Source organism: Klebsiella sp. V115_8, from assembly GCF_029967715.1.
Taxonomy (GTDB): domain Bacteria; phylum Pseudomonadota; class Gammaproteobacteria; order Enterobacterales; family Enterobacteriaceae; genus Klebsiella; species Klebsiella quasipneumoniae.
On the sequence record NZ_JASCAR010000002.1, the window covers coordinates 111803 to 167499 of the forward strand.

Genomic DNA, 55697 nt, shown 5'->3' on the forward strand with positions numbered 1-55697 from the left:
TGGTCGGGGCGGTGTTTATCATCCTCGTCCCTGGCCCTAATACGTTTTTTGTGCTGAAGACGGGCATTGCCCACGGCGTGAAGAAAGGCTATCTGGCGGCGGCGGGCGTCTTTATTGGCGACGCGGTGCTGATGTTTCTGGCCTTTGCCGGCGTGGCGACGCTGATTAAGACCACGCCGGTGCTGTTTAACGTCGTCCGTTACCTCGGAGCGATTTACCTGCTGTGGCTGGGGGGCAAAATGCTCTATGCGGTGCTGACCCAGCGTGACGGCCAGGCCGACGCCAGCGCAGAGCCGGCGAGCGCAATCCTCAAGCGCTCCCTGACACTGAGCCTGACCAACCCGAAAGCGATTCTGTTTTATGTGTCGTTTTTCGTGCAGTTTATCGACGTCAACGCCAAAGCACCCGGGGTGGCGTTCTTTATTCTGGCGCTGACCCTCGAGGTGATAAGCTTCTGCTATATGAGCTTTTTGATCCTCTCCGGCTCGTTTGTCACCCGCTACGTCAAAACCCGCAAGAAGCTGGCCAAACTTGGCAACAGCCTGATTGGCCTGGTTTTCGTTGGGTTCGCCGCGCGCCTGGCTACCCTGCAGTCCTGATCCCCACGGGCCGGTTACCCACAGACCGGCCCGCCGCCTCTTATTCTGCCCTGTAACAAAAACCCTTCATTTTTTATTGCATTGGTGTTACATATACAGCCGTTTATCGCTCAGCAAAAAGGAAGCCCGGATGATTCTGCAAAAACTCCTCAGCAATAAAAACTGCAAAAAATACTGTCTGTCGCTCGCGGCGGTGTTTGCTATCGCGCTGGCGGTGGTGGGACGGGCGACCTTTGGCGGCGTGGTGAGCGAGTACAATATGCCGTACTCGGAGTGGACGACGTCCATGTTCTTCCTGCAGGGGGCGATGGTGACGGTTTACAGCATCGTCTTTACCGCGCTCTTCGCTATTCCGCTCGGCTTTATTTTCCTCGGCGACGAGCGTCAGGATTAAGCGTCAATGGGCGAACCAAAGTTCGCCCTGTTTTATCGGCTCATCAACAGCGTGAAGCATTAATCATCGTCATGATAGTGATGATGGTGGTGATGGCGATGGTGGTGATAGCCATCGTCAACAATGCATCCCGATAACAGCGTGCACAGCGCAATAATCAACGGTAACACGATCGGTTTTTTCATCCTTACTTCTCCCGCTATTTTTCTTTCCCCGGGGCCGAGAATGCCGCGGCGGATAACGTGAGTGTAAAGCGTTAACTTATTGATGGGATAGGACAACTCCGCAATATCGCCGCGGCGATCACCACCAGCCGAACTGGGCGCCGGCCACCGCCACGATGGCGACAACCAGCATAATAATGGTGCTTTTTTTCATTATGCTCCGCCCGGCGCCGCATAGCCGCCGACAAAAAACCAGCCGAGAAAGACGACGGCGATGATAAAGATCGCCACCGGGAAAAGAATACCCAATTTCATGATAGTGTCCCTGTACCCACGAATGATGCCCAGCATGATACTGGATATCGCGTGACTTTAGTCAATATGAATAAAATTCTCCTGCCGGCGAGACTTCTTATCCTGATACATCGCCTCATCGGCAGCGCGTAAGGCCGCTTCAACATCGATACTCTGCGGATCGCAGATGACCACCCCGAAGCTGGCGCCCTCATAGTTGATACGCTGTTCGCCGAGGAAGTAGACGCCGCACAGGGCCTGGCGCAGGGTGGTGACATACGCCTGCTGCGCCGCGGGCGGCTGGGCGCTACCGACGATCAAAAACTCATCGCCGCCAAGGCGGCCAACGATATCTTCACGGCGCGCGACGGCGGTGAGTCGTTCGCCGACCTGCACCAGAAAGCTGTCGCCGCACGGATGGCCGAACCGATCGTTAATGGCTTTGAAACCGTCGAGATCGATAAAAATGAGCGCGACCTGTTGCTGCTGAGCGCAGGCGGAGGCAAAGCGTAGCGCCAGCTGCTTAAACAGCGCGCGGCGATTAGGGAGCTGGGTGAGCTCATCGGTCGACGAGTGCAGCTCCAGCGCGACGTTTGCCGCCTGCAGCTGTTGCACCAGGGTGTCTTTTTCCACGTAGTGGGAAATGAGCTTCGCGAACAGGCCCATGACCTGTTCACCTTCAAGGTTATAAGGCTGTTGTTGCCGGCTGGTGGCGCAGAGGGTGCCGAACAGAGAGCCGTCGGCCAGGCGCACAGGAATGCTTAAAAAGGTGGCGATCCCCAGCTCCTGGGCGGCGATGCAGGAGTGCCAGCGACGGGCGACGTCATTGCTAAACGTACACTGATCCTCAAGGGCGCGTTTGCACAGAGATTCATCCCAGGGGACGGAAAATCCTTCCGGGATCTGCATTTCGCTGCTGTTGTGGGCGAACATGATCTGCTGCCGCTGGGCGTTAATATCGATGCGGGTAAGGTAGGTGGACTCCATTCGCGTCACCGCCTCCAGCATCTCCAGCAGCTGGCGCACCAGGGTTTCCAGGGACTGTTCCGTAGCGAGGGTTTGCGACACCCGGGCAAGAATAAAATCTGACATGAATAATACAGCTCCAGCACGCCAAACGTCACCCCAGCATATTGGGCTGCAAACGGACATCAGCGTCGAGTAAACAGTGATATTTTTAAATTTATCACATCTGTCTGGGGAATACTTGTCGACACGGCGGGAAAAAAGCCCCGTCGGGGGGAGATCACTCAGGAAACCGTGGATTTCAACGTGATGATAATGATGCTTCCGCCATTAATTATAAAATGCGCCGCGAACTGTGGCGTCGTAGCAACCCAGCACAACGCCGTAACGAGATGATGGCCTGTATTAAGCACTTGAAATTGATAGTAGAAATGCGCGGTGACTGTGCCATGTCCTCAACATTACCTGTCCGTCTAAGTCCCACGCCACGTTGTAGAACGGGAAGCCAAATCCTGCATGGAATCACTCGACGGTCAGGGAGAGTAGCGATTATCGGAGTGATATGTTGGCCACTTTCCGCATAGCGATGCATAAAAGGAGCTGCGCTGTATGGCGTTCGTGTCGCTGAGCCGTACCATGACAGTACCGTGCACTGGCGTTTGTTGTATTTTTTGCGCAAAAAACATCGACGTGCAATCACAGAGATGCTGCGTCGTTTCGCTATCCTAGAAGATCGCGCCGAACTAGGTAATAACACTGGCGCTCGTTTCAAATCAAAGCTGATAGACCCGCGAAAGGGGGCTCCGGCCAGCTATATTGCAAAGCACGTCAGTAAAAACATCGATGGGCGTGGGCTGGGTGACACTGTAAGTAAGGAGACAAGGAAATCACTACGCTATAGCGTCGAGTTTGTCGCTGCGTGGGCATCGCTGCACCGTGTTCAACAATTCCGTTTTTTTGGGGTTCCAGGCCGCCAGGCCTATCGCGAGTTACGATTGTTCACATCGCAGGCATCTCGTGCAACGAAAACCAGCAAACTGGATGCTCCGGTACTTATGGATCCAAAACTGGACGCTGTGCTTGCTGCTGCTGATGTTGGCTGTTTTGCCACTTACATCATGAAGCAGGGCGGTGTACTTGTTCTTCGCAAAAATTACTTCATTCATACCGCCTACGAGCCGACAGCCGAACCAGGAACCTATGGCGATCACGGGATTCGTATTTATGGCATTTGGTCGCCAATCACCGGTAAGGAAAACAAAATATGCACGCATGTCCATACCTGGAAGATGGTGAAGAAGGCTCCCGCTAACCCAGGCGCTGAAAGCGCCGCCCAGGGCGACCCCGTCGCCCCTTGGACTCGTGGCAATAACTGTCCCCCAAACCAAAAAATCAGCAAAAAAGAGATGGGAACTGACGTTGCTACACCCGAGATAACGACCCCTAGTGAAGGAACGGGATCGCTTGATGTGTCTAAACTATCCGCAAATAGCGCCGGGCTGTACTGAGAAGGATTACAGGGGGGATCTATAACAAGAAGAAAGCACAGGGCTACGTTAAATCACGCAATTACTCCCCGCTTGAAGTCTTGTTGAGCGATTTTGCTTCATCTATTGGCATTGAACTTAGTGAATCCCAGTCTAATCATTTACTTAATGGTAAACGCATACGTTATGGTGATCGCATTTACTACGCGACTCACGATGGGGCGCTGCGCAGTATGGAACCAGAGAATTCAGATGTTCAGATTAGGAATCTGTGGAAACTCTTGAAAAAACACAATAAAGTAGATGTAGGTCACATCACAGATAATCCAGTAGGGCATTATTCCGACATGCTCAGGAATCTGGACCCTAGAGGATGGACTGTACTCTTTGGGGGAGATAAGAACAGGGGGTGAACATGCGTGACGATTATGATCAGCGAGAGGCGAATATTGCCAACTTCCTGTCGAACAAAATAAAACAATGCATTAAATGTGGGCATGAGCTGGACTACAAAGAGAAGTTTTATTACACAGATCGAATCTGCAATCTGTGCCGAGGGTTTCAACCGTTCGACAGTGAGGACGTTCCGGAGATAGAATCTGAGGGTAAGTCACCTTTTCCAATTATTAATCTCGATTTATCAAAGTATGAAGACAAAGGGCAGCAAAACAGGTCTGATTTTGAGAAGCAGGTCTTTAGCCGTTATCCCGAATGGCAATTGTTACGAGAAAAAGCGGAAAAAGATTGGGATGCAGCTCATCCACGGCCTGAGGAAATAAACTTTGTTACTCAAATCCCTAGTTATAGTTTGATCATTACTGATGAGCGCATAGCAGAACTGATTAATCAGTATGATGCGAATGGGTCAGTGAATATTAAAGTTGAAGAGTTAATTTCATTGCTTTGGGAAGTAAGAGAGTACCGGAAAATTTAAATCAAAGAGCAGCTTTCCAAGATAATAATTGAATCTCCAGCTCAGTCAAGAAATAACGTAAAGACAGTGGGCTGGAGAAAATAGAAAAGTTAAGATTTGTGGCTGAGTGACTACTAGGGAAGATTCCCCATGTCCCATAGCGATGAATTACCCGGCACCTTCTGAAAAATAAAACCAAATTTCTGCTGAGCCCAAACAATAAACAATCCCTCAGATTGTCCACATTCTGGACAATGGAGAGTGTTAGCTCGATGCAGTTCTGGATACCAAGAAAAGATAGTAAAGTGTAGACTGCATTTCATGCATCTGACTTTTTTCTCTGTATATTTGGCTGTTGTTTTTACAATCTTTTGCACATGAGCAATACCGGCGTTCGTTATGCTTGATGTCGCCCCATCAAGGCTCATGAAACCAGCATGCGCAAGTTCAAATAGCTCATCAGGATACTGTTTTACTTCCTTGGAATAAAAATGAAAGGTCTGTCCGTTGGACTCGATAATAATTCCATCATCTGTCCTATTAATTAATGCTGGGCTTTCCTCGCATGCAGCAGCTAATAGAATCTCTGTCGCACGCTCAGAAAGGCCTTGACTTTTCCCCTCTGCTTTCAATGTTTCGATAATAACTGTTGATAATGCATGCATTTCATCGCCGGTTACTTGAGGTTGTGCAGGAAGCTTTCCTTTTTCAACCATATCGTACACAGCATCGCGATGTCCTTTTAATTCTGCCCTGCTAAATCCTTTCGTCATGTGCATCTTTGAATGAACAGATGAATGGCATGAAATACAAATTGGTATTAGATTGTCTTCATCATCTAAACCTCCTTCACTCTGCGCGACGATATGATGTATTTGAATTTGCAATGGTGAAAATCTTCTGCAAATACAGCAATGCCTAGCTGATTTAACAAGTATTTTGGCAGCAATGTTATCTGGAATTGGCATAAATACTCCGACTCTAAATGTTCTGACTTAAATTGCTTAGTCTACAGGCCTGTACTGGCCTTGACTCAGTTCATTACGTCTCTAAGTTATGCGAAAATGATCCTCTGTGCTACTTAATTGACACTACTACCTCTTTGTGGAACCCCCTTAGGGGTAGCAGATTCTGATTTTTTTGTCGTTGTGAGTCTTATTGTAAATGGCCTCAATACATAAAAAGAGGCCAATAGGAATTTAAATTTGCCTTAGGAATTCTCCAAACTCTTTAACCTTTTTACATGAGGGAGCTAATCTAGATATGGAAAGATCGGTGTGGTTATATTGAGCTTTTGGTACTTGGCAAAGTGGCAGTGCTCTGGTATTGTCTAAAGCTATGGCGGAGTCAATTCGATTATGTATGTATTTTTTTATGACCATAAGCCACTCACATATAAAGTAATAAACATACTTGCCTCTAATCAATAGTTCTTCGTCTAAATTAGAGATAATATCGTGATAGGTTTTTTCATCGTTAGACATATTGTTGAGTCTGGATGTGATTTCAGGAATGTCATTTAATTTGAATGTCACGCTGTCTTTTTTAATTGCCTTGAATATTTGTGCGTTGCTTGGAAATTCCACGCTAAGGTTAAGAATTCTAGACATGTATAGTTGTATTGATATTTTTTTTATGCCTTCATGGAAATCTTTTTTAGCAGACTCATAAAATGTCATCAATCGGTCTATTAATTCCTTGTTTGCCTCGTCAAGTTTAAATGAAGATATCAAAAAATGTTTTATTACTCTGTTGTCAGATAATGGACTTTCAATAGCATAAAATGGAAGTGTGAATATATTTTTATTAGAATAACAAAATAATGAATAGTCTTGATCAACAAAAAAATAAGTGCCATCAAGAAATTCACTATTTTCAGAAGATAGTTCATCATACAGAGCTATGGACTGATCTTTACCAGAGCCCTTGATATGTGAAAAATCTTTATCGAATGCGCATAAATTCATTGCGTGATAATAAAAATCATAATCATCACTGCCTTCAAATATAAAAAGTGGTTTGTTTGGTGATTTATCCTTAATTAATTTTAAACGTAAGACGCATGGTTTTTTTATTGAATGCATCATCATTTCAAAGCGTGAACTGTTCATTTGTCAAAGTTCCTTAAATTCTTTTTAACATTTAAAGATTTAACGTTTTTCTTCAGTTCATTATTGAAAACAAAAGGAGAATGAGTAATGGCAAACATTTGTAAAACAGAAGGGCTATTCACTATATCTACAAGTACGTGTTCTTGCCATTCGATTGATAATGAAAGTTCAGGCTCATCTATAAGTACTATCTTTGCTTTTGTATCATCTAAGTACATATGTGCCATCAGAGATATAATTTGCTTTTCTCCGGATGATAAATCTTCCAAGCCTATGGGGTTATTGGTGTGTAAATCTTTTACAATCACCTGCAATGATTCAACGTCATAATCTAAAAACTTAGAATCATCAGAGAGTTGCAGGTATTTATTGCACATTGACACGAAAGATTCTATTTTCTCTTCAAGTTCTTTTGTAGAGTCTATAACCGGTTTTAATTTAGACAAAAAGTAGATTAAGTTGCCATTAGATGCTAATGCAGCTTTATCTTTCATTATGCGCGTTACTTCCCCGATTATTTTTTCATTTCCTTCTTTATCTTTGTTAACAACCCTACCTAAAAATCTTGAAAGCTCATCAATAGCAGGTATTCTATATCGAGTGCGTTTATCGTCTATTTTTCCAGTCATCATGTCTTCGATAATGTTTGCACTTAATGTTCTGTACCCTAGACTTGAACGACGTTCGATTGATTCACTAATGTCTTTAAGTTCTAATTCGACATCATAAAGACCAAACTCAATATGTGTACCGTTAGCAGAAGATGTGCGGATTTTTACAAGCTCTCCATCACGGAATTGCATTTTTTCATCTGACTCGATTGTATATTTATCTCTTAATGTCGCCTTTTCAATTCGCCTGTAGGTTGGAAGATATATTATGTCAAAATTACGCATTCTATTTTTTATTTCTTCAAGCGCTAAAGTTGACTTGTTTTTTTGATTTCCATTTCCTAGTTCATGATTTTGAAAGATATCAAGCTGCTGAGAGTAGTGATTGTTAAGAAGCCTTTTTATATTGGTTAATATATTATCAATCTCGGAGTATCCATATGGGGTTGAGTTATATATAAGGCGGTACCACTCCTTATTTCTTGATTCCCTTATTTCCCTTACGGATCTGCTCTTTATATCATGTAACAAATCATCAATTTGAGATGGTTTTAGGAATGACATCATTTTTAAAAATTGTGTAGGTAAGGGTGCAGTGGCTAGAAAATCAGAGAAATTCAGTTCAGATATATTTATTTCATAGCTTTTATCTTTGAAATCAATTTCTATTGAATCACACTTCAGCTTTCTTAACTCATCAGCATTACCTCTTAATACTGCATTTAATGAGTTTATAAGTGTTGTTTTTCCTGCCCCATTTTCTGCAATAATTATTGTTGCTTCATTATTAAAAACTAGCTCAATGTTTTTATAACCGTAAAGATTTTTCAGTGAGAAACGCTTTAATTCCATATAAATAGCCCTCGTTTTATTAATTGGCAAGCAGGTGTAGCTTCGCATAAAAATGCAAAAAAATGCACATTTTTTTTAAGCATTATATTCTGTTTAAACCCACTCTTGGGCGAGACCTGAGGCGACTCTATGCATGCACGAAAAATGAGAGGATTGCTGCGCGCAGGTGACGGGGGGCAAGCCCCCGCAAACGGGTCAGGGTAGGTAAGGCGGCAGAATACGCAATTTCACGGTTTCTGCGTCACGGTGAGCGGTCGTTTTGGTTGGCGGCATGCCCTTGTGCGGGGAAAAAGCAGCGACGCGCAGAGGGGCGCTGATGTGGGATTCTTTAAGCAGAAAAGATGAGGCCAGCAAAACGCTGGCCCGTTATAAATGGCTGATGTTGTTGAAAGAAACTGAATTTTCTGGCGGTTACTTGTCAGGGGTAAGCAACGCGTAAGGGTTAAAACGGATCACTTCTTCTCCGACCCACTCATTGACTACCTTCAGCGCCTCCATTACGGGCGTCAGCTCGTTGATAGCGTAGACCCGGGCGGCTTTCTCGATATCCCCAAATGATCCGTTTCCCTCTGGCATGGCGCCCATCAGCTGCGGCGGGATACGGTGCGCTGCGAGTATGTCGTCCCGGGTGGCGTTCTTAATGTTGATAAACTCATCTTTCGCCGTGATCTGCTGGAAGGGGAGGATTTGCACGCCGTCTTTGCCGCCGCCTGGCGCATGCAGCAGCAGGTTTTTAAATGCGCCTTTCCCACGCGCACCGGTCAACGTCTCTTTGACTGCCTTCATGCTTTTATCATCAACCTGTCCAGCGCCAATATAGACAATACATCCAGCATGCGATCCGTTGTCGTAGTATAACTTACGGAACATGTCAGCGGAGTGGGCCAGGCTGGTGGCCAGCAGTGCTGCCATATATTCCGGCATACCGTAGACCTCCTGATTAATATCAGGGTTCAGAACGTGACAAACCGTTCCTGATTTGAACGTGTGCTCTTCTTTCCAGCGCCGGATAAACCAGTATTGATCGAGATCTGTGCTCCCACGCCGGGTGTACTTCGCCAGAGAGTGTTTGAAGGGTAGCGGGCCGCCCAGGCGATTACGCGGCAATTCGAGATAGGCATTGCCAAACGTGAACCAGTCCAGCGCAAACGCGGAAAAGGTCTGGCGATTGAGCAGCTTGTGCGGGATAAAGCAGCCGGTGAGCACATTTCGTTTGAAATACAACGCCGACTCATGCCAGGCGCTCTGACGTGGAGCTTTAGCCAGCCCGTAAAAATCCACTGGCGTCTCATAGTATCGCCCGTTGTCCAGGCAATAGAGATTGTCCAGCAAATCGGCCATATCACGCACGGGATAAGGGCCATCAAAGCTGAACGCTGTCAACGCGGGATCGGCCTTCAGTGACTCCGCAATGTCAGAACCGGCGGTGCTGGCTATCGGCTTTTTACCGTATTTCTTTTTCACAGTTACCATCCCATTGCGAAACCACCGCCGCCACTTTCCTGGCCCAACGGTTCATTAATAATCGAAAGCATGGTTGCCCACGCCATATCACCATGGCTTACGCCGCGCGATCGGTCAGTTTCGTAAGTGATGAAACCGCCGGGCGTAACAACTTTGCGAACAGCGTTAAAGGCTCTGACCAGGCCCTGCTCGCTACGGTCATATTCCCAGCGGCCGGCGCGGATGACCTGCAACATTTAGAGGACAAGGGCGCGCTTGGAAGAGAGGCTCATCTGGTAGCAAATAGCCGCCGGGAACCAATTTTTAACAATCTGCCAGACCGCCTCCCCGACGCCTTGTCCGTCGATGGCGATGTGAGTGACGTTGTAGCGCTCGGCAGCCTCTTTGATGACCGCCGCCTGCTGCTCAAACTCCAGCCCTCGCAGTTGCTTCAATTCAACCGTGCGAAACCGGCCGCCAGCCACAAGGGGAGGGACAGCTACGGACAGAGCACCGGCATCACCATTGCCGCTGCCGCCGTTGGCGTCGTAGCCCAGCCACACCTCACGTTGGCCCATAGGGCGACTGGCGAACGGTTTCCAGTCGGGCCAGTCGTCATACCCGTCATGGCTTTCGCTGGATGGCGTGGAGAAGTACGTGCGTGTTAAGCCTTTGAGCGTTGCCATGGCGCCGGCAACTTTGCACAGGTTGATAAAGTTTCCTGTCCAGAAAAACTCATCAAATCGCAGGTGGCCGGTGTACGACTGCGCCGTCGCCGCCGACGTCCCGAGAAAATGCAGCTCCGCGCCGTTTGACAACGTGATTTGCTCACCGCCTTTAAGTTCGACGTCCACCTCTTCAGCCGCTTTACGGATGAAGTTGCGGGACTGGAGCGCCTGCTTGCGGGACGCCGACAGAAAAATTTGGTTGCGCTGATAGTCGTGCTTAACGTCCGTTCTCAGTGCGCCCAGTAATGCCTCGCGGGCAAAGTACCAGGTTGCCCCGATCTGCCGCGATTTGAGGATCATCCGGTTACGCTGATCGCGCTGTTCGTACCAGCCGCGCTGGTGCCATGCGAGAGAGTCGAGAATTTTTGAGCGCAATGCATCGATCTGCTCCTCGGAGAAGTGATTTTTCTTCTTGCGACGACTGGTTTTTTTAACGCCGGTGGAAGGCGTCCACAAACAAAGAGATAGATGTGACTAATGAATATGCCACATTGTGTATGTGGAAGCGTATGGCATAGAGGTGAACCTTACTTGTATTCATGCTTGCTACGGTAGCTTTTTAGATGTGGCTCCTGCAAGTTAGGTAACGGTATAAGCAAGGAGTTTATGGAATGATATTTCCGTATATGAATCATTCAATTTTCTCTGTTTGTAGTTTTTGTTTTTTTGCGTATTAGAAATTCACTGAGTGAAATAAATAGCGTTATTTTAGGTGGCGGGCTATATGCTGTAGCATCTCTGTCTTAGGAGGGAAGTATTAATTGACATGTTGCCACTTTTCAAAAGTGGCTTTGTTTTTCTGGTATGGCGGATACTAATTCACCCTCTTTTAAATTTCCATCTCAGTGCTAAGGCGGAAAGTGCTAAAAGTGAAATTGAAAACAGACTATTGATAACGCCAGTGAATATGGTTAGGATTGCTGGGGTTGAAGGTTTGGCTGATAAAAAATCATTATTTCTAAGAATTTCGAAAGGTAGGAATGTTTGTTTTAAAGTGATTATAAACGATTTGATGATTAAGTCCCAATCTATGGGGAGTGAAAAAGAAATTGTATTGGAGTTGATTGCCGAATAGATTAATGTAAAGATGGGGATTGATACTAAAAGTGTTAAGAGCGGTGTGCGATAATTGGTTCCATAGTCAGATAATAAAAAATAAAAATAACTTATGCTGAGATACTTTTTAATTTTACTTTGGTTGTTTAATAGGCTCTCTTTCTCGAGTGAAAAAAACATCCCTTCCAACTCTCTATTTCGTTGGGATTCCATGATAAACCTTAATGCCCTATAACACGATGCGTCATGATCTCCTTTTCTACTAAGGAAATGTTTTTGGTTTGGAAATTCACTTCCTTCAGGAATGTTGGCATCAAAAAACTGTGGTGGGACTTTGAATGTACTGTTTGTAAGTACTATTTCATGAATGATCTTCCTGTGCCGCACGCTAAACTTATTTAATGATGAATTAGTTATTGATATGTTGTATATTGAGTCATGGTGTGCACTATCGTCTTTTTCTTTTTTTATCGTTCCACAATCTAAGTCTTTTAAGGATGAGTCTGATATTTCAATATTTTCAATTGTGGCTCCAAATAAGTGAAAGTTAATTTTTCCAATCTGTGAGTTTGATATTCCCAGATGTTTTATTTTTAGGTGGTTATAAAAATTTACTGGCATCATTATAAAGCTATCATCTGTGTCGAAATTTTTACAGTTGCGTATATTAATAAATAAAGGGCTTTGAATTGATATTTTAAGCTCGGCCCGATTACTGAACTTACAATCGTCGAATGATAGATTGCTTGATTCATGTTCTGTTGAAGACTCCACGATAATTTCTCCTGTGAAGATCACTTTTGAGAAAAATGGAGGGTGAACGACTTTACATTCCAAATGATCTATTTGTGACTCTTCTATGTCAGGGCAAACGCTATCAGCATATCTATTGCTTTCGGGGTCGTTATTGTTGTCCGTTTGCTTTATGACTAAAACGCTACAATGTATTTTTTTTAATTTAACATTCCCTAAAAAAAACTGTTTATTACAATTTATAAACTTAAATGTTCTTCCTTTTTGCAGGCCAGATATAATGGTTGCCTTTTTAAAAAGACAGTCTTCAAATGATACAGAGCTTACGGCTAAAGGTATGTCAAAATTCAAGACTGAAATTGTTGATTTCTTTATTTCTAAAGAAATGTCATCCATGTCGGCAATGAATAATGTTAATGCATCAAGAACCTGTGGTGTTAAGTCGTAATCGATTAAAACTTTATTATCTGTAATTTTCACAATAACTAATCCTATGTTGAAGAAACAATAATGGAATAACTGGATGAAAAGATAACATGGAATCTAGCATAATTGTAAGTTCAAAGTCATCTATAAAATTAAACATTTTATAAGTAAGGTGGAGTAAGAAGTTATGATGTTATTGTTTTGTAACTCCCCCCTATAATAATAGTAATCTATAAATTGCATAAAGTCTGGTTCTAGTGTTATCTATAACTATTATGCTCTGAATCTATGTTATACCTAAAATCTACTACGTTACTAGCGCTGAGAACCGGCTAAAGCAAATAAACAAGTTTTAGCTCAACGTAGTAAACTACTACAGAATCGTATTCAACACCGTTTCTGCCCCATCCTTCAGCGTTGCCATAAGTTCACTCAGGGAGGAACTTTGCAACCGTTCCCGGATATCTTCATCAACCCGTTGCAACGAAAGTGTGAACTCAATTTTTTTCGCTTTGCCATAGCGATCAAACTCCTGATGCGTTTCCTGTAATCCCGTAATGACATACATCCCGTAGATTGAGCCGACGCCATCGATCAGCGGCCAGGCAAGCCCGGTGTATGCCATAGTTGAGACAGCGCCTAACGACAGATTTCCGCCGGTAATTTCGGGATACAGCAACCCGCCCAGCGTCAGCTGGTTCTCACCGGCACCAACGTACTGCCATTTTGCGCTACGACCAACACGGTCATTTTTGACGTGCCGCCAGTTACGGGACAGCTGCAATTGCTGATAGGGGAGTGTCCTGAGTTCAAATACAAAAAGTCCGAATACCATCATCATAGTTTTGTCTCCAATCAATCGCTATCCCGGAACGAACCCCGGGCAGCACGCTGTTATTTATCCATCTCTGTACGGACAGCCTCCCCGACAAGTCGAGCCAGCTCGCGCGGATTGTTGCTCTTGATGCCATGCAAATGGACGTGAATCTCACCAGAAAAACCATCTGCCGGCACCGCAGCTGCCGGGCGCTTGATTTCATTTCGGCGAACTGCCTGCCAGGCGGGTGCCTGCTTAATCAATGGCTCTCCGGCAGCAATAACCGGACGAGCACTAACAGGTTGCCGAACAAGCCGAGATTCCTGCCATTCACCACGCACAGCAAAGGCTGGAGGGAGATTTTTAAATACAATGTCACCCGGCCCGATACGTTTGCGCTTTTCCTCATCTAAAAGGCCTTTGGTGTTATCCGCGATTTGGCCCAGCCGTCGCTCTGTTCCAGAGTTAACCCCGAGCACCTTGGGCGGCGGTGCGCTGCCTTTGCTTACAGGCTTTTCAGTTGACCATTGCCATTCCCTTTTAACCATGCGCCCGGATTTTTCATCCCATTCCCACATAACCGGAATAGCCCTGAGTCTGGCCGCTTCCAGCCTGGCTCTTTCAATGCCATCGGGGATGAGATCGAGCTTCTCCAGTAACCAGCCGACGCCTTCCATTAACTTCTGAAGCGGCCAAAGCAGAACGCTAAGTGCGGTCCCCAGGACTTCGCCAAAAGTCTGCCCGGCGCTGGCGCATTTGTTTAGCGCCTCGCGACTCTCCTCAACGGGCGTTAATACTTTTTTAAACCAGTTCCAGACGTTTTTGACGCCATCCCCAATGACCCCGAAAACGGGCGCCAGCCGGGAAAATGCGTTATAAACTGGCGCTAACCCCTGGATGACGCCTGTAAAAAAACCGCTAAAGAAGGCCTTAATTGGTCCCCAGTATTTCCAGATCAGTACCCCAGCAGCTACAAACGCAGCACCCACTAAGCCGATTGGGCTCAATAGCATTGATAAGCCGCCACTCAGCGCCGCAATTCCGCCTTTCACAATGCCGAAGAGAGCAGGGATCCCGGTTAGCCGCAGTGCCAGCCCGCCAATGCTTTTTGACAGGGCGCCAATAGCAGTCACCGGAGAGGTAAAGGCGCCAAGTAACGCACCGCGCAGTGGTACCATCAATCTGGTTAATACGCCGAGGCGTCCGACCAGGCCGCTGAGTAAAGCACGCCATCCGCTAATTTTTACCAGTGAGCTACCGCCCGCAGCACTCAACATGCGGAACGCTGATACCGTACCTCCGATTCCGCTCCCGCCGGACAGCAGTGCAAACCCGAGCCTGAGCTTTGCAAGCGGCCCTAAAAGTAAACCAGCAGCTAATGACATCCCGCCAATTACAGCGGTCAGTGCCAGTGCAGTCCCGCCGGCGAATAACAACGTTTGTGAAAGTCTGGGGTTTTCTTCTATCCAGCTTTGAATAGTGCCAATAACCCGGCTAAGCCCCTGTGTCAGCCTGAGTAATGGGCCGTCTACTGTCTCAGCCACAGAAATTCGGAACGCCTCCCACGCGCTCTCCAGCTCCTTCAAATCGCCGCCCAGGTTGTCTTTCTTCTTGTTAGCGACGGCGAAGGCCTCCTGATTTTTATGTGCTTCTGCAATTTGTTCATAGAGTGACTGGAGGTAGCCATCACCTGCGCCGTTGACCAAAGACTGGAGGCTCGTAAAACCCTCTTCTCCGGCGATATCTTTGAAAAATGAAACCTGATCCACCTCGCCAAAGCGGGAAACGCGTTTTTGTAGATCGAGAAGAATATCGAACGGACGTCGCATCTTTCCGCTCGCGTCGGCAGTTTCCACTCCCAGCTCTTTGAGTGCCTTTTTGGCTGCCGTAGTGGGGGAGGCCAGGCGGGAGAGTGAGCGACGCATTGCCGTACCGGCCTCGCTACCGCGAATACCAACGCGCGCCAGCGTGCCGGTCATAGCTGCGGCTTCTTCCAGGCTTATCCCAAGTCCCGCGGCTACCGGCCCGACCACTTTCATTGTCTCGCCGAGGCTGCTAAGCGTGGTGTTTGTACGGGTAAATGTACCTGTCAGCACATCGCTGACGCGGTCCATTTCTCCGGCATCGAGGGAAAACTGAGAAAGAATGTTTGAGCCGATGTCTGCCGTTTCGCCCAGTTCCATGCTGCCTGCCAGCGCCATATTGAGCACGCCTGGCAGTGCGGCACGGATAGCATCTGGGGTAAAGCCCGCCATTGCCAGAAAGGCCTGGCCGCTGGCGGCGTCACGTGTGGTAAAGGCGGTTTCAGCACCGAGTTTTTTTGCCTGGGAACGCAGAGCGGCCAGTTGTGAATCACTTTTATCGAGCCGCGTCAGCGCCTGGACGTTTGACATTTCCTCATCAAAACCAACCGCAGGCGACAGGAAGCGTCCGGCGCCGTACCCGGCAGCGGTTGCTGTACCTAATGCTATGGCACCGCCAGAACGCAACTTCCCGGCCATCTGCTGTGCGCCCTCGTAACGTTTACGAGCCTGAGTGACCGCAGCAAGTTGCCGTTTTTCCCGTTCAAGGGATTGGTTATATTGTTCTGTGCGGCGTATAGCGTTACCGATGGTGGCGCTACTACCGGAAAGCATGACGCCATGCTGGCGCAGAGCTGATGCACTCTCACGGAGGCGGGCCACTTCCGTCACGCGTTTTGCGGTCAATCGATCAAGCCGCTCACCCAGTCGGGACATCAGTGTTTGCTGTTTTTCCGTCAGCGTCCCGTTTTTACGCTGCGCTTCTGACAAGCCATCAAAGCGGACACGGGCACGTGAGATGGAACGGTCGGTTTTGCCGACGGCCGCGGTCATTCGCTGAAAAGTGGCACTGCTCTTATCGAGCCCTTTCAGGGTGGATTGTGTTTTTCTGAGGGAGTCGGATAGGCCGCCCGCATTCTGGCGGGCAGCATTAACGGGGCGGGTAAATCTGTCGATCGCGCTGAAAGCAACGCGTATATCAAGACTCTTCATCACTGGCACCACTTCGAAGCGCCGCCCGCTTGCGCCAGGCTATCACCTCGCCAAGATCCATGCCGAAAACTTCAGAGGGCGGCCAGTTAAAAATAACGGCAATATCAGCAACCAGATCGTCTATCTGGTCAAACGCAACGGTGATTACTCGCTCTCCGTCTCCGCCACGTTCGACGCTCCAGGCTCCGGCGGATTCAAGAAAGGGACCAGAAGCTCTGCCAGGCCGATAAAGTCCAGAGTGTGCATTTCGTTGATTTCTTTTTGTGTCAGCGCAGGTGCGGTGACTCGCGTCAACAGCGTGGCAATTGAGTCTGCATCCATATTGGCAACGCGGATAAGATTCAGGCCGCGCAACGATCCGGCCTGACTGATGGCGCCGGTGATTTCCACCTGACCGATCTCACTGTCTTTACGAACTACTGGCTGCATCAGCGTGAACAGGTTTTTAGTTTTTTTAGCCATGTTAAAAATCTCCGGGCGGCATCTTTGCCACCCTCTGAAAGGTGATTAATTGCCCATGCCTAGGGCGGAAGTGATGCGGTCCGGGAACATGTTCTGACCGTTCTTTTTGTAGATGAAGTTCAGCAGGTCGATTTCGATAATGGGCTGATCATCAATGGAGAATTTGTAGTAGGTGGATTTAAAGGTGTAGCTTTCCTCCGTATCTTCCCCCTGTTTTGAATCTCCACCATCGAGTTCAGTAAATCGCCCGCGCAGCTCCACCTCGACAAGCTGGCTTTCGCCATCAGTGAAATATTCACCCGCAAAGCGCAGCCGCGTGCCGTCAATTTCTGCTCCGTATTCGAGAAACAGAGCCTTAATGACGCCGCCAAAAACAACGGTGGAATCCAGCGCGCCAGCCTCAAGGCCGAGATCAACCCCGACCGCACCCAGCATGCCACCGCCTTGATAGTCCTCTACCTTTCGTGACAGTTTGGGGCGAGTGAAAGAGGTCACTTTTCCCAGATAGTTGTCGCCGTTAACAAAGCAGCTAAAAAGCCGCAGTTTGTGAGGAATAGCCATTATTCACCCCCGAGCGACGCGAACGCCGGTTCGTAAAAATCATCAGTAAAGGTCTGGTATAGCGTCAGATCTTCAAGCGGCGGGACCGGGCTGTAGCTATAGCGCACAATCAGTTTTCCCTGGCGCAAATCCGTGGTGCCGTTGTCCAGCGTGTCATACCAGCAGTCAGCGCCGATAAGCTGACCGGCAGTGACTTTTTTGCTGAGAGCAGAGCGGATGCCGCTTACCACATCTTTCACGTTGGCCGGAGTGAGCGGGCTGTCAACAGAGGTAAATTGTGCCTCCGCGATACTGTCCGCCAGGATCTGTGCGGTACGGGTGAACACCTCGAAAGTGTAGGTTTCGGTGTCCGTGGTGCGGTTACCCCAGAAGCGGAAACCGTCACGCTTGATAAGCGTTGTGATTTCGTTGTTGTTAAGCTCGTTCGCGTCGCTGTCTTCTGCCTGTAATGCCCAGAAAACATCCTTCGAAATACCGAGAACGTTATTCACCACAACATTCGACAGCGATTTGTGCCAGCCCTGGCTGTTATCGATAGCGGCGCGCAGGCCGCAGGCGTAAGCCGGGGCAGGAAACGTTTCGTTATTATCCGTCAGGGGGTTGTAAGCGATAAAGTCCGGCCAGATCAGCATCAGCTCGCGGTAAGCGAAGGTTTTGCGATAAGCAATAGCCTCCGCCATGGTCGCGCAGCCGTTACAACCGGCATAAACAAAAGCCCGAAGATTCTGGGCAATCACGCAAAGCTGTGACGTTACCTCCTCGGTGTCGTAGTCCGGTACCGCCAGGATGCGCGGACGATAGCCGGTTTTGGCTTCCGCCGTCAGCAGGGCATACATTCCCGTATAGCTGTCGCCATCTGTTCCGCCAATAACGGCCTGGGACTGGTTGGCGCCGTTACCGGAAGCCTCTTTAACCCGGACAATCACAACGCGCGGGCTGCACTGATCGGAAATGGCTTTGAGGGCTTTGTAAAGTGACCCGGTTTTACCTGCCTTGCCGAGGACGTTACGTACCCGTGTCAGCAGAACCGGCGTATTGAGCGGGAAAGTTTCCGGATCGGCGTCATCAGCAACCGCAACAATACCGATCACGCTGGAATCAATGTCATTGATTGCCTGCTGTAGGTCGGTATTTTCGCGAGAGCGGACGCCGTGAAAACGAGTTTCAGACATAAGTTCACCATCATGTTGCTCTTTGAGTTCAGGGCAATATTCAACGTTAAGTCTGCTGGCGTCGCCTGGTTGCCGGTCTGCCCGTTCGCTGACAACAAAAAGGAATTCAGCCCCGCGCGCGGGCATGGAATCATCAGCAAAAAACGGGGGAGTTATGTCGATAGCAGACACGCTGACAACAACAGCCGAAGCGTATGTAGAAAAATTAAGTGAGGTCGTAAAGACACCGGATTTTAGTATCACGCTGGGTGGGGTCGTCCTGACTGAACTAGCCGACCGAATCACCTCGCTATCTGTTACAGATAACAACGGTTTTGATGCTGACCAGCTAACTCTGTCAGTAGATGACTCTGACGGAGTAACGGATTTACCCCCACGCGGTGCGGAGCTGGCGGTGTCCATCGGCTGGCTGGGTGAGGCGTTGATCTACAAAGGCCTCTACACCGTTGACGAGGTGGGGCATAGCGGGCCGCCGGATGTTATTGACATCACCGCACACAGCGCTGATTTTCGCGAAGAGATGAACGTCAGGCGGGAGGTGTCCTGGCATGATGTGACGGTAGAGCGGGTGGTATCGGCCATAGCCCGGCGTTATGACCTGATGCCGATGATTAGCGAGGCCCTGATCGACATTGAGATCGACCATGCGGATCAGACCGAAGAGAGCGACATGTCGTTTTTAACGCGCATGGCGGAGATGTTGGGGGGTATTGCCACCGTGAAAAATGGCTGTCTGCTGTTTATCCTGCCTGGGGGCAGCCTCAGTGCATCCGGTAGGGCGCTGCCATCGGCTGAGATCACCCGTGCCAGCGGAGATCGTCACAGGTTCCGCATTGCCGATCGTGATGCTTACACTGGTGTGCGGGCGTACTGGCTGGATCTTAATTTCGGTAAGAAAAAACCGGTCAAGGTCACTAAGCGAAAAACAAATACTGCCAGAAAAAAGGCTGAGGAGAAAAGCAGCCGCCCGGAAGGGGATTACATGGAGGGCGCTGAAGGTAACGTGTATGTTTTGCGTAAAACCTATCAGAACGAAACGGCGGCCAGGCGCGCAGCTGCGGCAAAATGGATACAGCTCCAGAAAGGCGCGGCACAGTTTTCGATAACCCTGGCGCGCGGCCGCGCCGATTTATACCCGGGTATGCATCTGACCGTGTCGGGCTTTAAGCCTGAAATCGATACTCAGGATTGGATCATTGCCAGAGCGGAACATGTGATCGGTGATAACGGATTTACCACGAAAATGGAGCTTGAGGCGAAAATAAGCGACTGGATTGCAGAAACTGAACAGTAGCGGCCATAATAGGCGTGAGTTCAACTCCCTATGGGAGATCATCATGTTTGTTTGTCCCTACTGCGGCGCAAACGCCCGCACCCGCACCAGCCGCCGGTTAAGCGAGTTCACCATCCGGCAATATCATCAATGCCAGAATCTTGAATGCAGCGAGTCATTCACGACACTTAACACCGTAGAGCGCAGAGTAACGAAGCGCTCAACCAGCGCAGATCCTTTGCCGCCAGGATTTATCCCCGGCGATGCTTTCCCGGCTTCTCATTACGGGAACAGTCAACTTAGTCTTGCAGTATAAAAATAGCCCCCTGGAAAGGGGGCTATTCTTGTCAATGTGGTCGATATGTGGACACTTTTGAAATAAATCCTTTTATTTCAATTTATTAAATCCCAAAAAAAAGCCCCGTCGGGGGCGACGGGGAAAAACTCATTGATTATGGAATGATCTGTTCTCTGGTCAGTTCGAGAACAAGGGTTAATCTACGGGGGAAAAGTGCAGGCAAGATGGAGAAAACGTGGAGATTCAGGCTAAAATCCCCGGGAATTGAAGAAAGGGAGAAAAGATGAAAAAGTTACTGGCTATTTTGCCCCTGGCGCTGGCCGGCTGCGCCCAGCCGCAGCCCACCGCGCCGACGAAAACCATCGGCATGGCCAATCCCGCGTCGGTCTACTGCCAGCAATCCGGCGGCACCCGGGTGCCGGTGCAAACGCCGCAGGGCGTCAGCACCCAGTGCAAGCTGCCCAGCGGCGAAACCCTCGATGAGTGGGCGCTATGGCGCCGGGACCATCCGGCTAAATCGTAACCGGCAGGGCCGCCAGCCAGGCGGCCAGCACCCGGGCATGATTCTGCTCGGTGTTCTTCGCGGCGTACAGCAGCGTCAGCGGCTGGCGCTGCGCCAGCGCCGCCAGCCGCAGGCCCGTTTCGCGATGTGCGTCGAGCTCCTGACGATAGCGCTGGCTGAAGTGGTCGAAATCGATCGCCTCGCCGTGAAAGGCTTTCCGCAGCTCAGCGGACGGCGTTAACTCTTTACACCACTCATCGCAGGCCAGCGCCTCTTTTTTAATCCCCCGCGGCCAGAGACGGTCGACCAGCACCCGATAGCCGTCGCTGCTTTCCTGTGGATCGTACACCCGTTTACATTGAATCATCATCCTGCTCCCTCTGTGCCATCCAGGCGAGCAACTGCGGGATCTGCCCGTCGGAAAATACCGTGATGCCGTGAGCGCGCAGCAGGTCGGCGGCCACGCCGGCGCCCGCTTTGCGCCGCCCGCGAAAGGAACCGTCATAGATAAACTGACTGCCGCAGGTGGGGCTGCCGTCGGTGAGTAATGCCGCCTGACATCCCGCTTCCCGGGCGGCGCTGAGCGCCAGCCAGGCGGCCAGCTGATAATGTCCCGTGACGTCGCGGCCGTCGCTTTCCACTATCCGCGCCCGTCCGGCAAGCACATCGCCGCCGGCGCCGCCGAGGATCTCCGCCGGCAGGCGGGGCGTCGGCAGACCGGCCGCCAGCTCCGGGCAGTGGATCACCAGACGATCCGCCTGCTGCCAGCGGGACAGGGTCGCCGCCAGCTGCGCTTTCTCGCTACCGTTATATCGCACCTGGAATCCCATCAGGCAGGCGCTGACCAAAAGCTTACTTTTCATCCTCTCTCCCTTTTGCGCTTGCTCCAGTATACCTCACCCACCGGCCACGGCGGTGGGGTGAAAATAAGGATTGTGTTCCGCGGAGGGGATCGCTATCCTGACGTGCCTTGTGCTGCTCGTCTCGTCCAGACATAAGGAACCTGCTATGAAAACCCCTTTACGCCTCGCCCTCGTCGGCGATTATCACCCCGATATTGTTGCCCATCAGGCCATTCCCCTGGCGATAGACGATGCTGCCGCCGTGCTGGAGCAGCCGGTGAAATATGACTGGCTCGCCACCCCGTCGATCGCCTCCGGCGACGCGCTGGCGGAGTACGATGCCGTCTGGGTCGTTCCCGGCAGCCCGTATCATCACCCGGAAGGCGCGTTTGCCGCTATCCGCTATGCCCGTGAAAACAGCATTCCTTTCCTCGGCACCTGCGGCGGCTTTCAGCATGCGGTGATTGAATACGCCCGTAACGTGCTCGGCTGGCAGGACGCGGGTCATGCGGAAACCGACAGTGAAGGGCGGATGGTGATCGCTCCCCTCAGCTGCTCGCTGGTGGAGACTTCTGCCGTCGTCGAGCTGCGGGCGAATACGCTGATTGCCCGCGCCTATGGTCGGGAGAGCATTGAAGAGGGCTACCACTGCCGCTACGGGGTGGATAGCGCGTTTGCCGCGGAGCTGGAGCAGGGCGATCTGCGCGTCACCGGCTGGGATGAAGAGGGCGAGATCCGCGCCGTCGAGCTGGTGACGCACCCGTTTTTTGTCGCCACCTTGTTTCAACATGAACGCCACGCGCTGGACGGGCGTCCTGCGCCGCTGGTGCAGGCGTTGCTGCGCGCCGCGGCACAATAACCCTACCGGCAGCGGGCGCTGCCGGTCATCTTCAGGGATGAATCTCCCGGTCGCGCCCGGCGAGGGCGCCGCAGAACGCCATCACCAGCGAAATCAGCGCCACCGCCAGCAGCGGAATATGCCAGTCGCCATTGGCATCGTGGATCCTGCCCATCAGCGGCGGTCCGCAGGCGGCCAGCAGATAGCCGACGCTCTGCGCCATCCCCGACAGCGCCGCGGCCTGGTGCGCCGAGCTGGCGCGCAGGCCGATAAACGTCAGGCCGAGGATCATCGTGGCCCCGGAGCCAAAGCCGAACAGCAGCGTCCAGCCGATGGCCAGCCCTGGCAGCAGCCACAGCCCGGCGGCGCTGATAGCGCACATCAGGGCGACCAGCACCGCGATCCCGCGCTGGTCGCGCAGCCGATGCAGGATCAGCGGTATCGCCAGGCCGGGCGCGGCGGTCGCCAGCTGCAGCAGGCCATGCAGCGAGCCGGCCTGCGCTTCGCTATAGCCCATACTCTGCAGAATCGACGGCAGCCAGCCGATAATCACGTAATAGACCAGCGAGTTGATGCCGAGAAACAGCGTCACCTGCCAGGCCAGCGCCGACCGCCAGATCCCCCGGTTATGCATGGCGCCTGAGCCGGTCAGCGGCGCCTCCGCTTGACGCCGGGACTGCGGCAGCCAGCTGACGAGCGCCAGCAGCGGGAAGATCATCAGCAGCAGCAGCGCCCCGCGCCAGCCGAATCCGGCCATCGCCACGGGGACCACCAGCGCCGAGCCAAGCGCCGCCGCGCCGCCCATCGTCAGGGAATAGGCGCCGGTCATCCGGGCGACATGCTGCGAGAAATCCCGTTTAATCAGCCCGGGCAGCAGCACGTTACCCAGCGCAATGCCGCAGCCGATCACCGCCGTGCCGATAAACAGCCATGCAGCGGAGGGCAGGGAGCGCAGGGCAATGCCGGCGCAGATCAGCAGCATCGCCAGCAGCAGGCTGCGCTCCATGCCGAACCGGCGGGCAACCCCAGCCGCCAGCGGCGAGACAAGGCCAAAGGCCAGCAGCGGCAGGGTGGTGAGCAGCCCGGTCTGCGCGGTGGTCAGGCCATAGTCGCTACGAATCGCGTCCAGCAGCGGCGCCGCGCCGGTAAAGACCACGCGCAGGGTGGTGGCGATGAGCAGGATACCGGCAATCAGCAGCGCGGGGCGGCGGCCGGTGGAGGAGATCACAGAAGACATATCATTCTCAAGGTAACTAACGAGGGGGGTTACGATAGCGACTTTGTCCCCTGTTTAAATCAAGCTAAAATGACAGATTATCGCTAATATCGGACAACATGATGATCGGACTGGGTCTGGATGGTTATGAACCGGACAGTGGCCACGAATCGGCTATTGCCTTTCGTATTCGGGTGGTGGAGGCGGAGCAGTATATTCCGGCGCATTCCCACCGTAAGGGGCAGCTGATCCTCGCCCTGCACGGCGCCTTGACCTGCGAGGTGGAGAACGCGATGTGGATGGTGCCGCCGCAGTATGCGGTGTGGGTCCCGGGGCAGCTTTCCCACAGTAACCGCGCCACCCCCGGCGCCCAGGTGTGCTTCCTGTTCATCGAGCCGGGCGCCGCGCCGATGCCGGACCGCTGCTGTACGTTAAAGATTTCCCCACTGGTGCGTGAGCTGATCCTCACCCTGGCGGAACGCGGCGGCGAGTCGCTGGCCGCCCCCGCCACGGCCCGGCTGGTGCAGGTGCTGTTTGATGAGCTGCCCCGGCAGCCGCAGGAGCACCTGCAGCTGCCGGTATCGAACCACCCGAAAATTCGTCAGATGGTGACGATGATGGCCGAGGATCCGGCGCGCTGGCAGACCCTGAGCCAGTGGGCGGCGGAGTTCGCGATGAGCGAGCGCAATCTGGCGCGGCTGGTGGTGCGTGAAACGGGGCTGAGCTTTCGCCGCTGGCGCCATCAGCTGCAGCTGATCCTTGCGCTGCAGCAGCTGATCCGCGGGCAGACGGTGCAGCAGACGGCCCAGGCGCTGGGCTACGATTCCACCACCGCCTTCATCACCATGTTTAAGAAAGGGCTCGGACAGACGCCGGGCCGCTATCACGGCAGCCTGGCTACGACTTCCCAATAAACAACGAGATGATCCCGGCGGCAATCAGCGGCCCGACCGGGACGCCGCGAAACAGGGCGACGCCGAGCACCGTACCGACCAGCAGTCCGGCCACCAGATGCGGCTGGGAGCCCATCAGCGAGACGCCGCGCCCGCCGAGCCACGAAACAAACACCCCGACCGCAATCGCCAGCAGTGATTTCCAGTTCATAAAGGAGTGGATCAGGGTCGACGGCGGCAGCGTGCCGCTGGCGATGGGCGCCATCACGCCGATAGTCAGAATGATGATCCCGACGGTCAGTCCCTGTTTCTCAATCCAGGGAAAGAAGGCGTTCAGCGGCGTGACGCGCACGATAATCAGCACGAGGATGGAGATCGCTACGGTGGTGTTATGGCTGATAAAGCCGAGCGCCGCCAGACCCAGCAGGATCAACAGGGTGGTATCAAACATGTACAGAGGTCCTTGCCAAAAAAAGAAAGCCAAAAAATATCCCGCTTACTCTACGCATTGTGGCGTGAATAAACAGGATTTTTGCGCCATGCGGCGGAAATCAGGGCCGATGCCCGGTTAGCTAAGACGGCGAAAGATCGCGATCTCCGGTCGGGCGATATGTAAATAGTCTTCGGTATCGAGAATGATCGACCGGTCCAGGCGCCCGGCGTTAAAGGCGATTTGTGGAAAGCGCTCAAACAGCAGCGGGTCGGCCAGCAGGCGCAGCGCCGGATGGAAGCTGAAGGGGGGAATGGCGCCGAACACGCAGGCGGTGAGCGCCTCCACTTCCGCCGGGCTGGCCAGCGAGGCTTTGCTGCCGCCGATATGCCGGGCCAGGCTGGCCAGATCGGCCTGCTGATCGGCGGCGAGGATCGCCAGCACATGCTGGTTGACGCCGTTTCCTTTTACTTTACAGACTAACGCTTTCGCGCCCTGGCCAAGCGCGGTGCCGCGGATCGCCGAGACGGCTTCGCACTGGCCGACCGCGTCGTGCGCCATCACCCGGTAGCGCGCCTGGTGTTCGTCGAGCAGCGCGCACAGCCGCTGGTGGATATTACCTTCTACTGCTTCAAGCATAGCGTCCTCCTGACATCATCAAGCAGCCAGCTTAGCGCTGTTGCGCCAGCCTGCCAACGGTGGGCCGGGAAATTCACCATTCGCTCATTATTGCTTCACAGTGCTGTGTTGCAATCCCGCAGGGCTGGATGAGTTTTGTAAATAAAAAAAAGAATGATTTTCATTTTCAATCGAACTTTTTTTATTTCGCTCAGTCTTTATCGGACGACACAGAATATTAATGATTGCCGTAATGAGGTTAGGATGATGCACGATGCGACCATGCAGGGTTCCCCACGCAAGAAGTTTAATAAAATAAGGGAGCTCAACAGACGGCGAAATTATTTTACTAAGAAAGTACGTAATGCCCTGCGGGTGGGAGTGGCGAAAGCGCTCTGGGATCGCCGACGCCGTCAGCCGGTGGATTTGTCGTCCGCGAAAACCGTCTTACTGATGCGCAATGAGGGGGCGGTCGGCGATGTGGTAGTGGATTCCGCGCTGGTGAAATGCCTGCATCAGTCAGGCTATATCGTTGATTTCCTGCTGACGACCTCTAATAGCCAGGTGATGCGTTATAACCCGCGGATCCGCCATATTTATGAAGCTGACCCGGTCACGTCCGCCGATTTTTTGCGAAAATTTAATCATAACGTTCCCCGCGACGTTATTAATGAACTGGCTAATAATAAGTACGATATTATTATTGACCCTTCGCTGTTCGATATTCCCGTGCATCGTCTACGGCTTTTCCGACAAATAAAAGCGAAATCGGTGCTCGGGTTTAATAAATGGCCGTCGATTAAGCACTACTCCCACTCATTTGATTTTGACTGCCAGCGCTGGCACGTGACGAAAACGTTCGAGTTGATCGCCGACTATCTCAAACTGGACACCTGCGGGCTGGATGCTTACGACCTGGCGATCCCCGGGCCGATTATGCAGGAGGTGGCGCAGTATCTGGCGTCGCTGAGCGGAAAAGCGGTAGTGATTAATATTTTTGCCGGCCATGCCGACCGGAGTCTCTCCCAGACGCAGCTGGCCGAACTCCTCGACAAACTGCTGGCTCGCCATCCGGGGATCGCGGTGATTCTGCTCGATCACCGGCGCGAGATCCGCATCCCGCTGCCGCCGGAGGTGGTGGTTAATCCATTTAACACGTTGCACCATGCGATGGCGCTGATTGCCCAGGCGGAGCTGATTATCTCCCCGGACACCTCGGTGGTGCACATGGCGGCGGCGTGGAACAAACCGCTGATCGCGGTCTACAAGGACGTTCTGCTCAACAACCGTCTGTGGGCGCCGGGCTATGACAACGCCAGGCAGGTTATCGTTAAATGCGGGAAGGTGCATCAGCATCGCGAGCTGGTGGATCGGATAATGGCGGCGCTGCCGGAGACGCTGTGAGGCGATGAGGGGAGGCTCACCTGCTGGCCGTATGCAAGAGCCAGCAGGTGAGCGAAGGTTGCATTGCCAGTCTGCAACCGCCGCTATTGTACTGTTGCCCGTGGCTCTGCCACATCCGGGAAAGCTCTTAAAGAGGGGGGCGCCGCGAGGGACGGGCGGGATTACTCTTCAGTGAGCCACATGTCCGCCTCTTCAAACATCTCCTGCACCGTGCGGCTGATCAGCTCTTTTTCATGCTTGCTGGCGTCGGTGTTGATCGCCGGGAGCGTCATCATCGGCTTCACCCGCACTTCCGCCTCCGGAAAAATGCGCTGCATGCGTTTGGTCAGCTCGTTAAGAATGGTCTCTCTGGCGCCCGGCAGCCCGGCAAAATTGCGCTTGTCATAAATCAGTTCCACAAACATCTTCTGTCCTCTGTATGCTGATCGCGGGCGATAGTTTTACTGTATTAATGTACAGTGTCAAGCGATTGCCGCGGCGCTGCGTATCCGCCACCTCGCGCGGGAGAGGGGCTGCGCGCAAAAGCAGCAAACGGTTCGCCACCGACGACGGTGACCTTCAGTGACATCAAGGAGTTATTTCAGTGCTGGCGATTGATAGCTGGAGCCGATATTGACCGGCAAAACCGGCAAAACTACTGTATATATATTCAGTATTATATGGTGGGTTGAAAAATGAACTTTTACACGCCGGTTGAGCTACGTCAGATTGTCTCCTTTCCCTTTTTTGCCGACCTGGTGCAGTGCGGCTTTCCCAGCCCGGCTCAGGACTATGTCGAGAAGCGAATCGACCTCAACGAGCTGCTGGTGCAGCATCCCAGCGCGACCTATTTTGTCAAAGCCGCTGGCGACAGCATGATCGACGCCGGCATTGACGAAGGCGATCTGCTGGTGGTGGACAGCGCGCGCAAAGCGGAGCATGGCGATATCGTGATTGCCGCCGTCGGCGGCGAGTTTACCGTAAAAAAGCTGCAGCTTTTGCCGCGGGTGCAGCTTAACCCGATGAACCCGGCCTATTCGCCCATCGTGGTCGGCCGCGAGGAGACGCTCGATATTTTCGGCGTGGTGACCTACATCATCAAGGCGGCGGGCTGATCATGTTCGCGCACTGTGATGTGAACGCCTTCTATGCGAGCTGCCAGACCGCCTTCCGGCCAGACCTGAAGGGGCGGCCGGTAGTGGTGCTGTCGAACAACGATGGCTGCGTGATCGCCCGCTCGGCGGAGGCGAAGCCGTTTGTGAAAATGGGCGAACCCTACTTTAAGCAGAAGGCGGCGTTTCTTCGCCACGGCGTCGTGGCGTTCAGCAGCAACTATGAGCTGTACGCCGACATGTCCAGCCGGGTGATGTCCACCCTGGAAGAGCTCGCCCCGCGCTGCGAAATTTACAGTATCGATGAAGCCTTTTGCGATGTCAGCGGCGTGCGCCACTGCAGAGATCTGACTGACTTTGGCCGGGAAATCCGCGCCACGGTGCAGCAGCGCACCCATCTGACGCTGGGCGTCGGGATCGCCCCGACCAAAACCCTGGCGAAGCTGGCCAACCACGCGGCGAAGCAGTGGCAGCGGCAGACGGGCGGGGTAGTGGATTTATCTTGCCCGCAGCGGCAGCGAAAGCTGATGGCGCTGCTGCCGGTGAGTGAGGTCTGGGGCATCGGGCGGCGGATCGGCAAAAAGCTCGAGGCGATGGGGATCGGCACGGTACTTCAGCTGGCGGAGAGCGATATCCGCTTTATCCGCAAGCACTTCACGGTGGTGCTCGAGCGAACGGTACGGGAGCTGCGCGGCGAGCCTTGCCTGGCGCTGGAGGAGTTTGCCCCCGCGAAGCAGGAAATTATCTGCAGCCGCTCGTTCGGGGATCGCATTACGGCCTATGAGGATATGCGCCAGGCGATCTGCAGCTATGCCGCGCGGGCAGCAGAAAAGCTGCGCGGTGAGCATCAGTACTGCCGGTTCGTCTCCGCCTTTGTCAAAACCAGCCCCTTCGCGCTGAATGAACCCTATTACGGCAACAGCGCCTCGCTGAAGCTGCTGACGCCGACGCAGGATTCCCGGGATATTATCGCCGCGGCGACAAGCTGCCTGGACGCCATCTGGAAAGCGGGGCACCGCTATCAGAAGGCCGGGGTGATGCTCGGCGATTTCTACAGCCAGGGCGTCGCCCAGCTGAACCTGTTCGACGAGCTTGCCCCGCGGCAGAACAGCGCCAGGCTGATGCAGGTGCTCGACCAGCTGAATGCGAAAAACGGCAGGGGGGCGCTCTATTTTGCCGGCCAGGGGATCCAGCAGCAGTGGCAGATGAAGCGAGAGATGCTATCGCCGCGCTACACCACGCGATACGGCGACCTGCTCCGCGTCAGATAACGCGCTTTATCCCTGCACCGCGTCCGGAAAAACCGCCGCCAGCCAGTCAATAAAGACGCGGAGCCGGGGCGGGACGTGCCGGTGCCGGGCATAGACGACGTGAAAAGGATAGGGGGCCGGGCGCCAGGCGGCGAGGATCTCCACCAGTTTGCCGCTTGCCAGCGCCGGTCTTAGCGAATAGGTAAAGGTCTGCACAATGCCTAAGCCCGCCTCGACGGCGGCAATATGCGCGTTGCTCTCATTGATGCCGAGATGGGGCTCTGTCTTGAGCTCGGTACTGACGCCGTGACGCGTAAAGCGAAACGGAAACGCTCTTCCGCTGGCCGGCGACAGATAGCTGATGAGCTGGTGACCATGATGGAGTTCATCCGGCGAGGCGGGCGTGCCGCAGCGCTGAAGATAGCCCGGGGTGGCGCAGGTAACCAGCGTCGCCTCGCCGATTTTACGGGCGATCAGCGTCGAGTCTTCCATCGGCCCGCCGCGGATGGCGCAGTCAATATTGCCGCTGATGAGGTCCGCGGGTTTATCGGCCACCTGCAAATCAATACGGATATCCGGCCAGGAGGTCATAAAGTCCGCCAGCAGCGGGATCAGCACATCGCGCGCGGTCGACCCGCCGATGGCGATCCGCAGATGGCCCTTCGGCTTATTGTGGGCGGTATTGAAGGAGGCGTCGATCTCTTCCAGGTCTTCCAGCAGGCAGCGAGCTTTTTCATAGTACTCCCGTCCTTCCGGCGTTACGGTAATACGCCGGGTGGTGCGCTGCAGGAGGGAAACCCCCAGGTGCGCTTCCAGTTGCTTGATGGTTTTGCTGAGGGTGGCGTTGGGCATATCCAGCGAGTCCGCGGCGCGGGTAAAGCTGCCGGCTTCGACAACGCGGGTGAAGGCTTTGAGGGCTGAAAACCGGTCCATTATGGGCGTGATCCTGGTTATTGGACGTCATTATCCACGGAGGGGAAAAGTGTTTTTCAGATTAGGCCATTTTTCCGCCTCTGTGAGGCGATTACAGTGCTTTCCATACCCGGCGGGACGCTTTCGCGAGCCTGGCCTGTTTATACTCTAACCAAGGAAATGCACCATGAGCAAAAAACTTGCGGATAAAGTGGCGTTAGTGACCGGCGGCAGCACCGGGATTGGCCTGTCGTCGGCGAAAGCGCTGGCGGAGCAGGGCGCGAAGGTGTATATCACCGGCCGCCGACAGGAGGAGCTGGATGCGGCGGTAAGATTCATCGGGCCCGCCGCCCGCGGGATCCGCGCCGACGCCGCCGTGTTAAGCGACCTTGACGCGGTATTTGCGACCATTGCCGACGAGTCCGGCCGCCTGGATGTGCTGTTCGCCAATGCTGGCGGCGGGGATATGCTGCCGCTGAGCGCCATCACCGAAGCGCACGTCGAGCGGATTTTCGCCACCAACGTGCGCGGGGTGGTGTTCACGGTGCAGAAAGCGCTGCCGCTGCTCACCGACGGCGCCTCGGTGATTTTGACCGGCTCTACGGCGGCGGTCAAAGGGACGGCTAACTTCAGCATCTATAGCGCGAGTAAAGCTGCGGTACGCAGCCTGGCGCGCTCCTGGGCGCTGGAGGTGAACGACCGCGAGATCCGCATCAATGTCGTCAGCCCGGGGCCGGTGCGTACCCCGGGTCTGGGAGGACTGGTGGCGGAGGCGGACCGCCAGGGCTTGTTCGACGCTCTGGCTGCCAGCGTACCGCTCGGACGGCTGGGCGAGCCGGAGGAGATTGGCAGGACGGTGGTGTTTTTAGCCTCTGACGAGTCGAGCTTTATTAACGCCGCGGAGATCTATGTCGACGGCGGGCTGGCGCAAATTTAAGCGCCGGACTCCGCCAGGCGAGCCGTCCTGGCGGAGTCCGGGGCGGCTCGTGGTTTTGCCGATCGCTTACTCATCATCCGGGTGGGCAGCTTATTGCGCGCCCAGCTGTTTCATCAGCGTCAGGTTATCTTCAATATGCCAGTTGGCGGCAATTTTACCGCCGCTGATCTGATAGATATCGGTGGCGATAAAATCGATATTTTGTCCCTTCCCCTTCCGGGTGCCGAAGGTCCCGGTAAAGTGGCCATGAAAATGTAAGTGTGAGACCACCCGGTCACCGGCCACGATCATTTGTTTGACATCACAGCGTAAATCCGGCACCGCCTGGCGAAATGCTCTGGAGGCGAGGATCGCTCCTTCCGGCCCCTGTTGGCGCCCTTCCGGGGGCGTTTTATCGATAAAATTCCCCGCCAGCGCCGCCCTGGCCAGCGCGTCATCGCCGGTATTCCAGAACGTGGCGTATTGCCTGGCGACATATTCATTGGCGGCGCGTGTGGCAGCGGGAAGGCTGCTATCAACGATGAGCTGGGCTGGCTTCAGCAGATCCTGCGGGGCTGAAAACGCGGAGCCGGACATTCCGGCAAGCAGCAGCGCGGTGGCGCAGCGACGGCGCGTGAGGCCGCGCCTGGCCAGCGTGCGGGCAACAGCGACACCACGCCCGGCAGGTAACATTTTGTCGATCAATTTCACTCTTTATGCTCCGTATAGAAGGGATAGTCGGTATAGCCCGCCGCCGTTCCGCCAAACAGCGTGCCGGGATCGCTGACGGTCGCCAGCGGCCAGCGGTGCTGAAGCCGCTGCGGCAGGTCGGGATTGGCAATAAACGGCCGGCCGAAAGCCACCAGGTCGGCGAGACCGGCGCCAAGAATGCGCTCCGCCTTCTGCTGATCGTAATTCCCGGCCACGATCAGCGTGCCGCTGAAGGTTGCGCGCAGCGTGTCGCGGAAGTGCCGGGGAACGGCTGGGGCATCGTCCCAGTCCGCCTCCGCCAGGTGGATAAAGGCGATACCCTGCTGTTCGCACCAGGCCGCCAGGGCAAGGATGGCGTCGATCACCTGCGGGTCATTCATCCCGCGCTGGGTAATGAAGGGGGAAAGGCGGATGCCCGTCCGCTCGCGGCCGATAGCGTCGCCGATGGCGGTCAGCACCTCCTGGGCAAAACGGATCCGGTTGTTCAGGCTACCTCCGTACTCATCGGTGCGCTGGTTGGCGGTACGCCGCAGGAACTGGTCGATCAGATAGCCATTGCCGCCGTGCACCTCCACGCCGTCAAACCCCGCCGCGATCGCATTGCGCGCCGCCTGGCGGTAATCGGCGACAATACGCTGGATATCCGACCGGGAGAGCGCCCGCGGCGGTGGGCAGTCCACCATCTGGCCCCGGCCCTGCTCATCCACCACCCAGACCTGGGCGTCCGGCGCCAGCGCCGAGGGGGCCACGGGTTGACCATCCGCATGAAAACGGGCGTGCGACATGCGTCCCACGTGCCAGAGCTGAGAAAAAATAACGCCGCCGGCCTGGTGTACGGCCCGGGTCGTCAACTGCCAGCCGGCAATCTGGTCTGCGGAATGCAGGCCGGGCGTCCAGGAGTACCCCTGTCCCTCGGGAGAGATTTGCGTCGCTTCCGTGACGATCAATCCGGCGCTGGCGCGCTGGCGGTAATACTCCGCCATCAGCGCGGAGGGGATATTTCCCGGCTGCAGGGCGCGCGCCCGGGTCATGGGGGCCATGACGATGCGGTTTTTCAGCGGCAGCGTACCGATGCGATGACGATCAAAAAGTGAGAGCGTATTCATAATGATGTCCCTTGCGAGTGGAATGGAAATCACTTTACAGTCGGGATCTGATTTTGATAATTAGACGAAAAACAGATTCACTTTTCGGGAAATACGAAAAATGGGCAAACTGGAAGATATGGCGCTGCTGGTGGCCGTCGCCGAGGCGGGGGGACTCTCCGCCGCCGGCAGACGGTTGTCGCTCTCGCCGGCCACCATGACTGCCCGTCTGAAGGCGATGGAAGAGCGTTATCAGACCCGCCTGTTCCATCGTTCCACGCGGGCTATCACCCTGACCAACGCGGGGGAAGATTTTTATCATGCCGCGCGGCGCGTGCTGGAGGAGGCGCGCCACGCCGAGTCGTTGCTGACGCAAAAAGAGGGGGTCCTGAGCGGCGATATTCGCCTTTCCGCCCCCTCCGACTTTGGCCGACAATACCTTAGCCCGGCCATCGTCGACTTTACCCGCCGTCACCCGGAAGTGACCTTTTCCGTCTACTTAGGCGAGCGCGTGGAGGATCTGGTCGCCAACCGGCTGGATATGAGCATTCGCGTCGGTAACCTGCCGGACAGTAGCCTGGCCATCCGCCACATTCGTCCTAACCATCGGGTGCTGGTGGCCTCGACGGCTTACCTTGCCGCCCGTGGAACGCCTGCTTCGCCCGAGGCGCTGCATCATCATCGCTGCCTGGCGCTGGAGCGGCACGGCGTGGTGATGAACGAGTGGCGCTTTGAGGAGGCGGGAAAAGAGCAGGTCATCCGGGTGACGCCGGCGATGGTCTGCGACGATGGGGCACTGATGCGGCAGTGGGCGCTCAGCGGGGCGGGGATCGCCGGTAAATCATGGTGGGATGTGAAGAGGGATGTCGAGGAGGGGCGGCTTCAGGTGTTGTTTGCCGACCGCTTCACTGGTTTCAGCCGGTTAGACCGCAAGGAGGTTGGGCTGCAGTTTGTCTTTCCCCAGCGAAAGCTGCAGCCCCCTCAAGTATCGGCGTTTATGGCGTTTTTTATCGACTGGCTGGAAGAGTCATCCCCCTCCAGCGCGAGGCGAAAGTGAGCAGAACATGACCTCAGCGCATCTGGCTGAGGATAATACGATCGAAAAGACGGTCGCCCAGCCAGACACGCATCCGGATAAGCAATTTGGCATACTTACCGACGGCATAACGGGGGCGTGGATTTGAGGCATTCACCGCGACCAGGACCACCTCGGCGATCGTCTGCGGGTCGCTGCCGGTGCCATGGCCGTACGTTTTTTGGATCGACAGGGCGACCCCTTTTACCAACTGACCATACGGTCCTGTGGCCGAACGTTTGACAATACTTTCACTGGCCGCATCGCCGAAGCCGGTTTCAATCACTCCAGGTTCGATGATAACCACCTTGATGCCGAAGTCGGCAACTTCCAGCCGCAGGCAGTCTGACCACCCCTCAAGTGCATGTTTGGTGGCGTGGTACCATGCGCCGAGGACGCTATACATCTTCCCGCCCATGGAAGAGATATTGACAATATATCCGCGACGGCGGGCGCGCATCGCGGGAAGCAGTAGTTGCGTGAGATGTGCCGCGCCGAAGAGATTGACCTCAAACTGGTAGCGAGCCTCATCGATGCCGATCTCTTCGACCGGGCCATACAGGCCAAAACCGGCATTATTGACCAGTACATCGACCCCTCCGGTCTGAGACAGAATGGTGTTCACGACCGCCAGCCGATCGTCCTGCCGTGAGAGATCCATCTGCAGGCATTGGGCCCCTAGCGAAGCCAGATCTTCCATTTTCCCGAGCTGCCGGGCAGCAACGTAAACCTGGTAACCCTCCTGGATAAGACGACGGGCAATGGCTTTCCCCATCCCTGACGATGCGCCGGTGACCAGCGCGGTTTTATTTTCCTGAATAAACATAAGCACCTCGGCAAGTAGACTGCGCTGAGTGTGCCTGCTGTCAGGCGCGGTGTCGCTGGCACGGTGCGCCACAATACTGGCAAAGCGCGCCATGACGCGCGCTTAGTTGAGGCGCATCATGTCTCTGAAGTTTTCTGGCGTCTGGCCGGTCCACGCCATAAAAGCCCGGTAGAAGGAATTTGGATCTTCAAAACCGAGCAGAAAGGCGATTTCATAGCCGGAAAGCGTGGTATTGAGAAGATAGTGGCGAGCCAGCGCTTCGCGACAAGCGTGAACAAGGGCGCGATAATTCTCTCCCTCCTGCTCCAGCCTGCGCTGCAGGGTGCGTTTGCTCATTCCCAGACGTTGCGCCGTATTGTCGATAGAGGCGTCGTTGCCCGGCAGAAGCTCCAGCAGGACTGCATGAACACGTTCAGCCGTTGAGGCCTGATCGCTAAGCTGGCTGAGACGACGCTTCAGCTCCGGCTCAAAGACCTGCCACATACCCTCGTTCACCGTCAAAAAGGGCCGCAGGGCATCAGCGGCGGCAAAGCTGATGGTCGCCCGCTTTCCACGCTGTATGGTCGTGCCGAAGAAGGCAGAAAAGTGGTGGGTCTGCTGGCGGGTGAGGGGCTGTGAGAGCGTTACTTTCACGGCCTGAACCGGTTCGCGGGTGGCCAGTCGGTTCAGACGAAGTAAAAATGCCAGCTCTGCCACTTCCAGAGAGGCAGGGATTTCTGTTGCTCCCAGCCAGCGCGGAGACACTGTCAGCGTGCCGTTCTGCACGACCGTCGTCTCTAGCACCATGGGGGCAATAAGCAGTTTATACCTGGCCAGCCGCTGGACCGCCTGCATCATGTGGGTACTACACAAGGCGGCGAACAGCGGGGGATCAAACACTTCCGCAGAGACCCTTTCTACAAAGGGCAAAGGAAAGGCCTGATCGTCGCTTTCTTTTTCCAGCACGCGCCAGAAACGCAGATACTCATCGGTAGTCAGACCGCGATTGATGTCTGAAAAGGTGTCGTCCGGCAAACCGGCCTGGCGGAGAAGATGTTCAGGCTCCATCCCTGCGTCTTTGAGCAGCGCTCGCCAACGGAGATTGAGAGAAAAAGTGCGGTTGCGTGCCATGGTGAGATTTCCAGCAGTGAACAGGGCTTTGATGTGCAACGCCCCCTGATAAGAGCATACCTTTTCCCACCCGCCAGTGACATTCCTCTTGTGCCATATTTGAAGTAAAGCACGCCAGCAATGAGAAGTGGGAACGGATGTGACCCGCGGGGTCGTTAGCCACCTATAGAGTCTTGATCTCAAATATGATTAGATAGCTTTCACTTAAAACCAGTCAGTGGCTGCCATGAATCTCAGGGAAAAAATCATTAATGAATTCGGCGGGTTGTCGCCCGAGCTGCAACGCGCCGCCGAGTTCTCACTGCAAAATGCCAGTCAGCTGGTGGTGTTATCCATGCGCGCCTTCGCGGCGGAAGCCGGGGTAAAACCGGCGACGCTGCTGCGTCTGGCGCAGCGGCTGGGTTACCGCGGCTGGAGCGAGCTGAAAAGCGATTTCATTGACGACCTGGGGCTGCGCAATGATACATACGTATCAAAAGCGGAAAAAATGATGGCCCGCGGCACGCAAACGCAGCTGTATAAAGAGGTATTTCAGGCGCATCAGGCGAACCTGACCTTTACGCAAAACGAAAATGCCCAGCAGATGGAGCAGGCTGTGACCTTGCTCGACAGCGCGGAGAATGTCTATATCTGCGGATTCCGCGCCAGCTTTCCGATCGCGTGGTCGCTGTTCTATGTCTATCGACTGTTCAACCGCCAGGTATCGTTAATCGATGGCCTGGCCAGCAATATCGAAGTCTTTACCCGCGAACTGACCAACCGGGACTGCGTCTTACTCACCAGCTTTGCGCCCTATTCACGCGAATCACTGGATGTTTTACGGGCAGCCCGGCAGGCCGGGGCGAAGATCCTCGCCATTACCGACTCGCCGGTTTCCCCCTTAGCGCAGGCGGCAGACTGCACGCTGCTGTTCTCCATCGACAGTCCGTCATTTTTCCCTTCCGTGGTCTCCGGCATGGGGCTGGCGGAGTGTCTGCTGGCGATGCTGGTGGTGCGCCACGGCCGGGAGGCGGTGAGTAAAATTGAAAGTGCCGAACGCTATCTCATTGAGTCTGGCGCCTACGTGATCCCCGGTAAGTCCTGATAAATGATTCAAATGTATCAGTTATAAGTATAATGGATGCATTTATATCTTTAATTCGTTGACGTGATCCAAATGGATCCTGCAAGATACGCTCAATTAATGTAGCGGATTCAGGAGCAGAACCCAGTATGAGTCATGTCATTCACCGCAGCCTGCATAGCACGCCGATGGTGGCCTCACGTGCGCAAGGGGCCTATATCTTTGATGCCCAGGGAAAACCGTATCTTGATGCCTGTGGCGGGGCGGCGGTTTCCTGCCTCGGACACGCGCATCCTGATGTGCTGGCGGCGATGCACCGCCAGATCGATCGGCTGGCCTATGCGCATACCAGCTTTTTCACCAGCGATGCCGTCGAGCAGCTTGCCGAACATCTCACCCGCACGGCGCCCGGCGAGCTTAACTACGCCTACTTTGTCTCGGGCGGTTCTGAGGCGGTAGAGACGGCGCTGAAGATGGCGCGGCAGTACTTTGTGGAGATCGGCCAGCCATCGCGCACCCGCTTTATCGCCCGTCAACAGAGCTATCATGGCAATACGCTGGGCGCGCTGGCGGTGGGCGGTAACGAATGGCGCCGTCGCCAGTTTGCCCCCTTATTAATGGATGTTATCCGCGTCTCAGCCTGCAATGAGTACCGCGATCGCCGGACTGACGAGACCCAGCAACAGTATACCGAACGTCTGCTCAATGAGCTGGAGCAAGCCATCCTTGAGGCCGGCCCGGAAACGATCATCGGTTTCTGTGCGGAAACCGTGGTGGGAGCGACGACGGGAGCCACGCCGCCGACGCCGGGCTATCTGCAAGGGGTCCGCCGCCTGTGCGACAAATACGGCATCCTGTACATCGCGGATGAGGTGATGTGCGGTATGGGGCGGACCGGGACGCTGCATGCGTTTGAACAGGACGACGTGGTGCCCGATTTAGTGACCATCGCCAAGGGACTCGGCGGAGGCTATCAGCCGATTGGGGCGGTACTGGCGAGTGAGACCATCGTCTCCGCGCTGAAGGCGGGCAGCGGGTTGTTCCAGCACGGTCACACTTACATTTGTCATGCCACCGCCGCGTCGGCAGCCCTGGCGGTGCAGCAGGTGATCGCGCGCGATAATTTACTGGACGCCGTCAAACAGCAGGGCGCCTATCTGCACAAGGCGCTGCGCGAGGTGCTGGGGGAGTTACCGCATGTCGGTGATACGCGCGGACGCGGCCTGTTTGCGGGGGTCGAACTGGTGCGCGATAAAGACGACAAAACGCCATTCGATCCTGCCCTGAAGCTGCACGCCGCGATCAAAGCAAACTGTATGGCGCGCGGACTGATGGTCTATCCCATGGGCGGCACGATCGATGGCCAGTCTGGCGACCACATCCTGATTGCACCGCCGTTTATCATCACCCCGGCGCAGCTCGATTTTGTGGTCGATACCCTGAACAGCGTGATTCGCGAAGAGACGGGGAAATTATGATCAATCGTTTACCGCCCCTGGCGGAACAGGAATGGGACGATCGGCAGCGTCAGTTAGCGGAAGAGATTATCAACGGACCGCGCGGCGCCTTGCTGCCGCCCTTTGAACCGCTGTTGCGTAGTCCCGAGCTGATGGCCCATGCCCAGCGTATGGGGGAGTACCTGCGCTATCGCAGCGCGCTGGGCCAGCGTCTTTCTGAACTGGCGATTTTGCTGACCGCGCGGCACTGGTCGCAGCCGGTAGAGTGGGCGATCCATGCGCCGATAGCCCGCGAGAAAGGGATCTCTGCCGCGGCGGTGCAGGCGATTAAGGAAAGGCGCCGGCCCGCGGATCTGCGGCCCGATGAGCAGGCGATCTATGACTTCTGTCAGCAGCTGCATCAACAGCAAAAGGTCAGCGATGAGACCTGGCAACAAGCCATTGAGTTATGGGGCGAGAAGGGCGTGGTGGATCTGATTGGAATAAACGGTTATTACAGTTTTCTCTCCATGGTGATGAACAGCGCGCAAACGCCAGTACCGGATACCTCTGACGCTCTGTTTTCTGAATAAGTTATCGATTTTATTCGGACGCATAAAACTGCGCCCGGCATATCAGCTCTTATTATTGGTTCTTCCGGCGAGATATTTCGCAGGATGACGTTCGTTGTAGGCTATTTCACTGACGCTGAGGGTAATTATGAGTGGATTATTTAAGAAATTAAAGCTGACGCTGGCATTAGTTATTTGTTCAGCCAGTTTTGTGACAGCAGCAGAAGATAAAATAACGGTGGGTGTCGATACTGCCTTTGTTCCATTTGAATTTAAACAAGGCGATAAATATGTCGGCTTTGATATCGATCTGTGGGACGCGATTGCGAAGAAAATGCATATCAGCTACGAATTAAGGCCAATGGATTTCGGCGGCCTGATCCCCGGTCTGCAGTCGCGTAATCTGGATGTGGCGATGGCGGGAATAACGATTACCGATGCGCGCAAGCAGGTCGTGGACTTCAGCGAAGGATATTATAATGCCGACCTGCTCATGGCCGTGAAAAGTACCGACAACTCCATTGTTAAATTCAGCGATTTGACCGGGAAAAAAGTCGGCCTTAAGCAGGGGACAGCGGCAGCCAGCTTTATGAAAAGCAAATATAAAGCGAATTATATCGAGTTCCCGAATATCGATAACGCCTACCTTGACCTGCAGGCCGGTAATCTCGATGCCGTGGTTCATGATTCACCGAATGTCCTTTACTACGTGAAGACGGCGGGTAACGGCAAGGTCAAATCCACCGGTGAGACGGACAGCATTCTGCCACAGCAGTATGGCTTTGCGATGCAGAAAAACAGCAGCCTGACGCCAAAAGTCAACCAGGCCCTGCAGGCCCTGCGCGCCGATGGCACCTACGACAAGATTTACGTAAAGTGGTTTGCTAAACAGCCGAAATAACCCTGCCAGGTCGGAGCGATCCGACCTCATATTTTCTTTACGGGTAGAAGCATGAATTTTGACAGTCGCTATATTTGGGATGCATTGCCGCTGCTGATGCAAGGTTTGCAGCTGACGCTGATTATTTCGTTATCAGGCTTGTTAGGTGGATTAATCATTGGCTTGCTGGCCGGGACCTGCCGCGCATTAGGCGGAACAATATCCAAAACGGTATCGCTGGTGTTTGTGGAAGTCATCCGCGGGACGCCAATTATGGTGCAGGTGATGTTTATCTACTTCGCCCTGCCGATGGTGTTGCCAGTACGTATTGACCCGGTTCCCGCCGCCATTATCACCATTGTGATTAACTCCGGGGCTTATATAGCGGAGATCACCCGGGGGGCGATTCTGTCGATTAATAAAGGATTTAAAGAAGCCAGCCTGGCGATGGGATTATCGCCGCGCAGCACCCTGTGGCATGTCATTATGCCGCTGGCTTTTCGGCGGATGATCCCGGCATTAGGCAATCAGTGGATTATCAGTATTAAAGATACCTCGCTGTTTATTGTCATTGGCGTGGCAGAATTAACCCGTCAGGGACAAGAGATTATTGCCGGCAATTTTCGGGCGCTGGAGGTGTGGACGGCGGTGGCGATGATTTATCTGTTTTTGACATTGTGCCTGAGCTTCCTGCTGAAACAACTTGAGAAAAGGATCCATATTTTATGAGCATGGTTGAATTTAGCGCGGTGGCGAAAAACTTCGGCGCCACTCAGGTGCTGCACGATATCAATTTAAAGATTGAAGCGGGCGAGGTGGTGGTGATCATTGGCCCGTCCGGCTCGGGAAAATCGACCCTGCTGCGCTGTATCAACAAGCTGGAGGCGATCTCTTCGGGAACGCTGCTGGTGGCCGGTATGCACATTACGGATCCGCATGCGAATGAGTGTGATATTCGCCGCGAAGCCGGTATGGTGTTTCAACAGTTTCATTTGTTTCCGCATCTGACCGCCCTGGAGAATGTCATGTTTGGTCCGCTTCGCGTGCGCAAGCAGAGCAAGGCCGCGGCGCGGGAGCAGGCGCTGGCGTTGCTGGACCGCGTGGGGCTGCGTGAACGCGCCAACCACTATCCGGCAGAGCTCTCGGGCGGTCAGCAGCAGCGCGTGGCGATAGCGCGCGCCCTGGCGGTGAAACCCAAAATGATGTTATTTGATGAGCCAACATCCGCCCTCGATCCCGAACTGCGGCATGAGGTGTTAAAGGTCATGCGATCCCTGGCCGAAGAGGGCATGACGATGGTGATTGTGACCCATGAGATTGGCTTTGCCAGAGAGGTGGCTTCCCGGTTGATCTTTATTGATGGCGGCACCATTGCCGAAGATGGTTCACCTGAGGCGCTGCTCACGGCCAGCAGCAATCCGCGTCTGCAAGAGTTTTTGCAACACGTATCCTGAACATAAGTGAATGATGACTATATGAAAACAATCGCAATCCGTGGTTCCGCCTATGCGGTCGGTCAGCAGCTTGGCGCGTTTGGTCGTGAGGCCTGGCATACTAAAATCAGGCAAACGGCGCTGTGGCAAACCATAACCGCCCTGAAAACGGCGGAACAGACCCAGCGCATGCGCGCAGCCGTGCAGGCGCAGTTCCCGCTGATTTGGCAGGAGCTGGAGGGCATGGCGGAGGGGCTGCAGGCGCCGGTGGATGAGGTGTTCGCCTGGAACTGTCGCGGCGATCTGGTACGTTCGACGTCAGATGGCTGCACCACCCTGGCGGGGAGAAGCCCGGAGGGCGCGTTGATCATTGCGCACAATGAAGATGGCTTCCCGCAGCTGCGTGAAGAGTGCGCCATCGTCAGCGTAACCCCGGAGGTGGGCCTCGCCTTCACCAGCTTTGCCTATCCCGGCTCCCTGTGCGGGCATACCTTCGCGGTGAATGAGAAGGGGATAGTCAATACGGTCAACAATATTCGCGCCGTGCATCGTCCGGACGGCATGCCGCGCCAGATTGTGGCCCGCGCATCGCTGAACGCCGCCACCTTAGAGGAAGCCGTCACTTTGCTGAGCGCCACGCCGCGCGCGGGCGCGTTTCACCACACCCTGGGCCAGATGGGCGATAGCCGTCTGTTTAGCGTGGAAGCCACCGGCTCCGGCAGCTCGGTGCTCGAGTTGTCCGCCACCGGCGGGCATGCCAACCATCTGATCCATCCCCAGCTTGCGGCCATTGAACAGATCGTGACCGGGAGCTCCGGTTCGCGCCAGCGGCGCCTGGACGCGTGGCTGGCGACGAACCCGCCGCTGGATGGCGTGACAGCGAAAGCGATGCTCTCCGACCAGCAGGATCCGCTGTTACCGATTTACCGGCTGTCTCCCGACGATCCGGATGAGGAAAATACGCTGGCGACGGCCATTTTTACCTTGAGCGCGACCCGCGTCGTGTGGCAGGTCTTCACTCTGGACCGTGAAAACGCGGTTTTACAGGGCAGCGTTTAGCGGGCCGAGGGCGCTTTCAGCAGGGCGATCAGCAGCGTACTGCCCACCATGATCCCCGCCGCCAGCCACACCATTCCCGACAGGCCAGTTGAGGCGATCAGCTGGCCGCCGACAAGCGCCCCGGTGCCGATGGCGGCATTAAAAATGGCCACGTAAATGGCTGACGCCGGCTGGGCGACCGCGCCCGCGCTGCGCAGCAGCCAGGTCTGTAAGCCGACAAACACAATCGCGATGCCGGCGCCCCACAGGGCTAACAGTAGCCCGCTAAAACAGAACGGCAGTGGCGCAAGACGGGCGGCGCCAAGGATCGCCAGCGCGCCCCCGCTCAGCAGCAGCGCAGCGAAAATCAGCCCCTTCAGATGACGATCGATAAGCTTACCGGCGATAACGTTACCCAGCAGCCCGGAAACTCCTGACAGTAGCAGCAGGCCGGAGAGGGCGGTCGCCGGGACTCCCTGCAGATTTATCAGCAGCGGTTCAATGTAGGTGAAGGCGGCAAAGTGAGCGGTAATGATGCAGGCCGTGGCGCCATACAGGCCACCGAGCAGCGGATTGCGGAAAATATCGCGATAAACACGCAGCCTGACGGAGGCAGGGGCGGCCAGCGGGGGCAGCGTTGAGCACAGCGCCGCAGCGGCGGCCAGTGACAGCAAGGCCATCGCCATAAACGCGTGTCGCCACCCCGCCAGGGTGGCGATAAAGCTCGCCAGGGGTACCCCCACTACGCTTGCCGCCGACACGCCGCCAAAAATGATCGCCGTGGCCAGCCCCAGCCGGTGCGGCGGCACCAGCTGCGCGGCGACGATGCCAATTAAGGCCCAGAAGGCGCCATGCGCCAGGGCGCCAATCATGCGGGCGCTCATCAGGGCGAACATCGAATAAGACCGGGTTGCGGCGAGGCAGGAAAGCGCCAGGATCAGCATCAGCCCGACCAGCAGCGCCTTGCGGGAAATACGCGCCGGCATCGCGCCGGAAAGCAGAGCCGCCAGGGCGCCCACCCAGCCATAGGCGGTGACGGCGAGGCCCATGCCGGATTCCGTCTGGTGAAAATCCGCCGCCAGGGCGCTGAGCATGCCCACCGGCGCCAGTTCGCTGGTGACGATCGAAAAGGCGCAGATCCCGAGCGCAACGAGGGCTATCCAGACGCGCGCCGGCGCCGGGTGGAGGGGTAAAGCAATCTCTTTCATATCAGGCGTATCCTTAGGAAAGGTGCGTTCCGCGCGGTGCGCGGACGTTCAGGTGAGGAGCGAGCAGGCGACCGGATGGCCTGGTTGTCTCCGCGAGTGGCGTGCAGTATCATCCCTGCGAAACTGATAAAAAAGAGCGGAAAACGGAGAGTTGCTTTCCGTAAATGGAAAATAGATGACCGCAGAATTTAACTGGGATGATGCGCGCATATTCCTCGCCATCGCCCGGGCGGGAACGCTGAGCGGCGCCGCCGACAAGATGAACATGGGGATTGCCACGGTCTCCCGCCGGCTGGATCGGCTGGAGCAGGCGTTGAACGTTCCGCTCTTCAGCCGCCATCAGAGCGGCTATCGCCTGACCGACGATGGCGAAGCCCTGCTCGCGCGGGCTGAGGCGCTGGAATACGCAGGCCTGGCGTTCGGCGAAGCGGCGCAACTGCAGGGGCATGTCGCCGGGGTTGTCCGCCTGGCCACCGCGGACAACCTGGCCACGCATTTTATTCTGCCCTCCCTGAAAGGGCTCCTGGACCAATATCCCGAGCTGCGGGTGGAGATGCTGAGCGGCGTGCAGCCGGTGAACCTGCACCGTCGGGATGCCGATCTGGCGATCCGCATGGTCAAGCCTGAGGCCGGGCATCTGACGTTAAAGCGTCTGGGGACGGTGGGGTTTGGCGTCTATGGCGCCGCCGGCTATCTGGCCGGGGCGGACGGCCTGTCGCTGAGCGAGGCGGACTTTGTGGGGTGGCCGGAAACTCACCAGCACCTGCCGGCCGCCCAATGGATCACGCGCACCCTGCGCGGCAGGCCCTGTAAAGTCGAAGCCAATACGCTCGTGGCCCAGGTTTCCGCGGTATCCGCGGGCCTCGGACTGGGCGTCCTGCCGCACTTTATGGCGCGGGCCAGCGGCCTGCAGTGCCTGCAGCCGGAGATCGGCGCGGATCAGACCCTCTGGCTGGTGATGCATTCCGACCTGGCCGGGTCAAGACGCGTGCGGGTTCTCGCCGACCATCTCATCGCTCTCTTTGCGGATCATCAAGAGCGGCTGGCGATGCCCTGAAGGGACGCGGCTTGGGCGTGTATCGATAAGACCCCCCGGGGCTGACGAGCCACGATTTTTTCCGCGCCCGCTAACAGTCATACTCACCGCGCAATATTCGGCCCAATGCTGCGCCGCAGTCGAAAATACTGCAGAGTGAGGGGATATCCCCGTCCGGCAAAATAATTTTGTGTTGTTGCCAGCACCGCCTTGTTGCGCTCCCCCAAAAATGTCTGTCGATGTTAGGGTGAGAGGTTGATTACCACAGGAGAACGCAAATGATTGTCAGGACCTGGCACGGCTGTGTGCCATTGCAACATGCCGAGGGGTTTGCAAAGCACCTTGAGCGGACCGGCGTGGAACACGCCCGAGGTATCCCCGGCAACAGGGGCGCGCTGGTGCGCCGGGAAAACCAGGGCGAATGGGCGCATTTCTTTCTCGCCACCTACTGGCAGGATCTCGCGGCGGTCAAAGCCTTCGCAGGCGAAGACTATCACGTCGCGGTCACCTATCCGGACGACGAAGTATTCGAACTGCTCTCCGACCCCTACGTGTTTCAGCATGAGGTTGAGGCCGTGTCGCCGCTGTAGGCTGCGTGTCGGGCAGGCGGAAGTTAGGCCAACCACAGACGGTTGCTGGCCGCGTGAGATCGACCTCTATCTTGCATGGGCAGCCAGCCACCGTTAGGCGAACGTGGAATGACAGGAACACTTAGCGTTTGAGTGCGGCAACAATGGCGGCTTCCATTTTCTCCGGCGTCGTGAACGGCGCGAAACGCGTGAGGGGGGTGCCGTCGCGACCGATGAGGAACTTGGTGAAATTCCACTTGATCCGTCCGCCGAGCACGCCGGGCAACGCTTGTTTCAAATAACGAAACAGCGGGTGCGCGGCAGGGCCGTTGACGTCCACTTTCTCAAACATCGGGAAGCTCACGCCGTAGTTAACGTGACAGGTCTGCTCGATTTCATCCGCACCGCCGGGTTCCTGCTTGCCAAACTGGTTGCAGGGGAACCCAAGCACAACCAGCCCCTGAGCCGCGTACTTTTTGTAAAGCGCTTCAAGGCCAGCATATTGCGGCGTGAAGCCACAATGGCTGGCCGTATTCACCACCAGAACCACCTTGCCAGCATAGTCAGCCATGGAGAGGGGCTGTCCGCGCAGGCGGGTAGCCGTCAATTGATAAAAAGGGGTCATAGCAGGCTCCTGAGAGTAGAAACAGTTCAACGCTGACGATCGCGCGAATGTTTGAAGCAGATTAGGCAGTTATGATACACAGGGTTAGGGATTTGTACCTGGAGTGTTAAAAAAAACGCCAGATGTCATAGAGAAAATCGCGAACAGGAACGGCTGAAAATGGTGAAATATGTCTTATCGCTGGTCGTAGTGGCGATGCTCGCAGGCTGTACCAGCGCGCCAAACTTGCCGCCTCGGGATACCATTGTGGCGGTGAAACCCACAGAGTCCGGTATTGTCGCCAGCTCAGCGAAATACAGTTACCGCTTTGTCCGTGACGGTGTGCCTGAGGAATATCAGCGTTATAAGACCTTTTATGAGCGCTTTCACCAACAGGCTTCCGGCGTGCGGGTTAACTTTGTCGTGGAACAACATGAGGTAACGGCGGAATATCTGGTGGTGATGGATCAGCGCAAACTGGATGCCGGGCAGCATAGCGAGCTGGTAAATCAGTATCATGCGGTGCAGATTGATAACGATCGCCTCGGGGTGTTGTTTAAAGCGACAGGGTTTTGGACGGCATCGGACGCGTCAGATCTGGCCGCCGCCTACCAGTTAGCGCACCCCGTTGTGGTATCAATCAATGATAAGACCAAAACGATTAGCTCGCTTGGCGCCGTCGCCATGGCCCCGTTGTTTCCGTTTTACATGATGTATGGCTGTGCCATCGGGCCTTGTGTCTGAGGAAAATAGCCAGCAAGTCACTCGACTCACTGGCTGAGTATTTCACTACGCTTCACTTTTAGACGATTGTTTGTGAAACAGTTCGCGGAATACCGGGTAGATATCCTCCTGGTCGCGGATATGCTGCATGGCGAAATTATCAAAGGTCGCCTGCAGGTGTTCATACTCGCGCCACAGGGTCTGATGCGCCCGGCGGGTAATTTCGATATAGCTGTAATAACGCACCACTGGCAGAATTTTCTTCGCCAGCAGTTCGTGGCACAGCGGGGAGTCGTCGGCCCAGTTGTCGCCATCCGACGCCTGGGCGGCGTAGATGTTCCACTGCGCCGGGTCATAACGCGCCTGCACCACTTCATCCATCAGCTTCAGGGCGCTGGAGACGATGGTGCCGCCGGTCTCCTGAGAGTAGAAGAACTCGTGTTCATCCACCTCTTTCGCCTGAGTATGGTGGCGGATGTAGACCACATCGACGTTTTTATAGGTCCGGCTGAGGAACAAATACAGCAGGATATAAAAGCGCTTGGCCATGTCTTTGGTGGCCTGGTCCATCGAGCCTGAGACGTCCATCAGGCAGAACATTACCGCCTGGCTGGAGGGCTCCGGCCGTTTTTCGTAATTTTTGTAGCGTAAGTCAAAGGTGTCGATAAACGGCACCCGTTCAATTTTAGCCCGCAGCTCGGCAATCTCTTTGCGCAGGCGCTCCTCCTCCAACAGCTGCACCGGTTCGCTGCGGCTGATGGTCTCCAGATCCTCCTCCAGGGCGCGCAGTTCACGGCGCTTGCCGGCGGTCATCGCCGTCCGGCGGGCCAACGAGTTCTGCAGCGAACGCACCACGCTGATGTTGGCCGGCACCCCGTTAGAGGTAAAGCCCGCGCGATGGGTTTTAAACTCGTTCAGCTGCCGGTGCTGATTTTTCTTCAGGTTCGGCAGGGCGAGATCTTCGAACAGGAGATCCAGGTACTCATCTTTCGAAATCTGGAAGACAAACTCATCCTTCCCTTCGCCATCGGCGCTGGCTTGCCCCTGACCGCCGCCCCCGCCGCCGCCGCCCCCTTGCGGGCGTTCGATGCGGTCGTTTTGCACGAAATGGTCGTTGCCCGGGTGGACGCGGTTGCGCAGCCCGCCGCGACCCTGATGAAACATCGGCTCGTTGATATCGTCCGTCGGGATCGAGACGGATTCTCCGCTCTCAATATCGGTCACCGAGCGCTTGTTGATGGCCTCGGAGATCGACTGTTTAATCTGCGCCTTATAACGGCGCAAAAAGCGCTGACGATTGACGGCGCTTTTGTTTTTCCCGTTCAGGCGTCGGTCTATGAACCAGGTCATATGCCCTCCTGTACTGCATTAGCCAACTTTACTTATCATCATTCAGCTGCAGTTGGCCCGGCGGCGAACCGCCGGGCTGGACGCATCAGGACGATTTACGAACCCGCAGGTACCACTCGCACAGCAGGCGAACCTGTTTGCGGGTGTAACCTTTCTCCATCATGCGGTCGACAAAGTCGTCGTGTTTTTTCTGCTCATCGGTTGAGGTTTTGGCGTTAAACGAAATGACCGGCAACAGCTCTTCGGTATTGGAGAACATTTTCTTCTCAATAACCGTGCGCAGTTTCTCATAGCTGGTCCAGTTCGGATTACGTCCGCTGTTGTTGGCTCTGGCGCGCAGCACAAAGTTGACGATTTCATTACGGAAGTCTTTCGGGTTGCTGATCCCGGCCGGCTTCTCAATTTTCTCCAGCTCGGCATTCAACGATTCACGGTCAAACAGCTGCCCGGTGTCCGGATCGCGATATTCCTGATCCTGGATCCAGAAGTCAGCGTAGGTGACATAGCGATCGAAAATGTTCTGCCCGTACTCGGAGTAGGATTCCAGATAAGCGGTCTGGATCTCTTTGCCGATAAACTCGGCGTATTTCGGGATCAGATAGCCTTTGAGGAATTCCAGATAGCGCTCGGCCTGCTCCTGAGGGAACTGTTCGCGCTCAATCTGCTGCTCCAGCACATAGAACAGATGCACCGGGTTGGCCGCCACTTCAACATGGTCGAAGTTAAACACCCTTGAGAGGATCTTAAAGGCAAAGCGGGTGGAGAGCCCGTTCATCCCTTCATCCACCCCGGCGTAGTCGCGATACTCCTGATAGGATTTCGCTTTCGGGTCGGTATCCTTCAGGCTCTCGCCGTCATAGACCCGCATTTTCGAGTAGATGCTCGAGTTTTCCGGCTCTTTCAGGCGCGACAGAATCGAGAAACGCGCCAGCGTTTCCAGAGTGCCCGGGGCGCATGGCGCATGCGTCAGTTCGCTGCTGTTGAGCAGTTTTTCATAGATACGGATCTCTTCGGAGATCCGCAGGCAATAAGGCACTTTGACGATATAGACGCGGTCGAGGAAGGCCTCATTGTTTTTGTTATTACGGAAGGTCACCCATTCCGATTCGTTGGAGTGGGCAAGGATGATCCCGTTAAACGGCAGGGCGGAGATCCCTTCGGTCCCGTTATAGTTACCCTCCTGGGTCGCGGTCAGCAGCGGATGCAGCACCTTGATCGGCGCTTTAAACATCTCGACGAACTCCATGATCCCCTGGTTGGCGCGGCACAGCGCACCGGAGTAGCCGTAGGCGTCCGGGTCGTTCTGCGCATAGTGTTCCAGCTTACGGATATCCACTTTACCCACCAGCGCCGAAATATCCTGGTTGTTCTCATCGCCCGGTTCAGTTTTGGCGATGGCGACCTGCTCAAGAATCGACGGCCAGACTTTGACCACGCGGAATTTCGTGATATCGCCGCCAAACTCATGCAGGCGTTTGGCCGCCCACGGCGACATAATGGTGCCGAGATAGCGGGTAGGGACGCCATACTCTTTCTGAAGGATCTGCGCATCCTCCTGCGGATTGAACAGGCACAGCGGGTGATCGTTAACCGGGCTGCGCTCGCCGTTGGCGCTCAGCACATAGATAGGCACGCGCTGCATCAGGGCTTTCAGCCGTTCAGCCAGCGATGATTTACCACCGCCCACCGGTCCCAGCAGATAGAGGATCTGTTTCTTCTCTTCCAGCCCCTGGGCGGCATGCTTGAGGTAGGAAACGATCTGCTCAATGGCGTCTTCCATACCGTAAAACTCTTCAAACGCCGGATAGCGTGCGATGACCCGGTTTGAAAAGAGACGGGATAGCCGCGGCTCGAGAGCCGTATCAACCATGACGGGTTCACCAATGGCCATCAACAGACGTTCTGCCGCATTGGCATAGGCACTGCGATCTTGCCGGCAGATGGTAAGAAACTCCTGCAGTGTGAACTCTTCGTCCTTGGCAGCTTCATAGCGCTGGCGATAGTGATCGAATATATTCATGGCATGCCGTCCTTTCGTTTTTTAGCACAGGTTGAGAGCCGTTCATATGAATAGTGGGGGCCCCCGGAAGACATAAGCTGAACATCGCTCTCCTGGTATCCAGCAACCCTTATGCCAGGTTGCGGGTGGGGTAGCGTGAATGTGCCCTGCAATTACACCTTCTAAATTTAAGCGTAGATGCATTTAGAAATCTTGCATGCCGCAGAAAATCAATTTCAATGACATATCAATAACTCATCCTGAAAAAGACGCTTTTTGATTCGCCGGGACGTGAAGCTGTCATCGGGCTGTCACCAGATGGTAAGAGAAGGGTGGGAAAGTGAACGATTTGTGTCATATCGGGTAAAGAATTTGAGGCATGAGACCTACGACGGTAAACTGCACGGGCTGATTATTTGACAACGGGAATATGGATTGTGACTAAAATCAAACTTCTGGCACTCGGCGTGCTGATTGCGACCTCCGCCAGCGCGGCGCATGCCGATGGGAAGTTCACGCTTGGGGCTGGCGTCGGCATCGTTGAGCATCCGTACAAGCAGTATGATGCGGATGTTTATCCGGTGCCGGTCATTAGTTATGAGAGCGATAACTTCTGGTTCCACGGTCTGGGCGGGGGTTACTACCTGTGGAATGACACCAACGATAAGCTGTCGATAACGGCCTACTGGTCGCCGATGTACTTCAAGCCGGGCGACAGCGATAGCGAACAAATGCGTCGCCTGGATAAACGTAAATCGACCGTGATGGCCGGTCTTTCTTATGTCCACAACACGCCCTATGGCTTCCTGCGCACGACGATTGCCGGCGATACGCTGGATAACAGCAACGGTATCAACTGGGATCTCGCCTGGCTGTACCGCTACACCAACGGGAACCTGACGCTGACGCCGGGCATTGGCGTCGAGTGGAACAGCGACAATCAGAACGAATACTACTATGGCGTCTCGCAGCATGAGTCCCGTCGCAGCGGGATGCGCAGCTACGATCCGGACAGCAGCTGGAACCCGTATCTGGAGCTGGCGGCCAACTATCGCTTCCTCGGCGACTGGAGCGTATACGGTATTGCGCGCTACACGCGTCTGTCGGATGAAATTACCGATAGCCCGATGGTGGACAAATCCTGGAGCGGTCTGATCTCAACCGGGATCACCTACACCTTCTGATTGTGCATTATTACAGTGCGCTTTATGCATCAAAACAGGGCTTCGCGCCCTGTTTTGCTTTATGGTGGTGCAGGGCGCGAAGAAGGAGACGATGGTGAAAAAAACAGTATGCTTTGGCGAGCAGGCGGCAGTTCCGGCCATCGGGCTGGGGACCTGGTATATGGGCGAGAACGCGGCGCAGCGTCAGCAGGAGGTGGCTGCACTGCGCGCGGGCATCGACCATGGCCTGACGGTAATCGATACCGCGGAGATGTATGCCGACGGCGGGGCGGAGGAGGTAGTGGGCCAGGCGATCCGCGGCCTGCGCGACCGGGTGACGCTGGTCTCTAAAGTCTATCCCTGGCACGCCGGCGGAGCGGCGATGCGCCGCGCCTGTGAAAACAGTCTGCGCCGGCTGCAGACCGACTATCTGGATATGTATCTCCTGCACTGGCGGGGCGATATCCCCCTGCAGGAGACGGTCGAGGCGATGGAAAGGCTGGTGGCCGAGGGCAAAATCCGCCGTTGGGGCGTCTCCAATCTGGACACCGACGATATGCAGGCGCTGTGGCGCACGGCGGGCGGCGAACGCTGCGCCACCAACCAGGTGCTCTATCATCTCGCGTCGCGGGGCATTGAATACGATCTCCTGCCCTGGTGCCAGCAGCACACCCTGCCGGTGATGGCCTATTGCCCGCTGGCGCAGGCGGGGCGCTTACGCGATGGACTTTTTCAGCATACCGATATCATCAATATGGCTAACGCGCGGGGCGTGACGGTGGCGCAGCTGCTGCTGGCCTGGGTGATTCGTCATCCGGGAATGCTGGCGATCCCGAAAGCGGCGACTATCGAGCATGTGGTGCAGAATGCCGCCGCGCTTGATATCGTTCTCAGCCCGCAAGAGCTTGCGCAGCTGGACCGCCTCTATCCGCCGCCGCCGCGGAAAACCCGGTTGGATATGGTTTAACCCACAGCGCATCCAGGTGGAGAAGAGAAAAAGCCCCGTGATAAACGGGGCTTTTTGCGGTTAGCGTTTTTTCACGCTGATGGTTTGCGCCAGGCGAGACGGGGTCTCTTCACTGGCTTTCTGCGGCTGGGTCACGCAGCAGGTTTCGACGCAAACGAAGGTTTTATAGCCATCGTCCGGCATGTCGCCCATGCTGACGGACAGCGCCGGGCCCGGGTTCCAGGCCACCACGTTGTGCTGATGATGATGCACCACGTCGATCGTGCGGCTGAGCGCGTCGTCGTGGATCACGCTGCAGCCTTCGGCGTCGAGATAGACGCGGTCGGTACGATCCGGGAAGGTCTGCACGCCGTTGTTCAGAACGCCTTCTTCGGCGTTCTTCACTTTATCGATATAGCGCTCGCCAAGACCGCTCACTTTCACCGCCGCGATATCGCCAACGTTGAAGTAGCTGTGCAGGGCAGAGGTGGTCTCGAATTCGCCGTGGGCTTCCAGCTCGATTTCGCAGGTCTTGCCCAGCTTGAAGCGGGCATAGAGGGTGAACTCATGCGGCCACAGCTTCATGGTTTCAGCGCTGTTCTGCAGCGCAAAGGTCAACATCACGCCGCTGTCGTCTTCATCATGCCCTTCCAGGGTCCACGGCAGGTTGCGGGCAAAGCCGTGCGACGGCAGGCCCTGCTGCGCCGATGGGCCAAACCACGGCCAGCAAATCGGCACGCCGCCGCGCAGGGCGACGCCCTGTTTAAATGGGGTGTTGTTGCTCAGCCACAGGACTTCTTCTTCACCGGCGGGTTTCCAGGAGAGCAGGTGCGCCCCCTGCAGCGCCACAGAGGCTTTCACCTGCGGATGGTCGATGACAATCAGCTCCAGGTCGTCCAGCTGGCGACGGGAGATAACGGGCGAAATGGTTTCATTCACCGGGAGAGCAAAAATTTTATTTATCATTGTGCAATCCTATCTCTGCAGACAAAAAAAAGAGCGACCGAAGTCGCTCTTACAGATTACTTTTTCATCTCAACTTATTTGGAGATGTGGGCAATCAGGTCCAGAACTTTGTTGGAGTAGCCAGTTTCGTTGTCGTACCAGGAAACCAGTTTAACGAAGTTGTCGTTCAGTGCGATACCTGCTTTAGCATCGAACACGGAAGTGCAAACTTCGCCGTTGAAGTCGGTAGAAACAACGTCGTCTTCGGTGTAACCCAGAACGCCTTTCATTGCGCCTTCAGAAGCGGCTTTGATAGCTTTCTTGATTTCTTCGTAGGACGCTGCTTTTTCCAGACGAACGGTCAGGTCAACAACGGATACGTTCGGAGTCGGAACGCGGAACGCCATACCGGTCAGTTTGCCGTTCAGTTCTGGCAGTACTTTACCTACTGCTTTAGCAGCGCCGGTAGAGGACGGGATGATGTTCTGAGCTGCGCCGCGGCCGCCGCGCCAGTCTTTGTGAGACGGGCCATCAACGGTTTTCTGAGTAGCGGTGGTTGCGTGGACGGTGGTCATCAGGCCTTCAACGATACCGAAGTTGTCGTTGATGACTTTAGCCAGCGGTGCCAGGCAGTTGGTGGTGCAGGATGCGTTGGAAACGATGTCCTGGCCAGCGTAAGTGTCGAAGTTAGCGCCGCGAACGAACATCGGGGTGTTGTCTTTGGACGGGCCAGTCAGAACGACTTTTTTCGCGCCAGCGGTGATGTGTTTACGAGCGGTTTCGTCGGTCAGGAAGATACCGGTTGCTTCAGCAACAACGTCAACACCAACTTCGTCCCACTTCAGGTTAGCCGGGTCACGTTCAGCGGTAACACGGATTTTTTTACCGTTAACGACCAGATGACCGTCTTTCACTTCAACGGTGCCGTCGAAACGACCGTGAGTGGAGTCATACTTCAGCATGTAAGCCATGTACTCTGCGTCTAACAGGTCGTTGATTGCAACGATCTCGATGTCAGAACGTTTCTGAGCAGCACGGAAAACAATGCGACCGATACGGCCAAAACCGTTGATACCTACTTTGATAGTCATATATTCCACCAGCTATTTGTTAGTGAATAAAAGGTTGCCTGTAAAATTACAAAAACCTTACGCAGCGTCAAGCGGAATCGTGTCAATCATTGCGACAAATCAATCCTGAGCACACCTTGCGCGATTGATTTGCCTCACTCTCCCTTTGAGCCCAATTCCATATGGGGGCTGCGCGCGGAATTTTAAAGGGCATTTAAGATAAAAACGTGATTTAAGTCACAATTATCTGGCTGCCTGTGGGCACCGGATAAGTTTAGAACAAAAGTGTACGCTTCATTGTTAATGTTTTGTTAGAATTGGGGCGAAAGTTGTCCATTGCAAAGCGAGATGTAAGCCCATGGCAAATAAACCCTCCCCGGAAGAGCTGAAAAACGGCTTGAGCGAAATGCAGTTTTACGTGACCCAACATCATGGCACCGAACCGCCTTTCACCGGACGGCTGCTGCACAACAAGAAAAATGGCGTGTATCACTGCCTGGTGTGCGATGCGCCGCTGTTCAACTCCCAGACCAAATACGACTCCGGCTGCGGCTGGCCGAGCTTCTACGAGCCGGTAAGCGAAGAGGCCATTCGCTATCTGGACGACAGCTCCCACGGCATGCAGCGCATTGAGATCCGCTGCGGAAATTGTGATGCCCATCTCGGTCACGTGTTTCCGGATGGCCCGCAGCCGACCGGCGAGCGCTATTGTGTCAATTCGGCGTCGCTCAGCTTCACCGATGAGCAGAACGGCGAGCAGATCAAGGGTTGAAGAAACGATTCAGCAAATTATTCCTGGTGGAGGTGAGCGGAAGATGGATATTGAGCAAATTATCGACAGCATGACCCCGGAAGTGTATCAGCGCCTGGCGACGGCGGTAGAGCTGGGAAAATGGCCGGATGGCGTGGCGCTGACGCCGGAGCAGAAGGAAAATAGCCTGCAGCTGGTGATGCTGTGGCAGGCCCGGTATAACACCGACGCCCAGCATATGACCATCGACACCCGCGGGCAGATGGTGATGAAGAGCAAACAGCAGCTGAAGGAAGATTTCGGCATCGTGCCGAAGCCGATCGCCACCGTGAAGTTGCAATAAACCGCCGGCCGGCGGGGAGACGTTCCGGCGTCGGGTGATCCGGCGCCGGACAAGGGTAGCGTCAACGACCGCGACCGGCGGTCAGTCGCTTCGCTTACTTTTTATTCATCATCGCTTTCAGGTCGGCAAACGGGTTGTAGGTGGCCTCGCCGACGCTCTTTTGCGCATCTTCGCCCGCTACCACCGTGGAGCCATACTGATCGGCTTCGGTGTACTTGGAATGTTCGTGATCGTGACAGTAAAGGCACAACATCTCCCAGTTGCTGCCATCTTCCGGGTTATTGGAGTGGTCGTGATCGATATGGTGCACCGTCAGCTCGCGCAGATTGGAGTAGACAAACTCCCGTGAGCAGCGTCCGCATACCCAGGGAAAGAGCTTGAGCGCCTTTTCGCGGTAACCCACTTCCAGACGTGCGTAATTTTTGGGGATATAGGCCATGGCCCCCTGCCTCCTG

At 54.9% G+C, this 55697-nt stretch carries 60 protein-coding genes and 3 pseudogenes (1 of these 63 cut by a window edge); 28 read left to right on the top strand and 35 right to left on the bottom strand.

The genetic code is table 11. The features are described from left to right. Together leuE and QLG03_RS02815 are read left to right on the top strand one after the other, a co-directional pair. A protein-coding gene (leuE, locus tag QLG03_RS02810) for a leucine efflux protein LeuE (protein ID WP_004203730.1) crosses the window boundary here: on the top strand, positions 1-599 show its 3' portion. 40 nt of this gene lie to the left of the window's left edge; the window shows 599 of its 639 coding nt (coding positions 41-639); its start codon lies beyond the left edge, outside the window; it ends in the stop codon at positions 597-599. A 130-nt stretch (positions 600-729) separates the two neighbouring features. Further along, positions 730-993 (top strand): DUF2534 family protein, encoded by a 264-nt coding sequence (locus QLG03_RS02815; protein WP_004203731.1) that lies wholly within the window; start codon positions 730-732, stop codon positions 991-993. A gap of 59 nt (positions 994-1052) precedes the next feature. Here the strand turns inward: QLG03_RS02815 and QLG03_RS02820 are convergent, their stop codons facing one another. The 3 genes from QLG03_RS02820 to QLG03_RS02830 form a co-directional block, all read right to left on the bottom strand. Continuing rightward, positions 1053-1178, bottom strand: coding sequence for a hypothetical protein (locus QLG03_RS02820; RefSeq protein WP_004203733.1), 126 nt, complete (start codon positions 1176-1178; stop codon positions 1053-1055). A 192-nt stretch (positions 1179-1370) separates the two neighbouring features. Beyond that, positions 1371-1472, bottom strand: a complete 102-nt coding sequence (locus tag QLG03_RS02825) for a YoaK family small membrane protein (RefSeq protein ID WP_004150782.1) — start codon at positions 1470-1472, stop codon at positions 1371-1373. A gap of 57 nt (positions 1473-1529) precedes the next feature. Next, the gene (locus tag QLG03_RS02830) at positions 1530-2543 is read right to left on the bottom strand and encodes a sensor domain-containing diguanylate cyclase (RefSeq protein ID WP_135719012.1); all 1014 of its coding nucleotides are present in this window, start codon (positions 2541-2543) and stop codon (positions 1530-1532) included. A 239-nt stretch (positions 2544-2782) separates the two neighbouring features. On the opposite strand from QLG03_RS02830, the pseudogene QLG03_RS02835 reads away from it, so the two are divergent. Together QLG03_RS02835 and QLG03_RS02840 are read left to right on the top strand one after the other, a co-directional pair. Beyond that, positions 2783-3925, top strand: a pseudogene (locus QLG03_RS02835) (replication endonuclease); the annotation flags it as partial. 394 nt (positions 3926-4319) lie between these two features. Beyond that, a complete protein-coding gene (locus tag QLG03_RS02840; protein ID WP_255987238.1) occupies positions 4320-4838 on the top strand; it encodes a hypothetical protein in 519 nt (172 codons plus the stop codon). Between the two features lie 113 nt (positions 4839-4951). On the opposite strand, the gene QLG03_RS02845 is transcribed toward QLG03_RS02840, so the two are convergent. From QLG03_RS02845 to QLG03_RS02900, 12 genes and pseudogenes are all read right to left on the bottom strand, one after another. Beyond that, positions 4952-5785 carry an HNH endonuclease signature motif containing protein gene (locus QLG03_RS02845; RefSeq protein WP_117255025.1) on the bottom strand — a complete coding sequence of 278 codons (834 nt, stop codon included), beginning with the start codon at positions 5783-5785 and terminating at the stop codon, positions 4952-4954. Between the two features lie 231 nt (positions 5786-6016). After that, positions 6017-6928 (bottom strand): DUF4435 domain-containing protein, encoded by a 912-nt coding sequence (locus tag QLG03_RS02850; RefSeq protein WP_017898635.1) that lies wholly within the window; start codon positions 6926-6928, stop codon positions 6017-6019. Beyond that, complete coding sequence (locus QLG03_RS02855) at positions 6925-8391, bottom strand: AAA family ATPase (RefSeq protein WP_017898634.1); 1467 nt, start codon at positions 8389-8391, stop codon at positions 6925-6927. The genes QLG03_RS02850 and QLG03_RS02855 overlap by 4 nt, the downstream gene beginning before the upstream one ends. 411 nt (positions 8392-8802) lie before the next feature. Next, a complete protein-coding gene (locus tag QLG03_RS02860; RefSeq protein WP_255987239.1) occupies positions 8803-9864 on the bottom strand; it encodes a phage portal protein in 1062 nt (353 codons plus the stop codon). Next, a pseudogene (locus QLG03_RS02865) lies at positions 9858-10979 on the bottom strand (terminase family protein); the annotation flags it as partial. The pseudogene QLG03_RS02865 and the gene QLG03_RS02860, both read right to left, overlap by 7 nt. 402 nt (positions 10980-11381) lie before the next feature. Continuing rightward, positions 11382-12851: a hypothetical protein gene (locus QLG03_RS02870; RefSeq protein ID WP_023289239.1), complete on the bottom strand. Its 1470-nt coding sequence runs from the start codon at positions 12849-12851 to the stop codon at positions 11382-11384. Positions 12852-13170: 319 nt separating this feature from the next. After that, positions 13171-13638: a phage tail protein gene (locus QLG03_RS02875; protein ID WP_282473566.1), complete on the bottom strand. Its 468-nt coding sequence runs from the start codon at positions 13636-13638 to the stop codon at positions 13171-13173. 53 nt (positions 13639-13691) lie between these two features. Then, positions 13692-16628 carry a phage tail tape measure protein gene (locus tag QLG03_RS02880; protein ID WP_255987241.1) on the bottom strand — a complete coding sequence of 979 codons (2937 nt, stop codon included), beginning with the start codon at positions 16626-16628 and terminating at the stop codon, positions 13692-13694. Beyond that, positions 16615-16773: a GpE family phage tail protein gene (locus QLG03_RS02885; RefSeq protein WP_032440702.1), complete on the bottom strand. Its 159-nt coding sequence runs from the start codon at positions 16771-16773 to the stop codon at positions 16615-16617. The genes QLG03_RS02880 and QLG03_RS02885 overlap by 14 nt, the downstream gene beginning before the upstream one ends. Beyond that, positions 16773-17090: a hypothetical protein gene (locus QLG03_RS02890; protein ID WP_004131585.1), complete on the bottom strand. Its 318-nt coding sequence runs from the start codon at positions 17088-17090 to the stop codon at positions 16773-16775. The genes QLG03_RS02885 and QLG03_RS02890 overlap by 1 nt, the downstream gene beginning before the upstream one ends. Positions 17091-17135: 45 nt before the next feature. After that, positions 17136-17651 carry a phage major tail tube protein gene (locus QLG03_RS02895; protein ID WP_023287479.1) on the bottom strand — a complete coding sequence of 172 codons (516 nt, stop codon included), beginning with the start codon at positions 17649-17651 and terminating at the stop codon, positions 17136-17138. Beyond that, a complete protein-coding gene (locus QLG03_RS02900) occupies positions 17651-18823 on the bottom strand; it encodes a phage tail sheath family protein (protein WP_255987968.1) in 1173 nt (390 codons plus the stop codon). The genes QLG03_RS02895 and QLG03_RS02900 overlap by 1 nt, the downstream gene beginning before the upstream one ends. A gap of 154 nt (positions 18824-18977) precedes the next feature. Between QLG03_RS02900 and QLG03_RS02905 the strand changes: the two genes are divergently transcribed. The 3 genes from QLG03_RS02905 to QLG03_RS02915 all read left to right on the top strand — a co-directional run bounded on the left by QLG03_RS02905 (position 18978) and on the right by QLG03_RS02915 (position 20917). Then, a complete protein-coding gene (locus QLG03_RS02905; protein WP_255987242.1) occupies positions 18978-20117 on the top strand; it encodes a phage late control D family protein in 1140 nt (379 codons plus the stop codon). Between the two features lie 43 nt (positions 20118-20160). Then, positions 20161-20412: an ogr/Delta-like zinc finger family protein gene (locus tag QLG03_RS02910; RefSeq protein ID WP_004213128.1), complete on the top strand. Its 252-nt coding sequence runs from the start codon at positions 20161-20163 to the stop codon at positions 20410-20412. Positions 20413-20677: 265 nt separating this feature from the next. Continuing rightward, on the top strand, positions 20678-20917 hold the full coding sequence (locus QLG03_RS02915; RefSeq protein WP_023289245.1) for a DUF333 domain-containing protein: 240 nt from the start codon (positions 20678-20680) through the stop codon (positions 20915-20917). On the opposite strand, the gene QLG03_RS02920 is transcribed toward QLG03_RS02915, so the two are convergent. Together QLG03_RS02920 and QLG03_RS02925 are read right to left on the bottom strand one after the other, a co-directional pair. Further along, the gene (locus tag QLG03_RS02920; RefSeq protein WP_072096655.1) at positions 20907-21245 is read right to left on the bottom strand and encodes a DUF488 family protein; all 339 of its coding nucleotides are present in this window, start codon (positions 21243-21245) and stop codon (positions 20907-20909) included. The two genes, QLG03_RS02915 and QLG03_RS02920, sit on opposite strands and share 11 nt — an antisense overlap. A 4-nt stretch (positions 21246-21249) precedes the next feature. Beyond that, entirely contained in the window at positions 21250-21759 is a 510-nt protein-coding gene (locus QLG03_RS02925; protein ID WP_023289247.1) for a DUF523 domain-containing protein, read from the bottom strand. Positions 21760-21904: 145 nt separating this feature from the next. Here QLG03_RS02925 and QLG03_RS02930 point away from each other — a divergent pair, with 145 nt between their 5' ends. Beyond that, the gene (locus QLG03_RS02930) at positions 21905-22597 is read left to right on the top strand and encodes a CTP synthase (RefSeq protein WP_023289248.1); all 693 of its coding nucleotides are present in this window, start codon (positions 21905-21907) and stop codon (positions 22595-22597) included. Positions 22598-22628: 31 nt separating this feature from the next. Here QLG03_RS02930 and QLG03_RS02935 read toward each other — a convergent pair whose 3' ends face one another. After that, entirely contained in the window at positions 22629-23804 is a 1176-nt protein-coding gene (locus QLG03_RS02935) for a CynX/NimT family MFS transporter (protein ID WP_162923960.1), read from the bottom strand. A gap of 107 nt (positions 23805-23911) precedes the next feature. On the opposite strand from QLG03_RS02935, the gene QLG03_RS02940 reads away from it, so the two are divergent. After that, complete coding sequence (locus QLG03_RS02940) at positions 23912-24706, top strand: helix-turn-helix transcriptional regulator (RefSeq protein ID WP_072096654.1); 795 nt, start codon at positions 23912-23914, stop codon at positions 24704-24706. On the opposite strand, the gene QLG03_RS02945 is transcribed toward QLG03_RS02940, so the two are convergent. From QLG03_RS02945 to QLG03_RS02955, 3 genes and pseudogenes are all read right to left on the bottom strand, one after another. Beyond that, positions 24690-25136, bottom strand: coding sequence for a DUF441 domain-containing protein (locus QLG03_RS02945; RefSeq protein ID WP_004203746.1), 447 nt, complete (start codon positions 25134-25136; stop codon positions 24690-24692). The genes QLG03_RS02940 and QLG03_RS02945 overlap by 17 nt on opposite strands. A gap of 117 nt (positions 25137-25253) precedes the next feature. Continuing rightward, positions 25254-25754 (bottom strand): YbaK/prolyl-tRNA synthetase associated domain-containing protein, encoded by a 501-nt coding sequence (locus QLG03_RS02950; protein WP_255987243.1) that lies wholly within the window; start codon positions 25752-25754, stop codon positions 25254-25256. A gap of 95 nt (positions 25755-25849) precedes the next feature. Next, a pseudogene (locus QLG03_RS02955) lies at positions 25850-26006 on the bottom strand (hypothetical protein). Between QLG03_RS02955 and QLG03_RS02960 the strand changes: the two are divergent. Next, on the top strand, positions 26001-27137 hold the full coding sequence (locus QLG03_RS02960) for a glycosyltransferase family 9 protein (protein ID WP_072096653.1): 1137 nt from the start codon (positions 26001-26003) through the stop codon (positions 27135-27137). The pseudogene QLG03_RS02955 and the gene QLG03_RS02960 overlap by 6 nt on opposite strands. Before the next feature lie 161 nt (positions 27138-27298). Here the strand turns inward: QLG03_RS02960 and QLG03_RS02965 are convergent, their stop codons facing one another. Continuing rightward, entirely contained in the window at positions 27299-27541 is a 243-nt protein-coding gene (locus QLG03_RS02965; protein ID WP_004203750.1) for a DinI family protein, read from the bottom strand. A 270-nt stretch (positions 27542-27811) separates the two neighbouring features. Here QLG03_RS02965 and QLG03_RS02970 point away from each other — a divergent pair, with 270 nt between their 5' ends. Both QLG03_RS02970 and QLG03_RS02975 read left to right on the top strand, forming a co-directional pair. After that, positions 27812-28231, top strand: a complete 420-nt coding sequence (locus QLG03_RS02970) for a translesion error-prone DNA polymerase V autoproteolytic subunit (RefSeq protein WP_032452491.1) — start codon at positions 27812-27814, stop codon at positions 28229-28231. A 2-nt stretch (positions 28232-28233) separates the two neighbouring features. After that, entirely contained in the window at positions 28234-29499 is a 1266-nt protein-coding gene (locus QLG03_RS02975; protein WP_032452492.1) for a Y-family DNA polymerase, read from the top strand. Between the two features lie 6 nt (positions 29500-29505). On the opposite strand, the gene QLG03_RS02980 is transcribed toward QLG03_RS02975, so the two are convergent. Next, positions 29506-30411 (bottom strand): LysR family transcriptional regulator, encoded by a 906-nt coding sequence (locus tag QLG03_RS02980; protein WP_048297297.1) that lies wholly within the window; start codon positions 30409-30411, stop codon positions 29506-29508. 166 nt (positions 30412-30577) lie between these two features. Here QLG03_RS02980 and QLG03_RS02985 point away from each other — a divergent pair, with 166 nt between their 5' ends. Further along, entirely contained in the window at positions 30578-31327 is a 750-nt protein-coding gene (locus QLG03_RS02985) for an SDR family oxidoreductase (RefSeq protein ID WP_255987244.1), read from the top strand. 90 nt (positions 31328-31417) lie between these two features. On the opposite strand, the gene QLG03_RS02990 is transcribed toward QLG03_RS02985, so the two are convergent. Further along, a complete protein-coding gene (locus QLG03_RS02990) occupies positions 31418-32017 on the bottom strand; it encodes an ester cyclase (RefSeq protein WP_255987245.1) in 600 nt (199 codons plus the stop codon). After that, the gene (locus tag QLG03_RS02995; RefSeq protein WP_032452495.1) at positions 32014-33123 is read right to left on the bottom strand and encodes an alkene reductase; all 1110 of its coding nucleotides are present in this window, start codon (positions 33121-33123) and stop codon (positions 32014-32016) included. The genes QLG03_RS02990 and QLG03_RS02995 overlap by 4 nt, the downstream gene beginning before the upstream one ends. 100 nt (positions 33124-33223) lie before the next feature. On the opposite strand from QLG03_RS02995, the gene QLG03_RS03000 reads away from it, so the two are divergent. Next, positions 33224-34159 (top strand): LysR family transcriptional regulator, encoded by a 936-nt coding sequence (locus tag QLG03_RS03000; RefSeq protein WP_255987246.1) that lies wholly within the window; start codon positions 33224-33226, stop codon positions 34157-34159. Between the two features lie 13 nt (positions 34160-34172). On the opposite strand, the gene QLG03_RS03005 is transcribed toward QLG03_RS03000, so the two are convergent. Continuing rightward, entirely contained in the window at positions 34173-35003 is an 831-nt protein-coding gene (locus QLG03_RS03005; protein WP_044522348.1) for an oxidoreductase, read from the bottom strand. A gap of 102 nt (positions 35004-35105) precedes the next feature. Beyond that, the gene (locus tag QLG03_RS03010) at positions 35106-36113 is read right to left on the bottom strand and encodes an AraC family transcriptional regulator (protein WP_044522281.1); all 1008 of its coding nucleotides are present in this window, start codon (positions 36111-36113) and stop codon (positions 35106-35108) included. A gap of 226 nt (positions 36114-36339) precedes the next feature. Here QLG03_RS03010 and QLG03_RS03015 point away from each other — a divergent pair, with 226 nt between their 5' ends. The 7 genes from QLG03_RS03015 (at position 36340) to QLG03_RS03045 (ending at position 42556) form a co-directional block, all read left to right on the top strand. Then, a complete protein-coding gene (locus tag QLG03_RS03015) occupies positions 36340-37197 on the top strand; it encodes a MurR/RpiR family transcriptional regulator (RefSeq protein WP_032454898.1) in 858 nt (285 codons plus the stop codon). 128 nt (positions 37198-37325) lie between these two features. Further along, on the top strand, positions 37326-38654 hold the full coding sequence (locus QLG03_RS03020) for an aspartate aminotransferase family protein (protein WP_086076169.1): 1329 nt from the start codon (positions 37326-37328) through the stop codon (positions 38652-38654). Continuing rightward, on the top strand, positions 38651-39205 hold the full coding sequence (locus QLG03_RS03025; RefSeq protein ID WP_171005034.1) for a carboxymuconolactone decarboxylase family protein: 555 nt from the start codon (positions 38651-38653) through the stop codon (positions 39203-39205). Before QLG03_RS03020 ends, QLG03_RS03025 begins: the two co-directional genes overlap by 4 nt. 127 nt (positions 39206-39332) lie before the next feature. Then, a complete protein-coding gene (gene glnH, locus QLG03_RS03030) occupies positions 39333-40085 on the top strand; it encodes a glutamine ABC transporter substrate-binding protein GlnH (RefSeq protein WP_023289263.1) in 753 nt (250 codons plus the stop codon). 51 nt (positions 40086-40136) lie between these two features. Next, complete coding sequence (glnP, locus tag QLG03_RS03035; RefSeq protein WP_023289264.1) at positions 40137-40793, top strand: glutamine ABC transporter permease GlnP; 657 nt, start codon at positions 40137-40139, stop codon at positions 40791-40793. 2 nt (positions 40794-40795) lie between these two features. Beyond that, the gene (glnQ, locus tag QLG03_RS03040; RefSeq protein ID WP_032429131.1) at positions 40796-41518 is read left to right on the top strand and encodes a glutamine ABC transporter ATP-binding protein GlnQ; all 723 of its coding nucleotides are present in this window, start codon (positions 40796-40798) and stop codon (positions 41516-41518) included. Positions 41519-41539: 21 nt separating this feature from the next. Continuing rightward, positions 41540-42556: a C45 family peptidase gene (locus QLG03_RS03045; protein ID WP_255987247.1), complete on the top strand. Its 1017-nt coding sequence runs from the start codon at positions 41540-41542 to the stop codon at positions 42554-42556. Here QLG03_RS03045 and QLG03_RS03050 read toward each other — a convergent pair. Beyond that, a complete protein-coding gene (locus QLG03_RS03050) occupies positions 42553-43743 on the bottom strand; it encodes an MFS transporter (protein WP_255987248.1) in 1191 nt (396 codons plus the stop codon). The two genes, QLG03_RS03045 and QLG03_RS03050, sit on opposite strands and share 4 nt — an antisense overlap. A gap of 175 nt (positions 43744-43918) precedes the next feature. Between QLG03_RS03050 and QLG03_RS03055 the strand changes: the two genes are divergently transcribed. Next, on the top strand, positions 43919-44800 hold the full coding sequence (locus QLG03_RS03055; protein ID WP_132135128.1) for a LysR family transcriptional regulator: 882 nt from the start codon (positions 43919-43921) through the stop codon (positions 44798-44800). Between the two features lie 70 nt (positions 44801-44870). Here the strand turns inward: QLG03_RS03055 and QLG03_RS03060 are convergent, their stop codons facing one another. Next, positions 44871-44966: a hypothetical protein gene (locus QLG03_RS03060; protein ID WP_224222709.1), complete on the bottom strand. Its 96-nt coding sequence runs from the start codon at positions 44964-44966 to the stop codon at positions 44871-44873. Between the two features lie 91 nt (positions 44967-45057). Between QLG03_RS03060 and QLG03_RS03065 the strand changes: the two genes are divergently transcribed. Further along, on the top strand, positions 45058-45369 hold the full coding sequence (locus QLG03_RS03065; protein WP_023289269.1) for a hypothetical protein: 312 nt from the start codon (positions 45058-45060) through the stop codon (positions 45367-45369). A gap of 121 nt (positions 45370-45490) precedes the next feature. On the opposite strand, the gene QLG03_RS03070 is transcribed toward QLG03_RS03065, so the two are convergent. Further along, positions 45491-45973 carry a glutathione peroxidase gene (locus QLG03_RS03070; protein WP_032452502.1) on the bottom strand — a complete coding sequence of 161 codons (483 nt, stop codon included), beginning with the start codon at positions 45971-45973 and terminating at the stop codon, positions 45491-45493. 159 nt (positions 45974-46132) lie between these two features. On the opposite strand from QLG03_RS03070, the gene QLG03_RS03075 reads away from it, so the two are divergent. Then, positions 46133-46696, top strand: coding sequence for a hypothetical protein (locus tag QLG03_RS03075; protein ID WP_023289271.1), 564 nt, complete (start codon positions 46133-46135; stop codon positions 46694-46696). Positions 46697-46741: 45 nt separating this feature from the next. Here QLG03_RS03075 and QLG03_RS03080 read toward each other — a convergent pair whose 3' ends face one another. Both QLG03_RS03080 and yeaG read right to left on the bottom strand, forming a co-directional pair. Continuing rightward, positions 46742-48025: a YeaH/YhbH family protein gene (locus tag QLG03_RS03080; RefSeq protein WP_012968476.1), complete on the bottom strand. Its 1284-nt coding sequence runs from the start codon at positions 48023-48025 to the stop codon at positions 46742-46744. Positions 48026-48110: 85 nt separating this feature from the next. Beyond that, complete coding sequence (yeaG, locus tag QLG03_RS03085; protein ID WP_004203779.1) at positions 48111-50045, bottom strand: protein kinase YeaG; 1935 nt, start codon at positions 50043-50045, stop codon at positions 48111-48113. 416 nt (positions 50046-50461) lie between these two features. Between yeaG and QLG03_RS03090 the strand changes: the two genes are divergently transcribed. Both QLG03_RS03090 and QLG03_RS03095 read left to right on the top strand, forming a co-directional pair. Beyond that, on the top strand, positions 50462-51208 hold the full coding sequence (locus QLG03_RS03090) for a MipA/OmpV family protein (RefSeq protein ID WP_023289272.1): 747 nt from the start codon (positions 50462-50464) through the stop codon (positions 51206-51208). Between the two features lie 91 nt (positions 51209-51299). After that, complete coding sequence (locus QLG03_RS03095) at positions 51300-52154, top strand: aldo/keto reductase (protein ID WP_048334776.1); 855 nt, start codon at positions 51300-51302, stop codon at positions 52152-52154. A 60-nt stretch (positions 52155-52214) separates the two neighbouring features. Here QLG03_RS03095 and QLG03_RS03100 read toward each other — a convergent pair whose 3' ends face one another. Then, positions 52215-53099, bottom strand: coding sequence for a D-hexose-6-phosphate mutarotase (locus QLG03_RS03100; protein ID WP_023289274.1), 885 nt, complete (start codon positions 53097-53099; stop codon positions 52215-52217). Between the two features lie 74 nt (positions 53100-53173). Further along, entirely contained in the window at positions 53174-54169 is a 996-nt protein-coding gene (gapA, locus tag QLG03_RS03105) for a glyceraldehyde-3-phosphate dehydrogenase (RefSeq protein ID WP_004203784.1), read from the bottom strand. Positions 54170-54506: 337 nt separating this feature from the next. Between gapA and msrB the strand changes: the two genes are divergently transcribed. Then, a complete protein-coding gene (gene msrB, locus QLG03_RS03110; protein WP_004203786.1) occupies positions 54507-54920 on the top strand; it encodes a peptide-methionine (R)-S-oxide reductase MsrB in 414 nt (137 codons plus the stop codon). Between the two features lie 43 nt (positions 54921-54963). Further along, positions 54964-55242 (top strand): YeaC family protein, encoded by a 279-nt coding sequence (locus QLG03_RS03115; RefSeq protein WP_004203787.1) that lies wholly within the window; start codon positions 54964-54966, stop codon positions 55240-55242. Positions 55243-55336: 94 nt separating this feature from the next. On the opposite strand, the gene yajD is transcribed toward QLG03_RS03115, so the two are convergent. Then, complete coding sequence (yajD, locus tag QLG03_RS03120; RefSeq protein WP_002901254.1) at positions 55337-55681, bottom strand: HNH nuclease YajD; 345 nt, start codon at positions 55679-55681, stop codon at positions 55337-55339. Positions 55682-55697 lie beyond the last annotated feature (16 nt).

Bases quoted from the DNA above. Each gene is read 5' to 3' on its own strand.
- QLG03_RS03115 (WP_004203787.1), top strand. From the start codon at position 54,964: ATGGATATTGAGCAAATTATCGACAGCATGACCCCGGAAGTGTATCAG.
- QLG03_RS03095 (WP_048334776.1), top strand. From the start codon at position 51,300: ATGGTGAAAAAAACAGTATGCTTTGGCGAGCAGGCGGCAGTTCCGGCC.
- QLG03_RS02900 (WP_255987968.1), bottom strand. From the start codon at position 18,823: ATGTCTGAAACTCGTTTTCACGGCGTCCGCTCTCGCGAAAATACCGAC.
- QLG03_RS02910 (WP_004213128.1), top strand. From the start codon at position 20,161: ATGTTTGTTTGTCCCTACTGCGGCGCAAACGCCCGCACCCGCACCAGC.
- QLG03_RS02825 (WP_004150782.1), bottom strand. From the start codon at position 1,472: ATGAAATTGGGTATTCTTTTCCCGGTGGCGATCTTTATCATCGCCGTC.
- yeaG (WP_004203779.1), bottom strand. From the start codon at position 50,045: ATGAATATATTCGATCACTATCGCCAGCGCTATGAAGCTGCCAAGGAC.
- QLG03_RS03005 (WP_044522348.1), bottom strand. From the start codon at position 35,003: ATGTTTATTCAGGAAAATAAAACCGCGCTGGTCACCGGCGCATCGTCA.
- QLG03_RS03070 (WP_032452502.1), bottom strand. From the start codon at position 45,973: ATGACCCCTTTTTATCAATTGACGGCTACCCGCCTGCGCGGACAGCCC.
- QLG03_RS03020 (WP_086076169.1), top strand. From the start codon at position 37,326: ATGAGTCATGTCATTCACCGCAGCCTGCATAGCACGCCGATGGTGGCC.
- QLG03_RS02830 (WP_135719012.1), bottom strand. From the start codon at position 2,543: ATGTCAGATTTTATTCTTGCCCGGGTGTCGCAAACCCTCGCTACGGAA.
- QLG03_RS03045 (WP_255987247.1), top strand. From the start codon at position 41,540: ATGAAAACAATCGCAATCCGTGGTTCCGCCTATGCGGTCGGTCAGCAG.
- QLG03_RS02875 (WP_282473566.1), bottom strand. From the start codon at position 13,638: ATGATGATGGTATTCGGACTTTTTGTATTTGAACTCAGGACACTCCCC.
- QLG03_RS02880 (WP_255987241.1), bottom strand. From the start codon at position 16,628: ATGAAGAGTCTTGATATACGCGTTGCTTTCAGCGCGATCGACAGATTT.
- QLG03_RS03065 (WP_023289269.1), top strand. From the start codon at position 45,058: ATGATTGTCAGGACCTGGCACGGCTGTGTGCCATTGCAACATGCCGAG.
- QLG03_RS02940 (WP_072096654.1), top strand. From the start codon at position 23,912: ATGATGATCGGACTGGGTCTGGATGGTTATGAACCGGACAGTGGCCAC.
- glnP (WP_023289264.1), top strand. From the start codon at position 40,137: ATGAATTTTGACAGTCGCTATATTTGGGATGCATTGCCGCTGCTGATG.
- yajD (WP_002901254.1), bottom strand. From the start codon at position 55,681: ATGGCCTATATCCCCAAAAATTACGCACGTCTGGAAGTGGGTTACCGC.
- gapA (WP_004203784.1), bottom strand. From the start codon at position 54,169: ATGACTATCAAAGTAGGTATCAACGGTTTTGGCCGTATCGGTCGCATT.
- QLG03_RS02950 (WP_255987243.1), bottom strand. From the start codon at position 25,754: ATGCTTGAAGCAGTAGAAGGTAATATCCACCAGCGGCTGTGCGCGCTG.
- QLG03_RS02960 (WP_072096653.1), top strand. From the start codon at position 26,001: ATGCACGATGCGACCATGCAGGGTTCCCCACGCAAGAAGTTTAATAAA.
- QLG03_RS02845 (WP_117255025.1), bottom strand. From the start codon at position 5,785: ATGCCAATTCCAGATAACATTGCTGCCAAAATACTTGTTAAATCAGCT.
- QLG03_RS02840 (WP_255987238.1), top strand. From the start codon at position 4,320: ATGCGTGACGATTATGATCAGCGAGAGGCGAATATTGCCAACTTCCTG.
- QLG03_RS02925 (WP_023289247.1), bottom strand. From the start codon at position 21,759: ATGAAAAGTAAGCTTTTGGTCAGCGCCTGCCTGATGGGATTCCAGGTG.
- QLG03_RS02855 (WP_017898634.1), bottom strand. From the start codon at position 8,391: ATGGAATTAAAGCGTTTCTCACTGAAAAATCTTTACGGTTATAAAAAC.
- QLG03_RS03050 (WP_255987248.1), bottom strand. From the start codon at position 43,743: ATGAAAGAGATTGCTTTACCCCTCCACCCGGCGCCGGCGCGCGTCTGG.
- QLG03_RS03075 (WP_023289271.1), top strand. From the start codon at position 46,133: ATGGTGAAATATGTCTTATCGCTGGTCGTAGTGGCGATGCTCGCAGGC.
- QLG03_RS02970 (WP_032452491.1), top strand. From the start codon at position 27,812: ATGAACTTTTACACGCCGGTTGAGCTACGTCAGATTGTCTCCTTTCCC.
- QLG03_RS03000 (WP_255987246.1), top strand. From the start codon at position 33,224: ATGGGCAAACTGGAAGATATGGCGCTGCTGGTGGCCGTCGCCGAGGCG.
- QLG03_RS02945 (WP_004203746.1), bottom strand. From the start codon at position 25,136: ATGTTTGATACCACCCTGTTGATCCTGCTGGGTCTGGCGGCGCTCGGC.
- msrB (WP_004203786.1), top strand. From the start codon at position 54,507: ATGGCAAATAAACCCTCCCCGGAAGAGCTGAAAAACGGCTTGAGCGAA.
- QLG03_RS02975 (WP_032452492.1), top strand. From the start codon at position 28,234: ATGTTCGCGCACTGTGATGTGAACGCCTTCTATGCGAGCTGCCAGACC.
- QLG03_RS02850 (WP_017898635.1), bottom strand. From the start codon at position 6,928: ATGAACAGTTCACGCTTTGAAATGATGATGCATTCAATAAAAAAACCA.
- QLG03_RS03080 (WP_012968476.1), bottom strand. From the start codon at position 48,025: ATGACCTGGTTCATAGACCGACGCCTGAACGGGAAAAACAAAAGCGCC.
- QLG03_RS02985 (WP_255987244.1), top strand. From the start codon at position 30,578: ATGAGCAAAAAACTTGCGGATAAAGTGGCGTTAGTGACCGGCGGCAGC.
- QLG03_RS03025 (WP_171005034.1), top strand. From the start codon at position 38,651: ATGATCAATCGTTTACCGCCCCTGGCGGAACAGGAATGGGACGATCGG.
- QLG03_RS02815 (WP_004203731.1), top strand. From the start codon at position 730: ATGATTCTGCAAAAACTCCTCAGCAATAAAAACTGCAAAAAATACTGT.
- QLG03_RS03055 (WP_132135128.1), top strand. From the start codon at position 43,919: ATGACCGCAGAATTTAACTGGGATGATGCGCGCATATTCCTCGCCATC.
- QLG03_RS02980 (WP_048297297.1), bottom strand. From the start codon at position 30,411: ATGGACCGGTTTTCAGCCCTCAAAGCCTTCACCCGCGTTGTCGAAGCC.
- glnQ (WP_032429131.1), top strand. From the start codon at position 40,796: ATGGTTGAATTTAGCGCGGTGGCGAAAAACTTCGGCGCCACTCAGGTG.
- QLG03_RS03100 (WP_023289274.1), bottom strand. From the start codon at position 53,099: ATGATAAATAAAATTTTTGCTCTCCCGGTGAATGAAACCATTTCGCCC.
- QLG03_RS03015 (WP_032454898.1), top strand. From the start codon at position 36,340: ATGAATCTCAGGGAAAAAATCATTAATGAATTCGGCGGGTTGTCGCCC.
- QLG03_RS02930 (WP_023289248.1), top strand. From the start codon at position 21,905: ATGAAAACCCCTTTACGCCTCGCCCTCGTCGGCGATTATCACCCCGAT.
- QLG03_RS02905 (WP_255987242.1), top strand. From the start codon at position 18,978: ATGTCGATAGCAGACACGCTGACAACAACAGCCGAAGCGTATGTAGAA.
- QLG03_RS03010 (WP_044522281.1), bottom strand. From the start codon at position 36,113: ATGGCACGCAACCGCACTTTTTCTCTCAATCTCCGTTGGCGAGCGCTG.
- QLG03_RS02915 (WP_023289245.1), top strand. From the start codon at position 20,678: ATGAAAAAGTTACTGGCTATTTTGCCCCTGGCGCTGGCCGGCTGCGCC.
- QLG03_RS02860 (WP_255987239.1), bottom strand. From the start codon at position 9,864: ATGGTAACTGTGAAAAAGAAATACGGTAAAAAGCCGATAGCCAGCACC.
- QLG03_RS02820 (WP_004203733.1), bottom strand. From the start codon at position 1,178: ATGAAAAAACCGATCGTGTTACCGTTGATTATTGCGCTGTGCACGCTG.
- QLG03_RS02890 (WP_004131585.1), bottom strand. From the start codon at position 17,090: ATGGCTAAAAAAACTAAAAACCTGTTCACGCTGATGCAGCCAGTAGTT.
- QLG03_RS02895 (WP_023287479.1), bottom strand. From the start codon at position 17,651: ATGGCTATTCCTCACAAACTGCGGCTTTTTAGCTGCTTTGTTAACGGC.
- QLG03_RS02995 (WP_032452495.1), bottom strand. From the start codon at position 33,123: ATGAATACGCTCTCACTTTTTGATCGTCATCGCATCGGTACGCTGCCG.
- QLG03_RS02965 (WP_004203750.1), bottom strand. From the start codon at position 27,541: ATGTTTGTGGAACTGATTTATGACAAGCGCAATTTTGCCGGGCTGCCG.
- glnH (WP_023289263.1), top strand. From the start codon at position 39,333: ATGAGTGGATTATTTAAGAAATTAAAGCTGACGCTGGCATTAGTTATT.